The sequence below is a fragment of the Micromonospora sp. NPDC057141 genome (assembly GCF_042670805.1).
Taxonomy (GTDB): Bacteria; Actinomycetota; Actinomycetes; order Mycobacteriales; family Micromonosporaceae; genus Micromonospora.
Genome location: NZ_JBHUVA010000032.1, coordinates 1 through 57671, shown reverse-complemented (window position 1 = coordinate 57671; position 57671 = coordinate 1). Strand labels below are relative to the sequence as shown.

The following is a 57671-nucleotide window of genomic DNA, read 5'->3' as shown; positions in this document are numbered from 1 at the left end:
GGCCCGGTCGACGACCGGCGCCCGGGTCGCCCCGGCGGCCACCGAGCCGAGGGTGAGCAGGAACGAGAAGAGCCCGAAGTCGCAGCAGTCCGGGCCGTCGCAGTCGCAGTCGGTGCAGGAGTCGACGCCACGCCGCTTCTTCTTGCGGTGGCGGTCCCTCTTGAGGTTGAACATGCCGATGATGATGTGACACGCGCGCCACCTGCCCGAACGGAGGAGTCAGGTCCAGACCGTGCGGCGCAGCCCGTCGTGGGTGGCGCAGACGCCGGCCCGCCCACCGGTGAGGCTGAGCGCGCCGTCGCGGCACTGCACCAGGTACCCGTCCCCGGCCCAGAAGTCCTGCCCGCAGTCGAAGTAGTCGCACACCCGCACGTCGGGCCGGCGGATGCGGGAGCCGCCGCAGTAGTCGTACCCGAACGGGTTGGCCGGCGCGCCGCAGAGCCCGTCGCGCTTCGCGGCCGGCGGGCCGACGGGCGCCGGCGTGGTGGGCGGTACGGCGGTGCCTGGCGTGGTGCCGCGCCGCGGCTTCGGCGGGGCCGCCGGGCCGTCGGTGGGGAACGCGGCCGGGACGGCGGTGGGCGCGGCGGTGGCGGCGGACGCGATGTCCGGGCCGGGCCGCACCGGCGGGTCCGACTCGAACAGCACCGCGGGCACCAGCAGCGCCACGGCGGCGGCCACCGCGACGGTACGCCGACCGCCCGGCACGAGGGAGGTGATCCGGGCCTGGGCGGGGGTGGCGATGGCGGGGCGGAACGGCCGGGTCTGATCGTGTTCGGCGATCAGCTCGTCGAGCTGGGCGAGCACGGCGCCCCGCTGCTCGATGGCCTCCGCGAAGGCCAGGGTGAGGGTGAACCGGAACTCGGCGGCGGCGTCGGCGGGCAGCAGCAGGCCTGAGGTGCGCCGCCGGTCGAGGACCTGGATCAGCGTGACCGGCGCCGCCGGGTCGTGGGCCAGGCCGGTCATCCTCCCGTACGCCCAGTCGCGCCGGCCGCGCCCGCCGAGCAGGACGAGCCGGCGGTCGGTGAGCACGGCGAGGCCGGCGTCGGTGACCTTGACCCCGTCGGGGCGTCGGTGGTGCAGCGCGGACCGGGCGGGGTCGACGCACAGGTCCGGGGCGGGCAGCACGGCGGTGTGCCGCAGCTCGACCAGTTGCGCGGCGGGCAGCGCCCAGAACACCCGCTCGCCGGGGGCGAGTTCCAGGGGCAGTCCGTCGCCGGCGGTGGCCTGCCGGCCGAAGTCGGCCGCCGCAGCTCGCAGCCGCCGCAGCTCGTCGTCGCGCCGCCGCCAGGCCCGCTCGGCGTCACGGTACGTCCGCTGCCGCCGCTCGTTCTGCCGGTGCGCCCACCGGTATCGCCAGGTGGCGCCGGTCGACTGCCGCCAGGTGCCGCCCGGCGAACTTGTTGTGGAACCCGTCGAATCAGTCTTCGCCACGCCGACTCCTTCGCCGCGCGAGCCACCAACCGGGGTGTCACCCGGATCAACGGCGGCGGCGAACCCAACGGACCCACCAAAACGGGCTAATCACCCGATCGGTGGACTAAACAACGCGGTAGGCGGATGACAGCGCGCCGATTCACGTTCGCCGCCGGACCCGGGTGGGGGGTGGATCACCGGGTGACGCCTTCCGCAGCCGGCGTCAGCGTTCCACGGTGGCCGGGGTGAGGGCGGCGCACAGGTCGGCGAGGCCGGCGGGGCGGCCGTACCGCCAGCCCTGGCCGTGCAGGCAGCCGATCGCGGTGACCGCCTCGTGCTGCCGGTCGGTCTCCACCCCCTCGGCCACCACGGTCAGGTCGAACGCGTCGGCGAGCCGGGCCACCATCTCCACCGTGGCGTAGGCGCGGGCGTCCTCGCCGAGGCGGGCCACGAACGACCGGTCGATCTTCAGCTCTGTGGCGGGGATGCGGTGCAGGTAGCTCAGCGACGAGTAGCCGGTGCCGAAGTCGTCGATGGCGATGCGGATGCCCAGCTCGCGGAGCTGGCGCAGCCGGTCCAGCACCGCGTCGCTTCCCTCGATCAGGGCCGACTCGGTCAGCTCCAGGGTGAGCGCGCGGGGGGCCAGGCCCGCGCCGGCGGTGGCCGCGGTGACGGTGGCGATGAGGTCCGGCCGGCGCAGGTGCGCGGCGGCGATGTTGACCGCGACGGTGGCGTCCGGGTTGCGATCCCGCCAGATGGCGGCGGCCCGGCACGCCTCGTGGATCACCCAGCGGTCGATCGGCAGGATCAGCCCGCTCTCCTCGGCCAGCGGCAGGAACCGGGCCGGGGTGAGCAGCCCCAGCCGGGGGTGCCGCCAGCGCACCAGCGCCTCGGCGCTGCGCACCTCGCCGGTGGCCAGGTCGACGATCGGCTGGTATTCCAGGTGCAGCTGTTCCTCGTCGACGGCGCGGCGCAGGTCCGCGATCAGCTCGGCGCGGCCCACCGCCGCCTCCCGCAGTTCGGCGGTGCACGTGCGGTACGCGGACTTGCCGGCCGCCTTCGCCGCGTACATGGCGATGTCGGCGTCGCGGAGCAGGTCGGTGTGGGAGGCGTGCTGCGGGCCGTACTCGGCGATGCCGATGCTGGCCGAGGGGTGCACGCCCACCTCCTCCTCGCCCGGGGAGGGTTGCAGGGCGTCGAGCAGCCGTTCCGCCAGGTGCTCCGGGCGGACCTCCCGGTCGCCGTCGACGAGGACCGCGAACTCGTCGCCGCCGAGCCGGGCGACGGTGCCGTCGCCGGCCACGGCCGCCGTCATCCGGCCGGCGATGCTGGTCAGCAGGTCGTCGCCGGTGCCGTGCCCGAACCGGTCGTTGACCTGCTTGAAGCCGTCCAGGTCGAGCAGCAGCACGGCGACGGGGGGCCTGTCGCGCAGCGCCCGGCGCAGCCGGCGGGTGAAGGTCAGCCGGTTGGGCAGGCCGGTGAGCTGGTCGGTGTAGGCGAGCCGGCGCAGCCGGGCGACGAGCCGCAGGTTCTCGTTGGCGGCCAGCCCCTGCCGCAGCGCGAGCACCCCGAGCAGGGCCACCATGCCGACGAAGATCAGGTGCGGGGTCTGCCCGGTGGGCCGGCGGGCCAGCACCACCGCCACGATCGCCCCACCCACCGGCAGATAGGGCAGAGCGACGCGCCACCACGGCGGCAGCGGCGGCTCGGCGGCCTCCTCCGAGGCGGGCCAGGCCGGGGGCGGCGGATGGTGGGCGGCGGCACCGATCAGCAGGTAGCTCAGCGGCCAGCACACGTCGATCGGATGGCCGGGGGCGTAGCTGCCGTGGGCGAAGAGCGAGACGTACGCGGCGTCGGCGACCGCCCGGGTGCTCAGGCTGGCCCCGATCGCGGCGAGCGGCCGCCACATCGGGCGGGCCGGGCCGGCCACCGCGACGAGGATGGTCAGCTGCATCAGGTCGAGCATCGGGTAGAGCAGCCCGAAGGTGCGCAGCGGGTCGGCCAGGTCGGCCTCGGTGATGTCCCGGAACACCACCACCCAACCGATCGGGATCAGGGCGAGGCCGACGATCACCCCGTCCAGCACGGTACGGGCCCGGCCGACGACGCTGCGCGGCGCGGCGGCGCAGCAGAGCAGCGCGGCGGTGCCGGTGCCGATGCCGAGGATGAACAACGCGCCGATGAGCATCGTGTGCGGCAGGGCGCCGTCGCCGAGGCGCTGCACCGTCCACACCGTCCGGCCGAGGGCGGCGAGGCACATGGTGACGGCGAGCAGCACCCAGAACCGGCGCAGCGGCACCGGGTGCCGGCGGGCCGCCCGGACGCAGGCGTGGCTGGCCCAGCCCGCCACGGCGATCGCGGTGAGATCGCTGGACAGGGCCGCGCCGGGCAGGGCGGCGACCAGCCAGGTCAGCTCGACGAGCAGAGCCGCCGCGGCCACGGCGAGCCCGAACCGGCCGGACCGGGCCGCCCCGGCGGGAGCCGCGCAGGCGGAACGTGCGTCGTGGGGCAGCACAGTGGTCGTCCGGCTCTCTCTCCTGCGCGCACCCTCGACGGCGAGGCCCGGTGATTGACAGCGAACCACGAAAGCCTAGCCAGCCACCGGGCTGGCCGCCAGGCCGGTGCACAGAGGACGGTGGCGTGGCGGGACCGTCAGCCCCACTCCTCCGTCGGGTCGCCGTCCGGCGCACCCACCGGAGCGGGGGCGGGACCGGAACCGGCGGGGGCGGCCGGCGGGCCGCCGTGCGTCCACGGCGTGTCCTCGGGGGCGGGGAACGCGCCCGCCGGCAGGAACCCGTCCGCCAGGGTGGTGAGGCAGAGCCGCTCCCCCACCTCCGGCACCGTGCCCGGCGGGGCGGTCAGCCCCCGACCCATTCCGCCGGAGAGCTCCAGCACCACCTCGGTCTTGCCGTCGGCCGCCGGGGTCAGGAAGACCACCTTCGCCTTCTGCGTCGGCCGGGCCGGCGAGTACAGCGTCGCGCCGACCGGCACCGCCACCGGCTCGGTGGTCACCACCTGGATGCGGGGGCGCAGCACCGGACGCTTGCCGGTGTCGTCCACCCGCGCCGCGTCGGCGAGGGTCACGTCGCCCACGAACGCCTCCCCGGTCAGCCGGTGCTCGGCCATCACCAGCGGGTCGTCGTAGGCGCGCTGCACCGCGTACGAGGCCGCGGCCCGCTCCAGCCGGTGCAGGCGCACCGCCGCCGCCACCGCCCCGTCGCGGCGCGGCTGCGGCCCGCCGCCCGCGTCGACGTGCTCCGCGTGGCCGGTGAAGGCGTCCCGGTCGCCGGACCAGCGCCCCGCCACCCGCACCCCCGGCGGCAGGGCGGCGAGCAACCCCAGGCCGCGCCACACCAGCTCCCAGGTGGGCGCGAGCTGGCCGCGCAGCGCCAGCTCCAGCTCCGCGTACGCGCACCGCCGCGCCGCCTCGTCGTCGGCCGCGTCGGCGTACGCGGCGATGGCCGGGGCGAGCACCCGGTTGTCGAACTCGGGGTCGGTGGCCGGGCCGGCGGGCGGGCAGCGTGCCGGGTCCTCGGCGCGGGCCGCCGCCTGCGCCCCGGTCAGCCCCGGCGGCGGGTCGAGCCAGCCGAGCACCGCCGGCAGGTGCCGGTCCTCCACCGCGCTCTGCCCGGTGGCCCAGTGCAGGGTCAGCGCGTCGGTCAACGCCACCAGCGCCGACGAGCCGGGATGCTCGGCCCGCTCGGCGAAGAACGTCAGCCAGCGCCCGAGCAGCGGCACCGACGGGTGCACCGGGTAGTCGCCGTCGGGCCGGCGGAACCGGGTGGAGCGGCCGAACAGCCGCAGGAACGTGACCCCGGCCGCGTTCGGCACGACGAGTTGCGGCGCGTCGACGTACCGGTGCCGCACGTCCCGCCCCCGGTCGACCGCGACCGCCTCCGTGTCGCCCCGGAACGAGTCCAGGTAGGGCAGCACGATCCCGGCCAGCTCGGCGGCGAACGCGAACCGCTGGTCGCGGTTGCGCGGCTGCGGCACGAGCAGCAGCCGGACCGCGTCGGGGGCGTCGCCGACCAGCGCCGCGAGGGGCGCGTTCGCCTCGCCCGCCATGGTCAGCGGCACCAGCACCAGCGGCCGGGCCGACAGGTGCAGATGCCGGACGGTGGCCACCGGCTGGGCCACCCCGGCCGCGAGTGCCTGCGCTTTCGCGAGCGCGCGCAGCGTACTCATGCGGGCTGACCGGCCAGGGCGTCGGCGCGCAGCCGGGCCGCGGCCCGCAGCAGCGCGGCGGCCTCCGCCTGCTCGGGCGCGCCCGGGTCGGACCCGGAGGCCAACGCGAGGACCTCGGCCACCGTCGCGACCCCGCCGAGCGCCTCGCGGACCGGCCGGCCCAGCGCCGCCGTCTCGGTGCGGGTCTCGTGCCGGCAGAAGTAGGCCAGCTCGCAGGCCGCCAGGCAGTCGGGCGCGTAGCGGGCCGGCACCGCCGACAGCGACCGGCGCAGCCGCGCGGGGTCGGCCGCCGGGTCGGCGGTGAAGCCGGCCGACACCCGGGCGAGCAGGTCGTCGACGCGGGCCATCCGGTCGAGCTGGCGGCGCAGCACCAGCAGCTGCCTGCGCACGTCGACCAGGCTGGCGACGGGCCGGTTGGCGAAGTCGCGCGGGCAGACCAGCACCACGTCGGCGGAGACCAGCGCCGCGTCGTGTCCCTCGGCGGCGAGCAGCTCCCGCAGCGCGAGCACGTAGACGGCGGACTGGATCGCGGCGGCGGCCACCTTGCCCGGGTCAGCCTGCCCGTCGATCACCGGGAACGACTTGATCTCCACGACGTGGAACCGGCCGGCGAGCCGGGCCGCGACCAGGTCCGGCTCCAGGTGCACCCGCTGGCCGGCGACGTCCAGGCCGAGCAGCGGATGGTCGAACAGGGCGGCTGGTTCGTCGATGCCGGCCGGCGCGGCGGCGGCCAGCGCCGCCCGCGACCGCGCGGCCCGGCCGAGCTGCCCGGCCGGGCCCGTCGCGTCAGGCTCGTCGGTCGCGGCGGGCCGGTCCCCCGGGCCCGGGCCGGGTCGGTCGATCGCGTCGCGCCCGGCGGGCCGGTCGTCCGCGCCCAGGTCCGTCCAGGTCGCCGGGCCGCCCGGGTCCACGCCGAGCCGCTCGGCGACCAGCCGCAGCAGCTCGGCCCCGCCGTCGGCCTTGACCTGCGCCTCGAAGGCGTTACCCCGGGTGATCGCGAAGCGGGACTGCCCGAACCGGGCCGGGAACCCGACCCGCTCGGCCAGCCCCGGCTTGTCGGCCCCCGCGCTGTCCAGCACGGCCCGGCGCTCGCAGCCGGGGTTGCCGGTCAGCGCGGCGATCGTCCGGGCGTTGTGCCGGCGCGGTGCACCGCCGCCCCGGATCTCGGCCAGTCGCCGCGCGGTGCTCGTCACGACACGCCACCTTAGGCGGTCCGCGCCGGTTCGGCGCGGGCCGCGCCGCGCCGGACCAGCACGGCCACCGCGACGGCGGCGGCCAGCGCCGCCCCGGCCATCACCCAGAGCACGGTACGCAACCCCGAGGTGAAGCCCGGGTCGGCGAGCCGGCCGGCGGTGGTGCTGGCCAGCACCGCCCCGACCACCGCGATGGCGATCGTCTCGCTGGCCAGCCGGGCGGTGTTGATCATTCCGGCGCCGGTGGCCGCCCGCCCCGGCGAGCGCGCCGGTGGCGAGCATGAAGCTGGCGAAGGTGGCGTTGTAGCCGTTCACCACCCACTGCACCCCGGCCAGCCCGGCGTCGAGGTCGCGACCGATGTCCGGCAACGCGACCGAGGCACCGGTCAGCGAGATCGGCAACGACATGGTGGACAGCAGGACGGCGACCAGCACGACGGCCGGATGGTTGCGCACGATTCTCCCTGTTCTTCGCGGCGGCCCCAGCCTAGACGTGCTGTTCCCCGCGCACGCGGGGGTGATCCCCGCGGTCACCGTCCGCATGGTCCCGCCCCCGCCACCCTCCCCCACCCTCCCGCAGCTCTCCCGCCACCCTCCCCCCAGCACAGATCTTGGACGGTTGCTGTCATCGATGAACGCCAGTTGTCCAAGATCTCGCCGCACGTCCCGGCACCGCCGAGACGTGCGGCGGCGTGTCGTCTCGTGAAACGACAGACGATCATGGCCGGTGCCGGCCAGCGGGCGGTGGGCGCGACGGCGGGGCCGGCGGCCCGGGTGCAGGGCGGGCGGGAGACGGTGCGCGCGGGGCCCCCGCAGTACCCACCCGCTCGACCTTCTGCACCTCCAAGTTTCCCGTCGAGCAGTGAAAACACCCCGTGCTGACCTCAGCGGATCCGGAAGCCGTTGAGCGGCGGCAGCACTCGCCCTTCGCTGGCGTACTCCCAGCCGCAGCGCCGGAATTCGGATGGCTGAGCCGCTGACCCTCTTCTTGTCAATGAGGTCGACGAGAGGGGACGGCCCGCGCGGCCGTCCCCCTTCGTCAGTGCTCGCCGGTCAGGCCGACCAGTCCGGCCGCAGCGGGTAGCCGTTCGCCCCACGCGGGCCGTTGCGAGTGGCCAGCACCTGGTGCAGCTGGATCTCGTTGCGCTCGAACGCCAGCCGCGACCCCGCCATGTACAGCCCCCACACCCGGGCGGTGCCCTCGCCGACCTCGGCCACGCACTCGTCCCAGTGCGCCACCAGGTTGCGGCACCAGCCGGCCAGCGTCAGCGCGTAGTGCTGGCGCAGGTTCTCCTCGTGGTGCACCTCCAGCCCCGCGTCGTGGATCTCGCTGATCAGCCGGCCCGGCCCGGCCAGCTCGCCGTCGGGGAAGACGTACCGGTCGATGAACGCGCCGGAGCGGTGCGGCGCCCGGTTGTCGGCCCGGGTGATGCAGTGGTTGAGCAGCCGCCCGCCGGGACGCAGCCGGCCGCCCAGCGCCCGGACGTAGGCCGGGTAGTTGCGCACCCCGATGTGCTCCGTCAGGCCGATCGAGGAGATCACGTCGAACTGCTCGCGCGGGGCGTCCCGGTAGTCCAGGTGCCGCACCTCGGCCAGCTCCGACAGCCCCTCCCGCTCGATGGCCGCCTGCGCCCACTGCGCCTGCGCCCGCGACAGGGTCACCCCCAGCGCCTTCACCCCGTATTCCCGGGCCGCGTGCCGGACCATGCCGCCCCAGCCGCAGCCGACGTCGAGCAGCCGCATCCCGGGCTTCAGCCCGAGCTTGCCGGCGACCAGGCCGTACTTCGCGGACTGGGCCTGCTCCAGCGTGTCGTCCGGGCTGCGGTACACCGCGCACGTGTACGTCATCGAAGGGCCGAGCACCAGCTCGTAGAAGGCGTTGGAGACGTCGTAGTGATGGGAGATGGCGGTGCTGTCGCGGGTGCGGGAGTGGCGCAGCCCGTTGACCACCCGCTTCCAGCGCGGCGCGGCCTCCTGCGGCGGGGACGGCGGGGGCATCAGCCGCTCCCAGCCCAGCCCGCGCACCAGGGCCAGCCCCTCGGCCAGCGACGGCGGGCGCAACCGCAACTCGTCCTTGAGCACCCGCAACGCCTCGTACGGGTCGCCGGGGTGCACGCCACCCAGGTCCAGGTCGCCGCTGACGTACGCCCGCGCCATGCCCAGGTCACCCGGGGCGGTCAGCAGGTACGACAGGCCCCGTTCGGAGCGGACGTCGAGGGTGATCCCGGCGTCGGCCGGGCCGACGGCGCTGCCGTCGTACCCCGTGATCCGGACCGGCAGGGCCCCGGCCGTAACGGCACGGACCACGTCGGCCACGGTCGGGGTCGGGCGCCGCCCCCCGGCCGGCGGGACGGACGGGACGTCGGCCGCCCCCTGTTCTCGGTCAATCAGGCTCATCTTCGCGCTACCGCCTTCTCGTAAAGTCCGGTGAGCCGGTGGTCCGGGTCGTAACGGTCCTTCACCGCGCGCCAGGTGTCCCCGCCGTAGAGCCGGTCGAACGCCTCGCGGTCGTAGTACGCGTCCGAGTAGAGCGACTTGTGGCCGCCCGCGTCGGACACCGCGCGCTCGACCAGCCGGTTGACGTCGCCGTCGGCGGCGCCCCCGGTGATCGGCACGGTCCCCCAGAAGCCGATGTTGACGTAGTTCTGGCCCGGCCGCAGCGGATATAACGGCCAGACCCGCGCCGACCCGGGGCCGGCCGGCTCGCGCAGCCGCAGCGGGCAGAGCCAGACCGGGGACATCCGCACCTCGCGGGCGAACCAGCGCAGGAAGTCGGCGGCGCCGTCGAGGGGGACCTCCACGTCCTGCACCACCCGCTCGCGGGCCGGCTGGCCGCGCAGCCGGTCGATGCGGGCCGCCACCTGGTGCCGGTGCTCCAGCCGGACCAGCCGGTGGTAGACGTCGCTGCGCCGCAACCGGGCCGGCCAGAGCCGTCGCACGACCGGGTGCTGCGCGCCGAACGCCGCCGAGCACCAGAACCAGTCGGTGTCCCACCGCCACAGGTAGTCGTGGGTGGTCAGCCAGTCGCGGGTGCGCCGGGGCAGCGACCGGTAGTAGATGCCCTGGCCGGTGTAGTCGCTGACCTGCGGCGCGTCGTCGGTGAAGGTCGCCAGCATCAGGTACGCCTCGCCGGGGCTGAACATCACCCCGTCCATCGCGTCCACGGGCTCGCCGGCGAAGGAGCGGGTGGCGGTCACCTCGCCGATCGCCTCGACCAGCGCGTCGAGGTCGGTGAAGCGGACGTTGCGCAGGGCCACGCACTTGCCGACCGGGGCCAGCTCGATGCGCAGCCGGGTGGCATAGCCGAGGCTGCCCAGCGAGTTGGGGAACCCGGCGAAGAGGTCGGCGTGCGGCCCGTCGGGCCGGGCGGTGACGATCTCGCCCGCGCCGGTGAGCACGTCCATTTCCAGGACGGACTCGTGCGGCAGGCCATGCCGGAACGAGGTGGACTCGATGCCGAGCCCCGTCACCGCGCCGCCCAGGGTGATGGTGCGCAGCTGCGGCACCACCAGCGGCATCAGCCCGTGCGGCAGGGTCGCGGCGACCAGCCGCTCGTAGGTGCACATGCCCTGCACGTCGGCGGTGCGGGCGGCCGGATCGACGCCGATCACCCCGCCGAGGCCGCTGACGTCCAGGCCGGGGGCGCTCGGGGCGGATCTCGGCCGGAACAGGTTGGAGGTGCGTTTGGCCAGTCGAACGGTCTCACCAGCGGGCACCGCGGCGTAAGACTGCCGCAGCAGGTCCACCGCTCCGTCGTGGTCAACTGCATGATCCACACGGATTGCGCGCATGAGATCACTGTACGCGCGAACGATCGTTCCGGTGGGGGCGCTAGCGTGGACAGCATGCCGAAAGCCGTCTGGAACGACCTGGTGATCGCCGACAGCGACGACACGGTGGTGGTCGAGGGCAACCACTACTTCCCGCGCGCAGCCCTGCGCGACGACGTGCTCCGCGAGTCCTCGACGCACACCTTCTGCCCGTGGAAGGGCACCGCCTCGTACTACACGCTGGAGCACGACGGGCGGAGCAGCGCCGACGCGGTCTGGTACTACCCGGACCCGTTGCCGGAGGCCGAGATGGTCCGCGACCGGGTGGCGTTCTGGAAGGACGTCTCGGTCGTCGACTGACCGTGAGGCTGGCCTAGTCGCCAAGGACCTGGGTGTCGAGCAGGTGGCCCGCCGGTCCGGCTTCGGCACCGCCACCGCGCTGCGCCGGCGCCTGCACGGGCGGGTCGGCGTCTCGCCGTCGGCGTACCGCAGGGCCTTTCGGGCCCGCGCCTGACCTGTCCCCGTCCCGCCGGGGGCGCCACCCCGCCGGCCCCGGCAACGGCACGACTTGACGCAATTCGACTACACCACGTGACATCTTCGCTGCCGTTTGCGCCCATCCGGTCAAGCTGACTCCGCGTCACCTTCCTCCCGCCTCGCCACACCTCCCCCTTCCCCTTTGCTCTGCACCCACCCACGCAACATGGCGTTCGACCTGGGCACACACGCAAGGCGCGAGCCGTCACGCTGGGCAGGCCGGTCGCGCTACGTGATCGTTGCGTATTCGGGTGCAGAGCAAAGGGCGGCACTCGGGTGGTGCCACCCCCGGCGGCTGCGGTTGCGGTGTGTTACCTGTCGGCGGCGAGTGGACGTAGCAGAAGGCCCATCAGGCGCGGTGGGCGTGGAACTGCGGGCGCAGGGCCCGGAGCTGGGCCAGGTGCTTCGGCAGGTGGACCCGGGCGTGCAGGTCGAGGGTGCGGGCCCAGGGCAGCGTCTCGTCGACCCGCAGGTCGACGTCCTCATGCAGCCTGGTCTCGACCGGCGTCTGCGCCGCCGGGCCCAGCCGGTCCACCAGCGCGCAGAACCGCCAACTGGTGGCCCGCAACCGGGCCGCCAGCCCGCCCAGCGCCGCCAGCCCGGCGCTGCCCACCGGCTCCGCGCTGCCCGCCGGCCCGGCGTACTCGGCGACCAACGCGTCGAGCTGCGGCCGGTGGACGGCGTCCAGGTCGTAGTAGGCGAACGGGGAGCCGGCGAGCACCGCCTCGGTCGCCTCGGTCATCAGCTCGTCGTTGGCCACCAGGTGCGCCACGATCTGCTCGGCGCTCAGTTCCCCGTCGCCGGGCGGCTCGAACCCACCGGCGGCCAGCTCGGCGAGCACCTCGTCGTACGCCCGCCGCAAACCCGCGCTGTCCACGATCCCAGTCAACCCCGGTGCCGGCCCGGCCGGGCAGCGCTACCGCGTCCGGGTCACCCGGACGGGGCCGGGCCGTCGGGGGCCGCGCCCGGATCCGGATCGGCGGGTGCTCAGCGGCGGCCCCGGCGGGCGCGCAGGTAGTCGCTGACCACGTACTCGCCGAGGTCGTCGAGGTCGGGGGTGAACATCCGGCCCCGGGACCGGCGGGCCACCGCGTCGACGAAGCGGCGCAGGCCGGGATCCTCGCCGAGCATGAACAGGTTGAGCATCGCACCGGCCCGGGTCAGCCGGTCCACCTCCCGGATCGTCGCCCCGATCGTCTCCGGCAGCGGCGGCCAGTGGAAGTGGGCCTGGCCGTCGTCCGGGTCGAGGTGGGCGGTGGGCTCGCCGTCGGTGACCACCAGGACCACCGGCTCCGCGCCCGGGTACCGGCGCAGGTGCCGCCCCGCCAGCCGCAACGCGTGCTGGAGGTTGGTGCCCTGCTCCAGGTCCGGCTCGACGGCCGCCAGCTCCGCCTGGGTCAGCGGCGCGGCCTGCCGGCCGAACCCGATGATCTGGAGCGCGTCCTGCGGAAACCGGGTCGCCATCAGGTGCGACAGGGCCAGCGCCGTCTGCTTCATCGGCCCCCACCGCCCCTGCGAGATCATCGAGTACGACAGGTCCACGCACAGCGCCACCGCCGCCGACGCCCGGCGTTCGGTCTCCGCCACCTCGAAGTCCTCGGCGGCGAGCTGCACCGGCACCGACGGCCCCGCCCGGCGGACCGCCCGGTGCAGGGTGCGCACCACGTCGATCGGCTGCTCGTCGCCGTACTCCCACTGCCGCGACGCCCCGCTGACCTCGCCGGCCGCACCGGCGGAACGCAGGTCGTGCTGGCCGCGCGGCCCGGCGGTCAGGTCGGCGAAGACCTGGCGCAGCGCGGTGCCGGCGAGCCGGCGCAGCGCCTTCGGGCTCAGCGTCAGCCCGTCGGCGCCCCGGGTCACCCAGCCCTGCCGGCGCAGCTCCCGCTCCAGCTCCCGCAGCCGGCGCACGTCGTCGGCCGCCTCGCGGCCCAGCGTCCGGGCCACCGCCTCGACGTCCACGTCGTCCAGCGTCGCGCCGGGGTGCTCCTGGTCCAGGGCGTCGAGCAGCTCGTCCAGCTCGGCGATCTCGCCGAGCGCGCCGGCCGCCTCGCCGTAGCCGAGCGGCTGCTCGCCGCGGACCCGCTCGCCGCCGCCCCGGTGCAGGTCGGGGCGCAGCGCCCGCAGGTTCGCGTCCAGCGCCGCCAGCTCGCCGGCCAGCCGCTCGCCGAGGGACTCGCGCATCAGCCCGGCCAGCTCTTCGCGCTGCCGGTCCGACAACGACCGCATCAGCCGTTCCCCGGCCGCCGCCCGGCGGGCCAGCACGTCGACCAGCTCGTCGACGTCCCGGGGCCGCTCCGGGAAGAACTCGCCGTGCCGGCGCATGAACTCGGCGAACGCGTCGGTGGTGTCCTCGGACCGGGCGTGCCGGGCCAGCAGGTCGTTGAGGTCGCGCATCATCTCCGCGAGCTGCCGCTGGGCCTGCGGGCCGGCGGCGGCCCGCGCCGCGTCGCGCAGCCCCGCGAAGCGCTGCTCCAGCACGTCGCCGCGCAGCCCGTCGAGGATCCGCTGGTACGCCTGCCGGGCCTCGTCGCTGACCCACTCGTAGCCCGCCAGCTCCCGCACGGCGCGGGCGGTGGAACGGGGCAGGTCGTCCAGCACCGTCTCGGCGAACCGGGCCGCCTCGTCGTCGCGCCCGCGCAGCTCGTCCCGCTCGGCGGCGAGAGCCTGGTCGAGCAGGGCCCGGGCACGGGTCACCGCCCCGTCCAGGTCGCCCCGGCGCAGCGCCTCGCGGCGCAGCCGGCGGGCCCGGGCGGCGAGGTCGTCGAGGCCGCCCCGCCCCTGCGGGCCACGCCGCAGCAGGTCGCGCAGCGCCTCGCGGAGGTTGCCGCCGGCCAGCACCTCCGCGCCGACCGAGTCGACGGCCGCCCGAACGTCGTACGGCGGGGCGAGCGGGTCGGGGCCGCCGCGCCACTGGCCGTACCGGAACCGGTTGCCGGCCACCTCAGCCCTGGCCGCCGTAGACGGTGCGCCCGGTGTCGGTGACGTCCTTGCCCAGCCGGCGGGTCAGGTGCAGCCCCTCCAGCACGAACTCGACGCCGGCCGCCGCCTGCTCCGGCGTCGGCGCGTCGCCCAGCCCGATCCGGTCCAGCGCCTTGGCCAGCCCGGGGACGGTGCCGACCTGGCGCAGCAGCTCGCCCGAGGAGACCAGCTCGCCGGTCTCCACGACCCGGCCGTCGTCCACCAGCGCGGTGAAGCCGGACAGGTCCAGCCCGGCGAGCCGGGCCCGGAACGTGTCGGCGGTCGCGGTACGCAGCAGGTGGGCGAGGATCTCGACCTCCCGACCGTCCTCGCCGCTCTCGAACTCGACCTTGCCACGCAGCGTGGACGTCACCGACACCGCGTCGCCGACGCGGGCGACGGGCGCCTCCCCGCGTACCCCGTCGGTGGTGGCACCGGCCGCGAGCAGGCCGGAGCGGCGCAGCGCGGCGGCGGCGACGGTCTCGGCGGCGGCGATCGCGAACCGGGCCGAGACGCCGGAGCGCTGGTCGACCGACGGGGAGTCGCGCACCGCGCGGGCGAACCGGGCCAGCACCTCCAGCACGTGCTCCGGCACCTCGGCGACCAGGTCGGCCTCCTGCCGGATCAGGGCCAGCTCCAGCTCCAGGCCGAGCGGGTAGTGGGTGTGGATCTCCGCGCCGAAGCGGTCCTTGAGCGGGGTGATGATCCGGCCCCGGTTGGTGTAGTCCTCCGGGTTGGCGCTGGCGACCAGGAGCAGGTCCAGCGGCAGCCGCAGCTGGTAGCCGCGCACCTGGATGTCGCGCTCCTCCAGCACGTTGAGCAGCGCCACCTGGATGCGTTCGGCGAGGTCGGGCAGCTCGTTGACGGCGAAGACGCCCCGGTTGGTGCGCGGCACCAGCCCGAAGTGGATGGTCTCCGGGTCACCGAGGGTGCGCCCCTGGGCGATCCGGATCGGGTCGACGTCGCCGATCAGGTCGCCGACGCTGGTGTCCGGGGTGGCCAGCTTCTCGCCGTAGCGCATGCTGCGGTGCAGCCAGGCGACCGGCAGGTCGTCGCCGGCCTCGGCCGCCAGGGCGCGGGACGCGGGGGTGAGCGGGTGCATCGGGTGCTCGTTGAGCACCGAGCCGGCGATGACCGGGGTCCACTCGTCGAGCAGCGCCACCAGGGAGCGGATCAGCCGGGTCTTGCCCTGGCCGCGCTCGCCGAGCAGCACCATGTCGTGGCCGGCGAGCAGGGCCCGCTCGACCTCGGGCAGCACCGTGTCGTCGTAGCCGACGATGCCGGGGAAGCGGTCCCCGCCGGCGCGCAGCCGGGCGAGGAGGTTGTCGCGGAGTTCCTGCTTGACCGTGCGGTAGCGGTGCCCGGCGGCCCGCAGCGCGCCGAGGGTGGCGGGCAGGTCTACGGGCGGGACCGGGAGAACCTGGTTGGGCTCAGTCACCCCACCAACGCTAGCGCGGGCCCGCGTGCAAGGAGGGGCCACCTGTCAACGCATTCTGTGGAGGAAGGGCCCCTTCCTAACCGCGGTGCACGGCGGGACCGGCCCGGCGAGGCGGATCACCGATAGGGTCGGTGCCGTGACGTACCTTGCCTCGGACGAGCGCTACCAGACGATGACCTACCGGCGCAGCGGGCGCAGCGGGCTGCGGCTGCCGGCAGTCTCGCTCGGGCTGTGGCACAACTTCGGGCCGGACCGCCCGTTCGCGCGGCAGCGGGACATCGTCCGGCGCGCCTTCGACCTCGGCGTCACCCACTTCGACCTGGCCAACAACTACGGCCCGCCGCCCGGGTCGGCGGAGGAGAACTTCGGCCGGCTGCTCGCCACGGACCTGAAGCCGTACCGGGACGAGCTGGTGATCTCCAGCAAGGCCGGGTACGACATGTGGCCCGGCCCGTACGGCGAGTGGGGCTCCCGGAAGTACCTGATCGCCTCGCTGGACCAGTCGCTGCGCCGGATGGGGCTGGACTACGTCGACGTCTTCTACTCGCACCGGTTCGACCCGGACACCCCGCTGGAGGAGACGATGGGCGCGCTGGACGCGATCGTCCGCTCCGGCAGGGCCCTCTACGTCGGCATCTCCAACTACGACTCGGCGCAGACCGAGCGGGCCGCCGCGATCCTGCGGGACCTCGGCACGCCGCTGCTGATCAACCAGCCGTCGTACTCGATGCTCAACCGGTGGACCGAGCGCGACGGCCTGCTGGACACGCTGGAGCGGGTGGGGGCCGGCTGCATCGCGTTCAGCCCGCTCGCCCAGGGCCTGCTCACCGACCGCTACCTGGGCGGGATCCCCGAGGACTCCCGGGTGCGCACGAGCGTCTTCCTCAACGAGAGCGACCTCGACGAGCAGAAGATGGCCACGATCCGGGCGCTCGGCGGGGTGGCCGCCCGGCGCGGGCAGTCCCTGGCCCAGCTCGCGCTCGCCTGGGCGCTGCGCGACCCGCGGATGACCAGCCTGATCATCGGCGCGAGCAGCGTCGCCCAGTTGGAGGCGAACGTCGCCGCCCTGGACAACCTGGACTTCACCGCCGAGGAGCTGGCCGAGATCGACGGCCACCTCGGCTGAGCGTCGCCATCGGGCCCCGCCGCGCTCCCCATGGTGGCGAGTACCCACTGTTAGCCTAAGTGGACACTCGGCAAGGACGTCCGCCGCGCGGGCCCGTTCAGGCAACGGCCCCAAGGTGCCGACACGCTCACCGGCCGGGTATGGCAGGCAGCGAGGGGATGCGCGGCGTGGGCTTGGTCGAGACGGCACTGTTACGCACCGCAGGCTCGGTGGTGACGCCAGCGGTGAGACGGTGGCTGGGAAACCGCCGCGCCCAACGGGAACGTGACACCTCCCTGATCGAGCTGATCGGCTCGGGAATCGCCGACGACCTCGGAGTACGCCGGGCCGGCCGGCGGTTGGACGACATCGTCGACACCGTCTACGAACGGCTTCGGCCACTGGTCCGCCGCGGCGAGCAGGCGCTGCCCGACAACGAGGTCGCCGCGGCCCTGGACGCGGTGGCCGACACGCTGCGGGATGCGGACCTGTCCGACGCGGCGGTGTTCGCCGACGACGTCGACCCCGCGCTGATGGCCACCCGGCTGCGCCGGCAACTGCCCGACGTCCCCGATCGGACCGGGCTGAGCGAGGCCGCCGCCCACCTGTACGGCAGGGTCCTCGACGAGTGCTGCACCTGCCTGACCCAGTTGGTCGTCCAGCTCGGCCCGTTCCAGGCCCGCGCCACCGTGCAGGCCCTGGAACGGCTGACCACGGTCGCCGACGGCCTCTCCCAGGTCCTGGCGCGACTGCCGGTGACCAGCCTGGACGCCCCCGCCGGCACCAGCCACGACACCCAGTTCCGGACCCGGTATTTGGCCCATCTGCTCACCGTGCTGGACCTTCTGGAACTGTTCGGCATCGACGTACACCGCTACCGGCTACGCACGCCGCTGAGCATCGCCTACATCAGCCTGGCCGTCACCGGGACCAACACCCGCAGCCTGCGCCGTGGCGGGTTCCGCTGGGATCCCGGCCGGCTGCGCTCCGACGGCGGCGGTGACAGCTCCTCCGTACGGGCCGAGCAGGCCCTCGGCGCTGCCGAGCGGGTCCTGCTGCGCGGCGATGCCGGCTCCGGCAAGACCACCCTGCTGCAGTGGATCGCGGTCACCGCAGCCCGGCACGGGTTCACCGGAGAGCTCGACAGCTGGAACGGGCGCACCCCGTTCCTAATCCGGCTGCGTGACCACGTCGCTCAGCTCCTGCCTCCCCCGGAACGGTTCCTCGACCTGATCGCCGCCACGGTTGCCGGGCTGATGCCTCCCGGCTGGGCGCACCGCCAACTGGCCGCAGGGGCGATCCTGTGCGTCGACGGCGTCGACGAGGTGCCCGAAGCCCAACGGCGAGCGGTCCGGGACTGGCTGCGCGGCCTGCTGGCCGCCTACCCCGACCTGCGGGTCGTGGTCACCTCCCGGCCCGCCGCCGCGTCCGCCAAGTGGCTGAACTCCGAGGGATTCACCTCGGTGTTCCTGGAGCGGATGGGACCGGCCGACGTCAAGGCCCTGATCCGCCACTGGCACGAGGCCGTCCGCCGCGCCGGGGACCTGCCCTGCGAGTCCCACCTGTTGCCCGGCTACGAACAACGACTGCTCGCCCAGCTCGACGGCAGCGCCCACCTGCAGAACCTCGCCGGCAGCCCGCTGCTGTGCGCGATGCTGTGCGCGCTCAACCTCGACCGCGACAGCAACCTGCCGCGTAATCGGATGGACATCTATCAGGCCGCGATCGACATGCTGCTCCACCGCCGTGACTCGCAACGCGGCGTCTTCACCGACCTGCCCGATCTCACCAGCCGCGACCAGGCCCAGGTCCTGCAGGAAGTCGCCTGGTGGCTGACCCAGAACAGCCGAACCGAGCTCACCCGCGCCGAAGCCGAACAACGCTTCGCCCACCGGTTGGCCGGGATCCGGCGCATCGCCGCACCCACCAACGCCGTGCTCGACCACATGATCCACCGCAGCGGCATCCTGCGCGAACCGATACCCGACCGCATCGACTTCGTCCACCGCACCTTCCAGGAATACCTGGCAGCCCGCGAAGCCGCCGACCAGGGACACACCGGCGCGCTCCTCGAACACGCCCACCTCGACACCTGGCGCGAAACCATCATCCTGGCCGCCGGCCACGCCAACGCGCCCATCCGCACCCAGTTGCTGACCGGCCTGCTCGCCCTCGCCGACGAGCAACCGAAGAAGGCCCGCAGACTGCGGCTGCTCGCGGCGGCCTGTCTGGAAACCGCGCCTGCGGTCGAGCCGGAGATCCTCACCCGGATCCGCTCGCACCTGCGCAGCCTGCTGCCCCGGTCCGTGGCCGAGGCCCGATCCCTGGCCGCAGTCGGAGAACCGCTGCTCGCCGAGCTGCCCGCCGACCTCGGGACGCTGAGCGAGGCCCAAGCTGCGGCAACCGTCCGGGCTGTCGCCTTGGTCAACGGACCCGCAGCGTTGGCCAGCCTCGCCCGATTCGCCGCCGATCCTCGTCCCCGCGTCCAACGAGAACTCATCACCGCCTGGGAATACTTCGACCCCCACGAATACGCTGAGAAGGTCCTCGCCGATGCACCGCTTGAAGATGGCAAAGCGACAATCAGCAGCGCCAGCCTGCTGCCAGCGCTGCCCCGGCTCCGTCACCTCACTGGCGCCACATTCATGTCTTCTGACAAGATCGATCTTGAACTGCTTGCCGACGCACCACATCTAGTTTCGCTATCCGTGGCCTCAAGGTTCATCGGAAGCCTCGAACACCTCGCCAAGCACGCCGGCCTGAACTCCCTGCAGATTTCGGTCGCTGGCAGGCAAATGGACCTGAGCGCCCTCGCCACTCTGCCAAACCTCGCTCGCCTGCACCTCCACAACCTCGCGGCAAATCAAGATCTGGCGGCCTTGGCTGGCCTCAGCAAACTAACCGCCCTCGGCGTCTGGGGCGCGCCGGTCACCCGAGAGCTCCTCGCAAGCCTCCCGTCGTTGACGGAACTAAGCACTTCTCCGCGGTCCTCATGGGACGCAAACATCCTTGCCCCGCTGTCCCACCTAGCCGAACTGAATTTGACGAGGGCCGCAGAGCCTGCCGGCGGCTTCTCTCAGCTCGTGGCCCAGATCAGCCAGCTTGGTCTCACCAATCTGGTCCTCTTACGGTGCCGATGGGTGACAGACATTCAGCTGCTTTCGCAATTTCCGTCGCTCACTCGCTTGGACATCGAAGCCACGTCGGTTACCGACTTGACGCCACTGTCGAGCCTCGCCCGGCTGCGGTTGCTGTACATCGGCAACACCGAGCACGTTCTCGACCTCACGCCACTCGGCGACCTGTCAGAACTGAAGGATCTGTGGATAGGGGCTCCGGCACCCGGGATCGACCTGACGCCGCTGCGCGGGAAACGCACCACCGTGTATCTGTCAAGAAACATCGAGCTGGACGACACGGCCAAGCCCCGCGGCATACGTATCAAGCGCTTCTGAAGGCTCAGGATGCATCTCGGCGGACCAGAGCGGGCGGTCCGAGCTGTCGTGGCCCGCCCGCACCGTGAAGGAAGGGCGCTACCGCGCCGAGCCGGCCCTGAGCCCGGCCAGGAAGCTGGACCACGAGCCACCGTCGAAGGCGAGCGCCGGGCCACTGCGGTCCTTGGTGTCGCGGACGTCGACCGCGCCGCCGACGAACCGCACCTCGACACACGCCGCGTTGTTGGAACTGCGGGAGGACTTGAACCAGCCACGGTCGGGGGTGGGGCGAGGGGCCATCACGTCATCTCCTTCGCGATCCGCCGGATCAGCGCCAGCGACTCGTCCGAGCCTAACGCCCGCTCCCGCGCCTCGGCGAACGTCACCACGTAGTCCGCGACCCGGCTCGACTGGTCGATGATGTCGCTGGAGGTCAGCACCTCCTGCCACACGAGGTCGGGCAGCCGGGGCGACGGGAACGACAGGATCTGGAACGGGCCGCCGAGCGCGGGGTGCGCCCCGGCGGCGAACGGCATCACCCGGATCTCGATCTGCTCGGGGCGCTCGGTGAGCAGCCGGTCGAGGTGGTCGAGCTGGGCGCGCATCACCTCCGAGCCGCCCACCTGCTGCCGCAGCACGCCCTCGGCGATCACGGAGGTCACGCGGATCGGGTGGTCGCCGCCGAGCCGCCGCTGCCGCGCCATCCGCGCGGCGATCCGCCGGTCCATCTCGGTCAGCCGGACGTAGGTGTTGCCGCCCCGGATGACCGCGCGGGCGTACCCCTCGGTCTGCAACAGCCCGTGTAGCAGCTCATTGTCGTAGGTGCGGATGTGCTCCGCGCCCGCCTCGTAGCCGAGGAAGCGCAGGAAGTCGGCCGGGAAGAGCTGCGAATACTGGTGCCACCAGGCCCGCTGCATCGCACCGACCCGCAGCTCCTCCAGCTCGGCGGCGTCGGACGGGTCGATCTCGTAGATCTTGACGAGCTGGGCCAGCCGGTCGCCGGGCAGCTTGACCCGGCCGGCCTCCACCCCGGAGATGTACGCCTGGGTGATACCGCTGGCGCGGCCCGCCGCGACCGCCGTCATGCCCACCTCTTCGCGGCGCTCCCGCAGGCGCAGCCCCAGCTCCCACGCCTGCACCGTGGGCGACGCGAGCGGCGGCGTCGACTTGCGGCGGGTCCTTGCGGCGTTCGTCGTCATCTCAACCCCATCCGTTCACGGTCGCAGGCACATCGGCGACCATAGTACAAAGACTCGCCGCATGCTACGCCCTTGATATAAGCACCATCGTCGGCGATGCTCTCTCCAAGACCGTCACCGAGGAGGCAGCATGTTGAACGAGGTCAGGTGGATTGGTCTGGAGCCGGAGGTGCGGCACGCGTTCTCGCTCTGCCGGGTGCTCGAAGCGGGCACGCCCGACGAGTGGTACGACCTGCTCGGGGTCGTCCGGGTGCCCGTCGACCGGCAGGTGCCGGACAAGCTGCGCGACCAGCTACGGCCGTGGGCGCTGGCGACCCTGGCGGCCGGTGGATACGGCTTCGGCCGCTACCACGCCGGCTACTCCACTCTGGACGAGGACGGCGAGCCGGACAAGGCCCTCGCCAGCGAGGACATCAACTGGTCCGGCAGCGGTGTCCTGGTCCCCGTCGAGAAGCCGGCCGAGATCGACAGCCGCCTCAGTTAAGCAACGTCACCAGACCCGGCGGCGGCCGGCGCGGTGGTTGCGGATCCCACACGGCCGGCCGGGTGGCGGGGCGGCGGGCCGGCGCAGGCGTACGACCAGGGCGGCCAGCAGCACGACCAGCGTCACCGCCGCGCCGGCCGCGACCGGCCACCCGCCCGGGCCGAGCCGGCTCACCGACGCCACCGGCACCCCGGGCGCGCCCCCGACGGTCTCGCCGGAGGCCGCGCCCAGCGTCCCCGCGTCGGCGGCCAGCACCCCGGGGGCGTCCGCCGGCTCCGCCTCCTTCGCCGATGCGGCGGCGGTCGTCGCCGGCTTCTCCGCCGCCGGGCCACCGCGAGCGCCCGCAGCTCCGCGGTAGATGACGTCGGAGCAGGAGTAGTACGTGTCCTGGGTGTCGGAGTTCTGCCAGATCGTGTAGATGAGGTGCCGCCCGCTGCGGCCCGCCGGCAGCCGCCCCGTCATCTGGTACGCCCCGTCGCGGATCGGCGGGTCGGTCGCCGTGAGGAACGGCTCGACCTCCAGGTCCACCCAGGTCAGCCGCCGCTTCGCGTCGTAGTCGTCGACCGTCGAGTAGAGCCGGAACGTGCCCCGGTGCGGGATCGTCGTGCGGTAGCGGAAGGTGAACCGCGCGCCCGCCGCCAGCTCGGTCGCCGGCCAGTCGGAGCGCGCCAGGTCCAGCCCCCGGTATGCCGACAGCCCGCCGCTGCACAGCTCACCGTCGGGGATGCGTTGCCGGTCCCGCCCGTCGATGCGGGCCACCCGGATGTTGTCCCACTCGCGGACCGCCGCGCCCGCCGACACGGCCGCCCGGCAGGCGGCGGTCGCGGCGTGGGGGCCGCCGGGCCGGCACGCGGCGGCGCGGCTCAGCGGGTCGGTCGGGGCCCCGTGGGCGTACGCCGGGGGCGCGGCGAGCGCCACGGTCGCGGCGGCGACCGCGACGGCGGCGAACATGCGGCGTACGGCCATGGTGTCGACCTCCCGCGCAGTGGTACGGACGCGGGGCGGCAAAGGTTCGACGGGCGGCGTGGTTCTGCTCTCACGCCGACCGGCGCAGTTCGTCGGCCAACTCCGCCGCCACCTGCTCCGGCTCGGCCAGGCAGCGCCACGCGGGCACCCGACGCACCGGGGTGGAGCCTCCGGTGACGTCGAGCCGGGCGAGCACCTTGCGCAGCCCCCGGCCGTCCGGATCGCCGGCCGGATCGTCGACCACCACGGCCAGCTCGGCGTCCTCGCGCCGCACCACGAGGTCGACGGGCTGCCCCGCCACGGAAACGTCCCGCCGCACCGTGAGCCCGGCGCTCCGAAGGGCACGGTGCAGTCGGTCCGCCGGCGCGTTCACGGCGTCCGGCTGAGCATCGCCGGGGCCACCGGCCAGCGCCAGGGCGGTCAGCAGGCCCCGCTGGCCCGACCACCACGACCGGTCACCGACCACGACGAGCTGGGACCGGGCCCGGGTGATGGCGACGTTCCACAGGTTGGTCTGGTGCGCCAGCCAGCCCCGGGTGCGGTCCGGGACGCCGTGCGCACCGACCGGCGAGACGACCATGATGTCCCGTTCGCTGCCCTGGAACTTGTGGATCGTCGCGCAGAGCAGATTCTCGGTGAGACCGGCGGCGCGCAGGGCCGCCGCCAGGCGACGCTGGTGCGCGGCGAGCGGCGTGACCACCCCGATCGAGGCATCGGGGTACGCCGCCCGCAGGCCCGCCACCTCGGCGACGACCGCATCGGTCTCGACCGGGTTGAACCCGGACCCGGTCGTCCCCGGGCTGAACCTGCCGGGCACGTCACACCAGCGCACCGCCGGATCGGCCGGGGCGGCCAGCCGGGCCGGGTCGGTCAGCACGGCGAGCCGGCCCTGGTAGACCTCCCGGTTCGGCACGTCCACGATGTCCGGGTGACACCGGTAGTGCTCGTCGAGCAGCTGCGTCGCGCCCGCCGCCGCGGCGAACGCGTCGTACGCGGAATGAGCCGTGTAGGTCAGCCGGCGGGCGGCCAACCAGCCGGTGCTCAGGTCGGCTCGGGCCCGCTCGGCAATGTCGTCGCCCTCGGGCAGGTCCACGACCGGTGCGAGCTGACGCGGATCGCCGATGAGCAGGGCCCGCTTCGCCCGGTAGAGCATCGGCAGGATCGCGGGAACGGTGCACTGCGCCGCCTCGTCGATCACGACGAGGTCGTACAGGGCGGGGCTTCTCTTCAGGCGTCGGGCGGAGAGCGCGGTCACCGCCCAGCCCGGCAGCACCCGCAGCAGCTCCGGGAAGTAGGACCAGCTGTCCGACATCGGCTTGGCCATCTCGTCGGCCCGGTCCTGGAGCACCCGCGCTCCGGCGGCCACCCGGCGGGCGATCTGCGCCCGCAGCAGGTCGATGCTGAGGGTGGGGCGTTCGGTGCCGATCAGGTCGACGAGCCGCCGCCAGGAGGCTTCGGCGTCGGGCAAGGCGGCGAGGCGAATCAGGCGTTCCCGCCAGCGCAGCTCGATCACCGCCCGCTCGGCGAGCGCCGCGACATCGTCCCGGTCTGCGACCTGGTACGACCGCAGCCGCCACCGGTACCACCAGCCGAACCACCGGCTGGCGAGCGCCCGATCGGTCAGGTGGACGAGGTGCGCCAGTTCCGTGTCGTCGGCCGGCAGCATGACCCCGTCCGGGCCAGGGGCACCGGCACGTTCGGCGGCCAGGTCGGCGAGGTCGCGTTCGAGCAGCCGCCGCTCGTCCAGCGCCGCTCGGAGGCCGGCGGCTTCCTCGGCCAGCAGCCGCAGCTCGTGCAGCGGGGTCCGGTCGTCCGCCGAGGTGGGTCGCTCCGCCGACGGATAGGCGGCCAGGATGTCGGCGAGGTGCTTCGGCTCCTGCATCCGGTGTTCCTTGTTGCCCGTACGCAGCAGCAGGCCCGGGCCGATCAGGTCGGTCACCCGGTCGAGCACCGAGTCGACGGCCTGATTGCTGGTGGAGCCGATCAGCACGCTCTGGCCGGCGGCGGTGGCGGTGGCCAGCAGTGCGGTGACGAGTTGACTCTTGCCGGTGCCCGGTGGCCCCTGGGCCACCGTCAACGGCCGCGTCATCGCCGCCTGGATGATCTCCTCCTGTGCCTCGTTCGCCGCGCTCATCGCCACCGTCACCACGGGCGTCGAGCCGGACCCGTCCGGGCTCGCCGCGACCTCGTCGGGGCGGAGCGCCAGCGCACCCAGCGCCGTCCCCTCGATGAGCTTCGGGTTCTTGATCATGCCTCGCAGGTCGTCGACGAGCTGCCGCTGTGGTGAGTCGGCGGCATCGACGGTGTAGAGGACCGCGGCATTCTGCACCCCGTTGACCGCTCCCTGCCGGATGGTGCCGCCGAGCGCCGCCGGGTCCAGCTCCGTCACCGGGCTCAGCCCGAACGTCTTCACCAGCAGGTCGACGGTGGCGGTGAGGGAGTCCGGGTCGCCCGGCACGAACGCCTGCTCGACGCGTTGCAGCAGCTCGTCGCTTTCCACCTCGGAGAGCTGGAACAGGTCGACGAGGGCGGCGCTGGGGCGCGGCGGGAAGGAGGCGTGCAGGACGTCGTCCGCGCCGACGGTCACCTCGCAGACCAGGAGCGGCGCGAACCGGATCGCCTTCTGTCGGGCCGGCCGCACGGCGGCGACCGGGTAGCCGTATTGCAGCTCCCTGCCGTCGGCGCGGGCCCGCGCGGCGAGTCTGGCCGCCGCACCGCCCAGTTGGACGGGCGTCTCCGAGGTGAAGACGGCCTCGCACCCGGGCGGAGCCGCGACGTACGCATGGGTCGACCGGGGGTCGATGAACGACTGCAACACGGTCGACCGCTGCATGCAGTTGACGTAGTAGGTCACCAGACGACGCCACTGGTCCGCGTCGAACGCCGCCTCGTCAGCCGGGCTCGCCGTGACGGCGGTGGCACGCGTCGCCTCGGCGGCGGAACCCGGCGCGGTCGCCAGCCGGATCGGCTCGGTGACACCCTCACTCGACTCGACCGTCTTGTGCTGGCGGCGACGGGCCATCTCGGTCGGCACGTACCGGGAAAGATCGTTGGTGGTGATCCACCCGTCGTCGGACGGCCCCTCGGCCGCACCCCGCAGACCGTCGAGGAGCACCTCGGTAAAGACCGACGGCCGGTCCGGGCCCTGCGCCTTCGACGCCTTCTGATGGGTGCTGGAGGTCAGGATGAAGGTGCCACGCTGACGCTTGAGGCGGCGCGGCTCCTCGCGCACCCCACCTCGGAACCGGTTGCGGGCCGTGAACGCGCCGGAGAAGCAGCAGTCGAGCAGGACGACCTTCTGGCTGGCCTTGGTGTCGTTGAGCAGGTGACGCAGCATGCCGTCGGTGTCGAACGCGGTCGCGTGCAACTGCCCGCCGACCGTGTCGGTCGCCGCCAGGAACAGCGACTGCCCGTCGCCGTGCAGCACCCCGTGGCCTGAGTAGTAGAGCAGCGCCAGGTCGCCCGTGCGGCGCGCGCCGTAGAACTCCTCGACGACCTGACGCAGGTGCGCCGCCGGCAGGTCCAGTGCCGCGCGTACGCTGTCGAACTCGCCGGCACCGTCGAGCAGCGCCTTGAGCTGCGCGACGTCCTGGCGTACGGAGGGAAGGGACGCGAGTTCGCGGTCGGCGTGGCAGGTGGCCGTGCCGAGCAGCAGGGCGTGCCGACCCATCAGGGGCGGGCCCGCTCGATCGCCGCCCGCACCGTGGCGACCAGTTCGTCGGTCTGCCGGTGGGTGGGCCGGTCGATGGTCAGCTCGATGTCGCCCACCCGCAGGTGCACCCGGCGGCCGGTGTGGCGCTGAAGGAAGGCCAGGACCACGTCGACCAGCGCCTGCACGTAGCCGGGGTCCGCGCCCGCCAGCACGGTCACCACGCCGAGCGCCAGCTCCGCGACGCCCTTGGCGTTCGGGTCGGTCACGGGCTGCTCGACGCGCTCCACCTCCCCGACCTCGCGGAGGTCGTCCGCCAGTTCGTCGGTCAGCTCGCCGAGGACGAACTCGTCGTCGTCGAGCGGGGTGAAGTCGATCCGGATGCGGACGTGGGACATCCAACCTCCTGGCTGAGCGGTGCCGACCAACCTACGGAAGAAGGGCCGCGTCGGGATCACGTCTGTCGGTTTTCCGATCGAAGGTCCGTCATTGGCTCCTTTGTGGATCTCGGGTAGATCCAGTGTGGAACTCCGTACTAACCTTCACGTCTGCCGTCTGCGGAGAAGGAGCACATCAATGGTTCGAGCCGGATGACCGTGGCGACCGACACCGCCCCGGCACCGGGCCAGCTCGTCACCGTACGCAATCGGCGCTGGGTCGTCGCCGACGTGGTCCGCAGCGACGTGACCAGCGGTGATCCGCACGTGTTCACCGGTCAGGCCCCGCACCTGGCCACCCTGGTCAGCATCGAGGACGACGCCCGCGACGAGGAGCTGCGGGTGGTCTGGGAGTTGGAACCGGGCCGACGGGTGCACGACAGCGCGACGCTGCCGGACCCTCGGCACGGGTTCGACGACCCCGGGCAGTTGGACGCGTTCCTGGACGCCGTGCGCTGGGGCGCCATCGCCTCGGCCGACCGGACGGCCCTTCAGGCGCCGTTCCGCTCCGGCATCGAGATCGAGGACTACCAGCTCGACCCGGTGGTCCGGGCGCTGTCGATGCCACGGACGAACCTGCTCATCGCCGACGACGTGGGCCTCGGCAAGACCATCGAGGCCGGGCTGGTGATGCAGGAGCTGATGCTGCGGCACCGGGCCCGCACGATGATGATCGTGTGCCCGGCCGGGCTGACCCGGCAGTGGCGCGACGAGATGCGCGACAAGTTCGGCCTCGACTTCCGGATCGTCGACGCGGCCCTGCTGCGGGAGTTGCGCCGCACCCGGGGCCTCTACACCAACCCGTGGACGCACTACCCCCGGTTGATCGTCAGCGTGGACTGGCTGAAGCGGGACCGGCCGCTGCGGCTGCTGCGCGAGGTGCTGCCCGCGACGCCGCGCTATCCGCGCGCCTTCGACCTGCTGGTGGTGGACGAGGTGCACACCTGCGCGCCGTCCGGCCGGGGGCGGTACGCGGTGGATTCGCACCGCACGAAAGCGATCCGCGCCCTCGCCCCGCACTGCGAGCACCGGCTCTTCCTCTCCGCCACCCCGCACAACGGTTTCACCGAGTCGTTCACCGCGCTGCTGGAGCTCCTCGACGACCAGCGGTTCGCCCGGGGCGTCAAGCCGACCGACGAGCAGTTGGCCCGGGTGATGGTGCGGCGGCTCAAGAGCGAGCTGCCGCCCAGGTGGGACGGCTCTCCCCGCTTCCCGGCACGTCATCTGGGCTATCTGGAGGTCGACTACCCGGCTGCCGAGCGGCACGCCCACGAGTTGCTCGACCGCTACGCGGCGAGCCGCCGGGCGAACGCCGACGGTCGGGCCGGCGAGATCGCCGCCGACTTCGTCACCACCCTGCTCAAACGGCGGCTCTTCTCGTCGCCGAAGGCGTTCGCCGAGACCGTCGAGACCCACCTGGCGACGATGACCGCCCGGGAGCACGCCGCCTCCGGTGGGCCGGCGCGCGGGGCGGAACGGCTGGCCGGCGAGAAGGTGCTGCAACCGGTGATCGACCGGCTGGCCGAGACGGCCGAGGACGATGCCGCCTACGGCAGCGCCGAGGCGGACGCCCTGACCGCCGTCCGACACTATGCGGCCCCGCTGTCGGCCGAGGAACGGGCGCTCCTCGGCGAGCTGCGCACCTGGGCCCGCTCGGCGCAGGACCGGCCGGACGCCAAGCTCGCCGCGTTGCACCGCTGGCTGGACCCGATCGTGCGGCCCGACGGCGAGTGGCAGCGCGAGCGGGTGATCATCTTCACCGAGTACCGCGACACCCAGCGCTGGCTGCACGAGCGGCTGCTCAGTGCCGGCTACCCGCCGGAACGGATCGCCCTGCTCTACGGCGGCCAGGATCCGGACGAGCGTGAGCACGTCAAGAACGTCTTCACGGAACATCCCGACCTCGACGACGTCCGCGTCCTGCTCGCCACCGACGCCGCCAGCGAGGGCATCAACCTGCAACGGCACTGCCATCGGCTGCTGCACTGGGAGATCCCGTGGAATCCCAACCGCCTTGAGCAACGCAACGGCCGGATCGACCGGCACGGCCAGCGCGCCGCCCGGGTGGAGGTGCTGCACTTCGTGCCCGCCGGTTGGCAGCACGTCGACTACACCACCGGTTCGCTGGAGGACGAGCTGGCGTTCCTGCGGCTGGCGGTGGAGAAGGTCGAGGCGATCCGCACCGACCTGGGCAGCGCGGGCGAGGTGATCGCCACCCAGGTCGAGCAGAAGATGACCGGCAGGCGGACCGACTGGCAGGTCACCGACGTCGAGATCGACCGGCGGGCGAGCCGCGCCCGGCTGCGGGTGGAACGTGACCTGGCCCGCGACCTGCACCGGCTCACCGAGACGCTGAAGGGCAGCCGGGCGGAGCTGAACCTCACCCCGGCCACCGTGGAACGGGTGGTCCGCACGGGGTTGCGCCTGGCCCACCGCCGGGACCTGATCGACGCGCCGACCCCGGCGGACGCGTCGGGCCCCTGGTTCCGGCTGCCCGAGCTGCCCGGCGCGTGGGCCACCGCCCGCAACGACGGGTTGCTGCACCCGGTCACCGGCCGGGAACGGCCGATCACCTTCGACCCGGACGCGGCGGCGGGGCGCACCGACGTGGTGCTGCTGCACCTCGGGCACCAGTTGGTGCAGATGTGCCTGCGCCTGCTGCGGGCGGAGCTGTGGGCCCAGGCCCGGGGCGAGGCCGGGTCCGGCGGCGCGAAGCTCAGCCGGGTCACCGCCCGGGTGGTGCCCGGTGACCTGCTGCGCTCTCCGGCGCTCGTCGCGCACGGCCGGGTGGTGGTCACCGGCGCGGAGGGCACCCGGCTGCACGAGGAGATCGTCACCGCCGGCGGCCCGATCGAGGGCGGGAAACTCACCCGGGCCCGCCAGGAGGAGCTGGAGGCCCTGCTGTCCGCCGCGACCGACCAGGTCCCCGCCGAGCAGGTCCGGCAGAGCCTGACCGAGCTGTGGCCGACGCTGGCCGGGCCGCTGGGCCGCGCCCTCGGCACCCGCGCCGACCAGCGCGCCCGCAGCCTGCACGGGCTGCTCGCCCGGCGCTGTGAGGAGGAGGTCACCGCGATCGGCGCGGTCCTGACCGAGCTGGAGACCTCGATCCGCAGCAAGCTCGCCGACGAGCCGCACTGGGAGCAGCCGACCCTGTTCACCGTCGAGCGCGAGCAGTTGCACGCCGACCGGGACGCGCTGCACGCCCGGTTGCGCGACATCCCGGCGCAGCGCGAGCGGGAGAGCGACGCGCTGCGCCGCCGCTACGCCGACCCGACGGCCCGCTGGTTCCCGGCTGCCGTCACCTTCCTGGTCCCCGCGTCCCTGGCCCGAGGTGCCCGCTGATGCCCGCCGCCCCCCGCCAGTCCCGAGGCCCGTCCGGCCGTGCCGGCGCGGGTCGCCGCGCGCCCCGGCCCCCCGCGCAGAAGATCGACGAGCAGCACGCCGAGTGGCTGGGCCTGCTGCGCCCGGAGGGCCCGTTCCTGACGGTGCCGGTGCTCGTCGAGGCGCTGCCGCACGGGCTGGACACCGTGCCGAACGACATGCGGGACCGGATCCGCCGGGGCTGGGCGGAGGTGCAGGACGCCCCGGACCTGCTCGGCCCGGCGTGGGTCGAGCTGGTCCTCGGCGAGCTGCTGGGCTATCCGGCGAGCGCGCGTGCCGACGACGCGGTCGGGGTCGCCGACAGCGGCGGCTTCCGGCCGGACGCGGTGCTGTCCGGCCCGCAACCCGGCGGCGGCCGGGCCGCCCGGCTGCACGTGCACCGGCTGCCCTTCGACGCGTCGCTCACCGCCGCCCGGGGTGGCCGGCCGTCCCCGGTCGAACAGGCCGCCCAGCTGTGCCGGGACACCGGCGTGCCGCTGGCGCTGGTGACCAACGGGCAGCACTGGGCGCTGGTGCACGCCCGCCGGGGCGAGCCGACCGGGGCGGGTGTCTTCGACGCCGACCTATGGCTGGAGGAGCCGGCGCTGCTGCGCGCCTTCGCGACGCTGCTCGCCGCGCCCCGGGTGCTCATCCCGCCGACCGGTGCCGACGGACGCCCGTCGGCCAGCCTCGCCGGGCTGTTCGCGCGCAGCGCGGAGGCGCTCACCCAGATCACCACCACCCTGGGCGACCAGGTCCGCCGGGCGGTGGAACTCTTCGTCGGCGAGCTGGCCCGGCTGGACCGGGAGTCCGAGGGGCAACTGCTCGGCAAGGTCAGCGACCGGGAGATCTACCGGGGCGCGCTGACCGTGCTGATGCGCCTGGTCTTCCTGCTCTACGCCGAGGAGCAGCGGCTGCTGCCGGTGGCCGACCCGCTCTACGCGCAGGCGTACGCGGCGTCCACCCTGCACGGCCAGCTCCGCACGGCGTTTGACATGCACAGCAACGAGATCGGCGACCGGCGCACCGCCGCCTGGCCCCGGCTGCTCGCCCTCTTCGCCGCCGTCCACGGCGGCTGCGAGCACCCCGACCTGCGCATCCCCGCCCACGGCGGTTCGTTGTTCGACCCCCGACGGTTCCCCTGGCTGGTCGACGCGGCGGTCACCGACCGGGTGGTGCACGAGATGCTGGACGCCCTGCTGGTGCTGCGGCACCGGGGCAGGGCCGCCGAGCAGCTCAGCTACTCCAGCCTCGGCGTCGAGCAGCTCGGCCACGTCTACGAGGGCCTGCTCGAGTTCTCCTGCGCCCGGGTGCGGGAGCCGCACGTCGGGCTGATCGGCAAGCGCGAGCCGGAGCTGCCGCTGGCCGAGCTGGAGGCAGCGGCGGCCCAGGGCGAGGCGGAGCTGCGGGTCTGGCTGGTCGCGCGCTGCGACCTCACCGTCCGGCAGGTGGAGAGGGCCAGGGCCGCGACGCCCGCGCCGCACCAGCTCGCCGCGCTGCACGCGGCCTGCGACAACGACGCCGACCTGACCGATCGGGTACGCCCGTACTGGGGGCTGCTCCGCGTCGATCTGCGCGACCTGCCCACGGTCTTCCCCGCCGGTTCGGTGCTGTTCACCCAGTTCGGCGACCGGCGCAACACCGGCACCCACTACACGCCCCGGGAGCTGGCCGAGGAGGTCGTTCGGCACACCCTCGCGCCGCTCTGCTTCTCCCCCGGCCCGGCCCAGGGCGTCACCGACGAGGGCGTGTGGCGGGCCAAGACGGCCGACGAGCTGCTGCGGCTGAAGGTGCTCGACCCGGCGATGGGCTCCGGCGCGTTCCTGGTGGCGGCCTGCCGCTATCTCGCCGAGGTGGTGGTGCGGGCCTGGCAACGCGACGGCCTGCCCGCCGAACTGTCCGACCTGGCCAACGGCAACCCGGACCAGGAGGACCTGCTGCTCGCCGCCCGCCGCCTCGTCGCCGCCCGCTGCCTCTACGGGGTGGACCGCGACGACATGGCCGTGGAGCTGGCGAAGCTCTCGTTGTGGCTGGTCACCCTGGCCAAGGGCAAGCCGTTCGGCTTCCTCGATCACGCGCTGCGCTGCGGCGACTCGCTGGTCGGGCTCACCTCCCTCGACCAGCTCACCGCCTTCCACCTCGACCCGGAGGTCGGCCGCTTCCAGCACAGCCGCCTCTTCGGCGACCTGGTCGGCCGGCTGCACCGGACCGTCAACGAGATGACCGCCCTGCGAGACTCGATCGGCGCGACGGTGGTCGAGGACACCCGGGACGCCGCCGACAAGGACGCCAAGCTCACCGAGGTCGAGCATCTGGGCCGGGGCCTGCGGTTGGCCGCCGACGCGGTGGTCGGCGCGGCCCTCTCCACCGCCGTCCGCCCCCAGCGCCGCCCGTGGGACCCGGAGGACGACACCGACGCCCCGGAGACGAAGTACGACGGCCGCCTGCTCAGCATCAGCGACGACGTTCACCGCCTGCTCGACGGGCCGTACGACGCGGAACTGGAGCAGCGGATCGGGATCACCGTCGCCGACTGGCTGCGCGGCTCCCGGCCGGAGCCGATCCGGCCGCTGCACTGGCCGCTGGAGTTCCCCGAGGTGGTCAACCGCGCCGGCTTCGACGCCGTCATCGGCAACCCGCCCTTCGTCGGCGGCAAGCGGGTCAGCGGTGCGCTCGGCATCGACGTGCGGGAGTACCTCAAGCAGCGGATCGCCCGCGACAAGCCCGGCAACGCCGACCTGTGTTCCTACTTCCTGCTGCGCAACCTGAGCGTCACGGGCAAGGGTCGGGTCGGCATCATCGCGACCAACACGATCGCCCAGGGCGACACCCGGGAGGTCGGCCTCGACCAGGCGGTGGACATGGGCTGGACGGTCTACCGGGCGAACAAGTCCCAGCCCTGGCCGGGCACGGCATCGCTGGAGGTCTCCCTGCTCTGGGTCGGCCACGCCGCCGACGGCGAGAAGCCCATCCTCGACGGACAACCGGTGCGAGGCATCACCTCGTCGCTGGACGCCCGCTCGCGGGTCACCGGCAACCCGTACCGCCTCGCCGCGAATGCGAATCGCTGCTTCCAAGGGGCAGTCGTGCTCGGCATGGGATTCGTGCTGGAGCCCGAGGAGGCTCAGGCGCTCCTCGCCAAGGACCCACGGAACCAAGATGTTCTCTTTCCCTATCTGAATGGCGAGGACCTGAACTCCCGCCCCGACTGCTCAGCCAGGCGGCGGGTAATCAACTTCCACGACTGGCCGGAAGAAAGGTCGCGGCAATATAAGGATTGCTTCGCGATAGTCGAGCAACACGTTAAGCCTCAACGCGCCAAAAGCAACCGCCCCTTATACCGTGATCGTTGGTGGAGATTCGCCGAGCGTGGCCCAGCCCGGGAGCAGGCAATCGAAGGGCTCGATCGCGTGCTTGTCATTGCCCTGGTGAGCAAGACCGGTATGCCCGTCTTCGTCCCGACTGGACAGGTCTTCTCGCACGCACTTGGCGTGTTCGCCACCGACCGGGCGGAAGACCTCGCCTCCCTCTCCAGCAACCTTCACTTCTCGTGGTGGACGACCAAGGGCGAATCGAGCCTCAGGTCTGACCCTCGCTATACGCCGTCCGATGGGTTCGAGACCTTCCCGATGCCCGAGCCGACCGAGCGGATGGCGCGGGTCGGGGCGGAGTTGGACTCGTACCGGCGGTCGGTGATGCTGGGGCGGGATCTGGGGCTGACAAAGCTCTACAACAGAGTCCACGACGAGCAGGTGGCCAACGCTGACATCCAGCGCCTGCGAGATATCCACGTCGAGATCGATGAGGCGGTGGCCGAGGCGTACGGGTTCAACCTCACGCTGGGACACGGTTTCCACCGGACCCGGCAGGGCACCCGCTTCACCATCGACCCGACCGCCCAGGTCGACGTGCTGGACCTGCTGCTCGAACTCAACCACCAGCGCCACGCGCAGGAGAAGCCCCAACAGGCCACCACCCGCCGCCAGCCACGGAAGCAGGCGAGGGGCACAACGCGCTCTCGAACGGAAGGGGCTCAGCCCTCATTGGGGCCCGCGCTGGATGGCGGCCTCTTCCCCCGGCCCGATGCCCTGTTCTGAGCACATAAAGAGTAAGGACAATCGATGGCTACGAGTACTCCACGGGTGTGGCTCGTGCGAGCGGGTCGGCACGGCGAGCGCGAAAGCTGGGCCCTCGACAATCAAGTCGCTGGGGGTGGGTTCAGAGAGGTTACCGACCTTACGCCGGCAGCCACACGGGATGCCGTGGCCGGCCTCGTCCGGGCCGGTTTTCCCGACGCCAAGGCAAATCTGGTAGCCAACTACGCAGGCCAGTTGTGGGCTCTGCGGGAGCGCATAGCAGATGGCGACATTGTGGTGATGCCGATGAAGACATCCGGGCAGATCGCCATCGGCAAAGTGATGGGCGGCTATCAACACCTGACCGACCCGGACCCGGAGCGACGCCACGTTCGGCCGGTGCAGTGGCTGCGTACCGATGTTCCGAGAACGGCGATCAAGCAGGATCTGCTCTACACGCTGGGCGCGTTCCTCACCATCTGTGAGGTGAGCCGCAACGATGGCGCGTGGCGGATGGCCCAAGTGTTGGAATCGGGCCACGATCCGGGTGCTCGGCCTGCCCTTGCCAAGGCGACCCCGGTCGCTGCGGATGTGCCACAGGCGGGCGACGTGGAGGCTGATGCCTCACCGGCTGTCGATGTCGAGCGCTACGCGCGCGACCGCATCACGAGCACTTTGATCGAGCATTACGCCGGGCACAAGCTCGAACATCTTGTCGCTGCCGTGCTGCGCGCCGAGGGCTTCGCGTGCACGGTCACGAAGGCATCCGGCGACGGAGGTGTGGACGTCTTCGCCGGCCGGGGGCCGTTCGGCCTGGACAGCCCTCGCCTGGTGGTGCAGGTCAAGAGCGACGCGAACCCGGTCGGCGTCGACGTGGTGCAGAAGCTTCAGGGCGCGCTGAGCAGCCACGGCGCGGATCAGGCGCTGCTCGTGGCGTGGGGTGGCCTCAATGGAAATGCCCGCGCGCTGCTCGTCAACCAGCACTTCCGCATCCGTGTGTGGGACGCCGACGACCTTATCGACGCGGTGTGCCGCAACTACCTCCGGCTGCCGGACGAGACTCGTGCGGAACTGCCCCTCAAGCAGGTGTGGGTGCTGGTCGAGGAGGACGTGCCCTAACTCGCCGAGCCGGCCTTGAGCCTGGCCACGAAACTGGCCCACGAGTGGCCATTGAAGGCGAGCGCCGGGCCGGTGCGGTCCTTGGTGTCACGGACATCCACCGCACCTCCGACGAACCGCACCTCGACACACGCCGCGTTGTTCGCGCTACGGGAGGACTTGAACCAGCCACGGTCAGGGGTGGGGCGAGGGGCCATCACGTCATCTCCTTCGCGATCCGCCGGATCAGCGCCAGCGACTCCGCCGAGCCTAGCGCCCGCTCCCGCGCCTCGGCGAAGGTCATCGTGTAGTCCGCGACCCGGCTCGACTGGTCGATGATGTCGCTGGAGGTCAGCACCTCCTGCCAGACCAGGTCGGGCAGCCGGGGCGACGGGAACGACAGGATCTGGAACGGGCTGCCGAGCGCGGGGTGCGCCCCGGCGGCGAAGGGCATCACCCGGATCTCGATCTGCTCGGGGCGCTCGGTGAGCAGCCGGTCGAGGTGGTCGAGCTGGGCGCGCATCACCTCCGGGCCGCCCACCTGCTGCCGCAGCGCGCCCTCCGTGATCACGGTCGTCAGCCGCAGCGGGTGTTCGCCGCCGAGCCGCCGCTGCCGCGCCATCCGCGCGGCGATCCGCCGGTCCATCTCGGTCAGCCGGACGTAGGTGTTACCGCCCCGGATGACGGCGCGGGCGTACCCCTCGGTCTGCAACAGCCCGTCCACGAGTTCGTTGTGGTAGCTGCGGACGTGCTCCGCGCCCGCCTCGTAGCCGAGGAAGCGCAGGAAGTCGGCCGGGAAGAGCTGCGAATACTGGTGCCACCAGGCCCGCTGCATGGCACCGACCCGCAGGACCTCCAACTCGGCGGCGTCGGACGGGTCGATCTCGTAGATCTTGACGAGCTGGGCCAGCCGGTCGCCCGGCAGCTTGACCCGGCCGGCCTCCACCCCCGAGATGTACGCCTGAGTGATGCCGCTGGCGCGGCCCGCCGCGACCGCCGTCATCCCCACCTCCTCGCGGCGCTCCCGCAGGCGCAGCCCCAGCTCCCACGCCTGCACGGTGGGCGATGCGAGTGGCGGCGTCGGCTTGCGGCGGGTTCTTGCGGCGTTCGGCGTCATCTCAACCCCGTCCAGTCGTTGTCACGGTTGCCGCAATGACCATAGTGCACCGACACGCTGAACACCATCCCCTTGATATAAGCGCCGTGGTCGGCGATGCTGCCTCTGGCGAGCTTCATCGCGCACAAGGAGGCAGCATGGTCAACGAGGGCAGGTGGATCAGCCGGGAGCCGCAGGTGCGGCACGCGTTCTCGCTCTGTCGGGTGCTGGAGGCCGGCACCGCCGACCAGTGGTACGACCTGCTCGGCGTCGTCCGGGTGCCCGTCGACCGGCAGGCCCCGGACAAGCTGCGCGACCAGCTACGGCCGTGGGCGCTGGCGACCCTGGCGGCCGGCGCGTACGGCTTCGGCCGCTACTACGCGTGCTACTCCACGCTCGACGAGGACGACGAACCGGACAAGGCCATCACGGACGAGGACATCGACTGGTCCGGCACGACCGTTCTGGTGCCCGCCGAGGCATAGCCCTCAGAGATCCACTTCGCCGTCCGGAAGCGAGGACCCTCGTGATGTCCGAAGTCGTGCCCCTCGTGTTCGGTGGGCTGGTGCCGGGCTTCCTGCTCGGGCTGCTCGCCTTCCGGGTCAAGTCGCGCTGGTGTCCCCGCTGCGGCGAGACCACCGACGCCATCCCACCGGCGGGTCGGGGCCGATGACCGGGCCCGGCCGGCACAGCCGCGACGAGGCGCCGATCGGGCGGCGGATGGCCGAGCTGCGGGCCCGCCGGGGCATGAGTCAGCAGGTCTTCGCCGACCGGATCGGCAAGTCCAAGAGCTGGGTCGACAAGGTCGAACGAGGCGTACGCACCCTCGACCGGCTCTCCGTCATCGAAACCGTCGCCACCGCCCTCGGCGTCACCCCGACCATCCTGCTCACCGGCAAGCCCCGCCGGGAAACCGTCACCGACACCGAAGCCGCCGTGGAACGCATCCGGGCGGCGCTGGCCCGCCACGACCCACCCGACACCGACAGCCCCACCGTGCGGCAGCTCGACGACCAGGCCGGGTACGCCTGGACCGCCTACCGCAACGGCCACCACCCGCAGGTCCTGCGCACCCTGCCCGACCTGCTCGCCGCCACCCGGCACACCCACCACACCGGGACAGCACCCGACCCGCCCGTCCGCGTCTACCGGCTCACCGCCCAGACGCTGGTCAAGCTCGGCAAGCCCCACCTCGCCTGGCTCGCCGCCGACCGCGCCATGACCGCCGCCACCGGCGACCCCCACCGCACCGGCCTCGCCGCCGTCTCCCTCGCCCAGGCCCTGCGCGCCCTGCACCGGGGACGCCTCGCGCAGGCCGCCGCGCTCACCGCCGTACACCAACTCGACCGCACCCCGTCGCGCGCGTTCCTGCCCGACGAGCCTGGCCTCACCGGGACGCTGCTCCTCGAAGCCGCCCTCGCCGCCGCCACCTACCGCGACGCCCCCACCGCCCACGACCTCACCGAACGCGCCGCCCACCTCGCCACCACCCACGACGGCCGGCACCACGACGGCGACGGGATCGCCTTCGGCCCCACCGGCGTCGAACTCGCCCGCGCCCTCACCGCAGCCCGCCTCGGCGACCACCACCATGCCGCCATCGTCCACCGGCAGGTCGTCGACAGCGACGGCTGGCACCTGCTCCCCGCCGAACACCGCGCCGCCCACCTCATCGACATCACCCACACCTACCTCGACCTCGGCGACCCCCGGGCCGCCGGCCGCGCCCTGACCGCAGCCGACCGCATCGCCCCCGCCGAGACCCGCACCCGCCCGACCGCCAGAACCGCCCTCACCGCCATCCTCCGCACCGGGCAGTCCTCCGCCGACATCACCCGCCTCGCCACCACCATCGGACTGACCCGCCAGTGACCACACCGAAGCTGGAGCCCTCGATGAACGCCGAAGCGTCCACGACACCCCTGCCTCGGAAAGGAATTTCGAATTCGAAATTCACGACGCCGCCGCCTCCCGCGATCTTGCAGTTTCGGCCCGGGCGAAAGGGGTGAAGCGCCCCCCTCGGGGGTCGCAAGTGCAAGATCGGCGCGCGGTGGGGCCGGCTGCCGCACGGCGGATTCGCCCAAGGTCAACTGCGGCTTGACCCCCACTCCCATCGAACGTACGTTCGACAAATGACCGCCGTCGAGGATCGTCGCCAGCGACACCAGCCGGGATGGCCGAGCCAGGACGGCAGGCCAGGGCCTACGATCGTGCCCATGGACACGGCGATGATCGAGCGGGCCGCCCTGGTCGCCCTCCTTCGCCGCCCGCACACGAGCTGGTCGGAGACGGCCCTGGACATCCAGGACAACGGCAGCGCCAGAGCGGTCCTCGACCGCGCGGTCGGCCACTCCGACACGCTCTTCCCCGACGCGGAGTCGGTCGCCGATCTGATCGACACCGCCGCCGCCGAGATCGTCGGCTGGCAGGCGGAGGGGATAGGCGTTCACGCCTTCTTCGACTCCACCTACCCGGCCCAACTGCTCGGCATCCGGGAGATGCCACCGCTCCTGTTCAGCCGAGGCGACCTACGGGTGCACGACCGGGCGGTGGCCGTCGTCGGCAGCCGCCGGGCAAGCGACGACGGGCTACGGATCGCCCGCGCGGTCGCCACCACCCTGGCGGGGCGCGGGGTGACCGTGGTCAGCGGGCTCGCCAGCGGCATCGACACCGCCGCGCACCTCGCCGCGCTGGAGGCAGGCGGGCGCACCGTCGCGGTCATCGGCACCGGGATCCGCCGGCACTACCCGGCAGAGAACCGACGCCTGCAGGACCATATCGCCGACGTCGGCCTGCTGATCTCCCAGTTCTGGCCCGATGCCCCGCCGAGCAGGCAGAGCTTCCCCATGCGCAACGCCATCATGAGCGGATACGCGGTCGCGACGGTCGTCGTCGAGGCGGGCGAGACCAGCGGCGCACGGATCCAGGCCAGGCTCGCCCTCCAGCACGGCCGCCCCGTCGTCCTCACCAGTCAGGTCATGCGGTGCGGCTGGGCCAGAACGTTCGCCGACAACCCCGGCGTCTACGTCGTCCACGGCACCGCGCAACTGCTGGAAGCGGTCGACGACATCCTCAGTTACCAGCCCACCGATGCCGGCCTGGAGACCTTCCCTGACTTCGCCCTCCACTGACCAGCGCTGGACCATCATCAGCCGGTACGTCGAGGTCCAGCGCGGCTACCTGCGCAACCCGCTACCGGCGCACGCCTGGATCTGTCCCACCTGCCGAGGGGTGCGAGGCGAGGGCTATTCGCTCTGTTTCCGCTGCCAGTCCCACCTGACCCGCTCGAACGGCCTCCTCGCGGACGTGGTGCTGCCGATCTCCTACTCGCCACGCACCGGCCAGCACCATCACAATCTCCGGACGTACAAGGGAACAGCCCGGTCCGAGCAGGCCCAGCGCAGCCTGCTCGCCCTCCTGCTGCTCTTCCTGCGCGACCACCTCGCCTGCGTAACGGCCCGCACCGGCGCGTCGCCGACTCATGTCATCACCGTCCCCAGCACCCGCAACACCCTCGGCCCGCACCCGCTCACCGATCTTGTCGGCGGCCGGCTCCGCCTGCCCTGGATCGCCAGCTCCGTCAATCCCAGCTACGGGTCGGACGATCACGACTTCCACGCCGACTGGTTCTCGCCGGCCCTGCCGCCGTCGCCTGAGCCGGTCCACGCACTGATCCTCGAGGACACCTGGACGACGGGTGCCCGCGTGCAGTCGCTGGCCCACGCCTTGAAAACCGCAGGTGCCACCACCGTCGCCGCGATCGTCCTCGGCCGCCATGTGGATCCGACCTACCCTCCGGCAAGGCGGCTGATGGAGGCGATCGCTCGGCCAGTCTTCGATACCACACGATGCGCAGCTGAAGCCGATTGACGGGAAGCCGTGCACCGCCCAGGTCACCTGGCGGCACCGCACGGACCGGCCCCCACGCTGTCGCAGGGAAACGCTACGGTCGCTCCCATGACTGGGGAGAGCGTGCTCGCCGTACCGGATGAGCGGGTGATCCGCGACAAGCTGCAACAGCTGGTCGTTGCCGACCTGCTCGGGCCGCTCGGTGGGCCGGCCGAGGAGTTTCCCGCCAGGGAGAATCCGCTGGACCGTTACGTCCTCGGGCGGCTCGCCCCCAACGGCGTGTCCGTCGATCCGGCCACTGAGGACACCTTCGCCGAGGCCACCGCCTCGGACGCGGCGGAGGGCGGCCCCGAGCCGACCGCGCCGAACGTGCCCAGCCTGGCGCCCTCCGCGCTCGGCTTCACCACCAGCGTGCCGCCGTCGGTCCCCGAGCTGCGGGTCAACGCCGCCTGGGGCAGCTACGACACCGGGGGCGACGAGCGGGCGGAGCACGCCGGCGGCCGGATCTGGCGGCGGCACCAGCGCGGCGGAACGGTCACCGTGCCCCTGCGCGAGGGGCCGATCGCCCCGCTGCCGGTCGACGCGGCACAGCCGAAGGTCGTGGTGCGGGGTCGGGTGCGTCGGCTGGGCGACGTCTGGTTGGTCTCGCTCTTCCTGGAGAACCGGGAACACAGCGATTCGCCGCGCCAGGCCAACCGGTGGATCTTCCAGGTCGAGTTGACCGCGACCGGCCCGACGGGCGACGAGCCGGTCTTCGTACCCCGACCGGAGCAGGTCACCGGCGGCGACGACGCCGACCAGGCGGAGCGGCGCCGGCTGGCGATGGCCTACCGGTTCCACCCCGAGTTCGCGGTGGGGCACGGCACGGCCGTCCACACCGAGCCGGCCGCCGCCGATCCGTTGCGGGCCCATCGGGTACGCACCACGACCGTCCCCGCGCACGAGCTGCCGTTCACCGACGTGCCCAGCAGCGAGCGGGACGCCGACCTGCCCGAGTTGGCCGACGTGGAGCTGGACATGCGGCGGCTCGCCGAGCTGGCGGCCGGCCCGGTCGAGTCCCTCACGGCCGCGTTGCGGCCCCTCGTCGCCGGCTACCGGGCGTGGATCGACCGCAACGAGGCGACCGCCACCGACCCGCAGCGGCGACTCGACGAGTACGGCCCGCAGGCACGCGAGGCGCTGCGCGACGCCCGGGAGGCGGCCGACCGGATCGCCGCCGGCATCAGGCTGCTCGCCGCCCCGGACCCGACGGCCCGCGAGGCGTTCGGCTTCGCCAACCGGGCGATGTATCTGCAACGTGTGCACACTGTGGTCGCCGCCCGGCGGCGGGAACACCCGAACCTCCCGTTGGCGCAGGCGGTCGCCGAGGCCGATCAGCCGGAGAACCACCGGTGGCGTCCGTTCCAGTTGGCCTTCGTCCTGATCAACCTGCCGGCCCTGGCCGACCCCCGGCACCCGGAGCGGGGTGACGACGTCGAGCGCGCCATCACCGACCTGCTCTGGTTCCCCACCGGTGGCGGCAAGACCGAGGCGTACCTCGGTCTCACCGCCTTCACCATCGCGGTGCGCCGCCGCCAGCCGGACTTCGGCGGGTTGACCGGCCGGGCGGGGCTGGCGGTGCTGATGCGGTACACCCTGCGCCTGCTCACCATCCAGCAGTTCGAGCGCGCCGCGACCCTGATCTGCGCGGCGGAGTCCCTACGCCGCGCCGACCCGCAGACCTGGGGCGAGACGCCGATCCGGATCGGGCTGTGGGTCGGTGGCCGGGTCACCCCGAACCGCACCCAGGACGCGAAGGAGTGGCTGGACGAGCGGCGGCGGGGCCGGTCGCACCGGGGCATCGGCTCACCGCACCAGCTCACCAGTTGCCCCTGGTGCGGCACGAAGGTCGAGCCGGGCCGGGACATCAAGGTGGAGCGGGACCACTGGCGGACCCTGGTGCTCTGCTTCGACGTGGAGTGCCCGTTCAGCGAGGCGGGCAGCTACCCGCTGGCCGGCGACCAGGTCGGGCTGCCGGTGATCCTCGTCGACGAGGAGCTCTACCGCCATCCGCCGGCCCTGGTGATCGCCACCGTCGACAAGTTCGCCCAGTTGCCGTGGAAGGGCGAGACCGCCGCCCTCTTCGGTCGGGTCGGCAAGCGCTGCGAGCAGCACGGCTATCTCACCGAGGACCTCGAATCGACCGACTGGGAGCGCAAGCGTCACCGGCCGGGCAACCGAGTCGTCCCCTGCGGGCGGCTGCGTCCACCGGACCTCATCATCCAGGACGAGCTGCACCTGATCTCCGGGCCGCTCGGCTCGCTGGTCGGGCTCTACGAGACGGCGGTGGACCGGCTGGCCAGTTGGGAACCGGCCCCCGGCCACTGGTCCCGACCGAAGGTGATCGCCTCCACCGCCACCGTGCGCCGCGCCCAGCAGCAGATCGGGGCGCTGTTCAACCGGCGCACCCGGGTCTTCCCACCGTCGGGCCTGGACGCCTCCGACAGCTTCTTCGCCCGCCAGCGCGAGACCGGGGACCACCCGGGCCGCCGCTACATCGGCATCTGCGCGCACGGCAACCGGCTCCGGTCGACCCTGATCCGGGTCTACGTCTCCGTGCTCGGCGCGGCGCAGAAGCTCCACGAGACCTACGGCCGCAACCGCGTCACCGACCCGTACATGACGTTGGTCGGCTACTTCAACAGCCTCCGGGACCTGGGCGGCATGCGCCGGCTGGTGGAGGACGACGTCTCCAGCCGACTGGTCCGCGCCGACGAGCGCGGGCTCGCCCGGCGGTACGACCCCTACCTGGAGGAGCTGACCTCCCGGATGCCCTCGGACGCCATCCGGCCGCTACTGGACCGGCTCGCGGTGCGCTTCGACGGCGCCCGGCCCAAGGGTGCTCCCCGGCCGGTCGACGTGCTCCTCGCCACCAGCATGATCGCCGTCGGGGTCGACATCGCCCGGCTCGGCGTGATGGTGGTGGCCAACCAGCCGAAGTCCGCCGCCGAATACATCCAGGCGACGAGCCGCGTCGGGCGGCAGGCGCCGGGCCTGGTGTTCACCGTCTACAACTGGGCCCGCCCACGCGACCTGTCGCACTACGAACGGTTCGACCACTTCCACGCCACGGTCTACCGGCAGGTCGAGGCGCTGTCGGTGACCCCGTTCGCGGAGCGGGCCATCGACCGGGGGCTGACCGGGGTGCTGGTGGCCCTGGTCCGCGATCTGGAGAGCACCTACAACGGCAACCTGCGGGCGCGCGAGTTCGACCGGCACGGTCAGCTCGCCGACCACGTCGTGCGGTTCCTCAAGCGTCGCAGCGAGGTGGCCGCCGACAACACGGTTCGCCAACGGGTGGAGGACGAGTTGGAAGCCCGCCTCGACCTGTGGGCGCGGGAGCGGGCCCGGCCCGCCCGGCGGCTGGCCTACGACAAGCCGTACCACAGCGACGACGTCGCCGGGCTGTTGCACCGACCGGAGGAGGGCCGGTGGGCACAGACCACCTGTCCCACCTCCCTGCGGGACGTGGAGCCCGGCATCCAGCTCCAACTGCAACTCGGTGCCGTCGGGGACGATCCACCACCGTTCGTCCCGCCCACCGTGGGCGCTGCGGGGGCGTCCTCGTGAGCGGGTCGCAGCAGCGCAGCCTGCGGGTCGGCGCGCTGCGCCCCAACCAACTGCTGCACACCTACGGCGTCGGCTCGGTCGCCGACCTGCCCAGCCTGTCGGTGCTGACCCTGGGGCTGGCGCACTGGGACCTCACGCATTCGGCCACGGTGACCGAGGACAGACTGCTCGCGGCGATCCGGCACCGGCTCGGCGGCCAGGTGGAGAGTCTCCGGCTTCCGCCGCACCTGCCCGAGACCTCCGACCTCTTCGCCGACTGGACCCGGGTCGGTGTGCCGGTGGCGCTCTTTCCCACCTGGCTACGCTGCTCGGACACCCGGTGCAACCGGCTCGCGCCGGCGGATTCCGGGCTGTTCGAGCTGCTCTCGTCGCCCTACCAGCCGGACCGGGCCCGCTACGTGCACAGTTGCCGGGGCAACGGAAACTCCCGTCCCACCGCAGTGCCGGCCCGCTTCGTGCTGGCCTGCGACAACGGCCACCTGGACGACTTCCCCTGGTCGTACGTCGTGCACGGCGGGACGGACCCGGGCCCCGGTCACTCGCTCACGCTCGCCGAACGCGGCAGCACCGGCGAGGCGGCCAACATCTTCATCTCCTGCGAGTGCAAGGCTTCCCGACCGATGTCGCTGGCGATCGGCCTGCACGCCGAGCGGACCCTGCCCGCCTGCCGCGGCCGCCACCCCCACCTCGGCACCTACGAGCCCTGCGACGCCCCCACCCGCACGCTCGCCCTGGGCGCCACCAACAGCTGGTTCGCCATGCAGTTGCGGGTGTTCAGCCTCCCCCGGGCCGAGCATCCGGTCGACCAGGTCGTCGCCGACCGCTGGTCGGACCTGTCCCCCCTCGCCGGGCTCGACGCCGCCATCGCCAAGCAGATCATGCCGACCCAGGGTTGCTGGGCCGAGCTGAAGCCGTACGGCGTCGACCGGGTCTGGGCGGCGATCCAGCGCCGCAGCAGGGCCGGGTCCGACGACGAGCCCGACGACGGCGACGACCTGCGCAGGCCCGAGTGGCTGGCCTTCACCGCCGGCACCAGCACCGAGCTGCCCGACTTCACCACCCGCCCGGAGCCGGTGCCGGCCCGGCAACGGGACTGGCTCCGGGACGTGGTCCTCGTCCCCCGGCTGCGGGAGGTCTCCGCACTGTACGGCTTCACCCGGATAGACGCCCCCGAGTGGGACGTGCTCGACACGCCGGACCGCCGACGGGCGCCGCTGACCACCGGCAAGCCGACCTGGCTGCCCTGCGCCGAGATGCGGGGCGAAGGGATCTTCCTCCGTTTCGACGAGGAGCGCCTCGTCGAGTGGGAACACCAGCCGCAGGTCAAGCAACGCGAGCAGCTCCTGATCCGCGCCCACGACCTCTGGCGGGCGCAGCGCAGGCTGGACCCGGAGGCGCACCCCGGTCCCCGGTACGTCCTGCTGCACACCTTCGCCCACGTGCTCATCCGTGAGCTGGCTCTGGAGTGCGGATACAGCGCCGCCGGCATCGGGGAGCGCGTCTACGCCCGTTCCGGCGACACTCCCATGGCCGGGGTGCTCCTCTACACCTCGGCACCGGACAGCGAGGGCACCCTCGGTGGCCTCGTCTCCCTGGGGCGCACGGACCGGCTCGGCCCTCTCGTCGAACGGGCCCTGGACGCCGCCCGGCTGTGCAGCTCCGACCCGCTCTGCGCCGAGCACGACCCGACGGTGCACGCCCGACTGTCGGCCGCCGCCTGCCACGCCTGTCTCTTCGCCGCAGAGACCTCCTGCGAACGCGGCAACCACTATCTGGACCGGGCACTGCTGGTCGACACCCTCACCGATCCCGGCTCCGGGTTCTTCGCCCGGTGAGCCACGAGCGGTTCGCGGAGGTGATCGCCGACCTCGCCACCACCCTCCCCACCGAGCACGTCACCGCCTGGGCCGGTGTGCTGATGGGCGTGGACAGGCCCACCGACGGCACGACGGTCGCGGCCGAGCTGGCCGACGTCCGGCCCGGGTTCTCGGTCGGCGCTCACGCCGGACGGTTGGTCAGGAGTTGGCGCACCGAGGCACCCGGCCTTCCCGGCCCAGCGGTTGCTCTGGCGCTGCGCAGCGCCGCCCTCCTCCACCAGCGCGTGGACGCGCACCGCACGGAGCTGGCCGTCAGCGGGCCGACCAGTTCGTCCGTGCCGGTGCGGCTCACGAGTTCCGTGGTAGTCGAGGTCGTCCGGGCGGCCCAGCGCAGCCTGCTCGTGGCCAGCTTCGCCGCGTACGGGGTGGCCGAGGTGATCGCCGAGCTGCGGTCTGCGGCCCACCGGGGCGTACGCATCGATCTGATCCTGGAAAGCTCGGCCGAGCACGGCGGTGCCCTGCGCGGGCCATCCGGGGCGGCGGCCACCTTCGCGGCCCTCCGCCACCAGGCGACGTTCTGGCACTGGCCAGCCGCACGACGGGCCGCAAGCGGAAACTCACACGCCGCGTTGCACGCGAAGTTCATCGCCGCCGACGGTGAGGTCGCGCTGGTCAGCAGTGCCAACCTCACCGACCGGGCACTGTCCCACAACATCGAGGTCGGCGTGGTGCTCCATGATCCCCGGGTGGTGGGAAGACTCGTCGCGCACTTCCGGGCCCTCGCCGACCCCGAGGTCGGACCGCTACAGCGCCTCTTCTGAGCAACGGCGATCAATCCACGGGTGAAGCGCCCTCCTGAGGGGCCGCAACTGCAAGATCAGCGAGTGGTGGGGCTCGCGGGACCCCGCGGCTGGGAGATCTTGGAGTGAAACGGCCCCTCCAGGGGCCGGAATCTTCCAGGATCTACCTAGTCTTCAACGGACACGCGTGCCGAGGATCCTCGGGCGGCGGGACCTGCTGCCCGGGGTGCTCTTCGTCGCGGTCCTGGGCACCCTCGCCCCCTTCGTGCTCTTCTCCTGGTCTACAAGATCGGGGGATGGCCGGTGGTCGGCGGGGCGGGTGAGATGAACGAATGGGGGTTCCCGAGGTCGCGCTTGTCGGTGCCGGGCCGATCGCCCGTATCCATCTCGACGCGTGGCGGCGGGTGGGCGCGGGGGTACGCGTGTACGCCGACGACGGCCGGGCACCGGACCTGGCCCGCGAGTTCGGCGTGCGTGCCGTCGCCAGCCTGGCGGAGGCGCTGAGCGGCGCGGAACTCGTCGACATCTGCACGCCGACCGCCACCCACCCGGAGATCGCCCTGGCGGCCATCGCCGCCGGCCTCGGCGTGGTCTGTGAGAAGCCCCTCGCGGCGACCGGCACGGAGGCGGAGGCGATCGTCGCCGCTGCCGAACGGGCCGGCGTGCCCGTCTACCCTGCCCACGGCACGCGCTTCCTCGCCCCGTACGCGCGCCTGCACGACCTGGTGGCGGCCGGTGAGCTGGGCGCGCCCGCGGCCGGGCGGTTCAGCGTGACGGGCCACCACCCGACGCCGTGGACGGGCCGGGCGAGCGCCGAGTCCGGGGGGATCCTGACCGATCAGATGCTGCACGGCCTCGACATCGCCCACTGGATCCTCGGCGACGTGGTGCGGGTGTACGCCTGCTACCAGGGTCAGGTGGCGATGCCGGCTCCCGCCGGCGCGGTGGCGACCGGCACGGCGGTGCTGACCCACGCCAGCGGCGCGGTCAGCCACGTGACCGGGGGGTGGGCGGCACCGCCGATCCCGATCCACCGCGCCTTCCACGTGCTGGGCACCGCCGGCTCGGTCTCGTACGACTCCGCGTGGACACCGGAGCTCCAGGTGACCAGCGGGGCGGTGGAGGGCCTGCCCCGGCACTTCGGGGAGTCTCCGTTCGTGGCGGAGATCCGGGAGTTCGCGGCGGCGTTCGCGGGCGGGCCGCCGCCACGGGTCGGCGCGCGGGACGCGGTGGCCGTCGTGCGCCTCGCCGAGGCTGCGGCGCGGTCCTCCTGGACCGGGCGGCCCGTCGACCTGTCCGCGAAGGAGCACCGCGAGCCGACGGTGGAGGCGCACGACCACCTGTCCGCGATGGAGGCTGTCCGATGAGGATCGTCGTCGCTTCCGGCGGCGGGGGCGACGGCGACGCCAGAGCCGCGCGCTACCGTCGGTGCCTGCGCGCGTTGCCCGGCGTCGACCTGGTCGACGTCTCGCCCGACGCCGTCGTCGTCTGCGGCGAGCCGTCGCTGCACCGGGAGCTGACCGAGCTGGCCGCCGCGGCGGGGGCGCACGTGCTGTGCGAGCCGCCCCTGGCCGGCCGCGTGGCGGACGCGGAGGCGATGATCGACGTGTGCTCGCGCGCCGGGGTGAGCCTGACCCTCGCCTGTCCGGCCCGGTTCGGCCCGGCGTTCGACGCCGTACGCGAAGCGGTGGCCGACGGCCGCCTCGGCCAGTTGAGCACCGTCAACGGCACCTGCCACCCGGACTGGGCCCCGCACCTGGTGGACCTGGTGGACCTGCTGCTCGACGGCGAACCGGCGGAGGAGGTCTATGCCCAGGCCTCGACCGTGGCGCCGGCCTCGGTGGTCGTCGTGCGCTATCCGGGCGGGACGGTGGCCACGTGGGGCCACGGCTACGGCGCGACACGCGTGGAGTTGGTGGGCGACCGGGGAACCGTGCGGTTCGATCCGCTCGCCCGGCTGCTCGACGTGCGAAGCGCCGGCCGCGACGGCGAACACGGCACCGGACGGGACGGCGAACACGGCACCGGGCGCGACGGCGACCACGGCACCGGGCGCGACGGCGACCGGCCCGGCGACCATGGCACCGGGTGCGGTGGCGGCGGCGCGGCGGACCTCGGCGCGGCCGTACTCGACGCGGCCATGCTCGGTGCCTTCGTCGCCGGGGTCCGCGACGGGTGGCCGACGGGCCCGGACGGCGCAGCGGGCCTGCGCGGGCTGCGGATCGCCCGGGCGGCACACCGGTCGCTGGGCACCGGCCGGCCCGAGCCGGTGGGTCACCGGCCCGGCGACCCCCGGTAGCGGCCGGCGGCGATGGCGCTGACCAGCGCCGCGATCTCGTCGACGCGGTCGGCCAGGAAGAAGTGGCCGCCGGGCATCGGGCGTACGTCGACAGGGCCGCTCGCGTGCCGCTGCCACGCGTTCGCCTCGTCGGCGGTCACCATCGGGTCGTCGGTGCCGGTGAGCACCGTGACCGGGCCCGGGACCCGCCTGTCCGGGTCGTGGCGGTACGTCTCGACCGCGCGGTAGTCCCCGCGTACCGCCGGCAGGATCAGGCGCAGCGTCTCGGGGTCGGACAGCACGCCCTCGTCGGTGCCGCGCAGCACCTGGATCTGGGCGACGAGCTGGGCGGGCGGCAGCCGGTGGAACCGGTCGTCGCGGTAACACGACGGCGCCCGGCGGCCCGACACGACCAGGTGCGCGGGCGGTGGGAGGCCGGCGTCCTGCACGAGCAGGGCGACCTCGTACGCCAGCAGCGCGCCCATGCTGTGCCCGAACAGGACCACGGGCCGGTCGAGGGCCGGCCGCAGCGCGTCGAAGCAGCGCCGCGCGAGTTCCGCGAGGGAGGTGACGACGGGCTCGCGGTAGCGGTCCTGCCGGCCGGGGTACTGGGCGGCCAGGACCTCGATCTCCGGCGCGAGCGCCCGGGCCAGCGGCAGGTAGAAGCTCGCGGAGCCGCCGGCGTGCGGGAAGCAGGCGAGCCGGACGGGTGCGGCCGGCGCGGGCCGGAACGTGCGCCACCACGCCGAGGCGAGCTGTGGTGCTGCGGACATGCGCGATCGTCTCCTTCGCCGCGCGGGCCGGCTCGGGGGCCGGGCACCGGCGGGCAGCGGGTCAGGGGCCGGACACCGGCGGGCAGTGGGCCAGCAGGTCAACGGGCCGCCGCAGGACGACGTCGGGACGGGCGGCGAACAGCTCGTCCTCCTCGGGCCCGGCCCACACCGCCGCCGCCGCGCTCACGCCGGCGCCCCGGGCGCTGAGCAGGTCGGTCGGCGCGTCGCCGACCATGATGGCCTCGTGCGCTCCGACGCCGAGCAGCTCCAGCGCCCGCAGGACGATGTCCGGTGCGGGCTTGGGGCGGGCGACCTCGTCGGAGCCGATGACGTGCGCGAAGTGCGGCAGCAGGCCGAGCGTGTCCAGCAGGGAGCGGGCGCGCTCGCCGCTCTTGCCGGTGGCGACGGCGAGCGTGAGCCCACGGGCGCGCAGCGCCGCCAGGAGCTCCACCACGCCGTCGAAGACGGTGACCCGGTGGGCGAGGCGGTAGCTCTCCCGCACGAAGGGCTCCTCCATGGCCGGGGGCAGGCGCATGGCCCGCATGATGTCCGGGAAGTAGCGGCCGAGGTGCCGCCGGTACTCGGCGAACGGTGCGGGCCCGGGGCCGACGACCTCGGCGTAGGCGATGGCGAACGCCTCACTCATCACCGCGAAGCTGTCGACGACGACCCCGTCGAGGTCGAAGATCACCGCCCGTCGCAGCGGCACGGCGAGGCCGGTTCCGACGGGTCGCGTCGAGGGCTTGGTCATGGCTCGTCTCCCTGGTCCCGGCGGTGGCACCGCCGGGCGGACAGCGCACCCGGTAACCGGAGGTCATCCGGCGACCGGGTGCGCGGACTGGTAGAACCTGTCGATGAGCCCGACGGTCGAACGGGCGTCAGCGATGGCGGTGCCACGGTTCCCCGGATCGGCCAGGCTCGTGGCCAGGCTGTCGAGTTGGAGCCGGTACTCGGTGCCGACGGGCTCGGCCGGCACGGGCAGCAGGGTGGTGGTGCCCGCCCGGGTCACGGTCAGCTCGGGTTCCGGCAGGCGGTTGGGGCTGAAGCCGAACGTGCAACGCAGGCAGGCGGTCCCCGCGCTGCCCTCCACCCGCAGCGAGGACAGGTCCCGCTCGTCGTGCGACGCCCAGCTCGCGCGCAGCGACACGGAGATGCCGTCGTCGCGGACGAGGAACCCCCGGGCGGTGTCCTCGACGTCGCCGCCGGTGTCCGCCGGGTCGTCGTCGTGGCGCCAGGCGGCGCTCCAGCCGCCGGCCCGGACGAAGTCGTCCGAGGTGACGCCGACGACCTGCCGGAACCCCGAGGGGCCGACCAGCGACGTCAGCGTGTCGAGCAGGTGCCAGCCGAGATCGACCAGCGCGCCGCCGCCGGCCTTGCTGCGCTGGGTGAACCAGCCGCCGGGCCGGGGTATCCCCCGGGCGCGGGTCCACGCGAGGTCGGCGTGCTGGATCCGGCCCAGGGTGGGCAGCACGCGCCGCAGGGCGGTGACGTCGGCGCGGTAGCGGGCGGCGCTGCCCGCCAGCAGGGTCGCGCCCGACGCGCGCTCGGCGCGGGCCAGCTCGTCGGCCTCCTCCCGGGTGAGGCACACCGGCTTCTCCAGGAACACGGAGATGCCCCGGCGCAGCAGCCGGGTCGCGGTCTCGGCGTGCAGGTGATTGGGTACGGCCACCACGGCGAGGTCGACGTCGGCGGCGCCGAGCGCGTCCGCGTCCGGATACGCCCGCACCCCCGTCCCGCTCCGCGCCGCCGCGCGGGCTCCCGGGTCGGGGTCCACGACGGCGACGACGTCGAACGCGTCGTGCTCGCGCAGGAGCTCCAGCCAGAGCGCGCGGCCGGCCCATCCCAGGCCGACGACCGCCACCCGGATCGTCATGCGGCCGCTACCGCCTCGGCGACGATGGCCGCGGTGGCGTGGATGACCTCCGGCGTCGCCAGCAGGACCCGGTGGTGCAGCCAGACGCCGTCGCTGCTGATGGCCTCGGTGTTCGGGCAGCGCGCGGCGATCTGCTCGACGGTCTCGGCGGGCACCACGCCGTCCCAGAACGCGTCGGTGCGGTAGATGGCGCGGAAGACGGCGAACGCGGGCAGCCCGGCGGACACCAGCCTGTCGACGAGGTCGTTGCGGTCCTGCTCGCTGAGCCCGGGCACCCGGAACATGGCCATGTAGTGGGTGTTGCGGTCGGCGCGCGGGTCGCCGCTCTGCGGTAGCACGCCGGGGATCTCCGCGAGCAGCTCGGACAGCAGCGCCCAGCGCTCGTCGCGGACCGCGTTCTGGCCGTCGAGGCGGCGCAGTTGCGCCCGCAGCACGGCTGCGGAGAACTCGTTGAGCCGCAGGTTCGACCCGCTCACCCGGTGCAGGTAGTGCCGGTCGGTGCGGGGGCGACCGCAGCTGTGCCGCAGGAAGGCGCTGTCGAGGAGCTCCTCGTCGGGCAGCAGGAGCGCGCCGCCCTCACCGGCCGTCATCAGCTTGCCGTTCTGGAAGCTGAAGGCCGCGACGGAGCCGAACTCGCCGACCCGCCGACCCTGCCACCGCGCGCCCTGCGCGTGGGCGGCGTCCTGGAGCAGGGCCACTCCGGTGTCGGCGGCCAGTTTGGCGAGCGCGTCCATGTCGGCGATCAGCCCGGCCATGTGCACCGGCATGATGACCCGCGTGCGCGGCGTCACCGCGGCTGCGGCGGCCTCGACGTCGATGCAGTACGTGCCGGGGTCGACGTCGACCGGCACGGCGACCGCGCCGAGCCGCTGCGCCGCCTGCGACGACGAGATGAAGGTGAACGCCGGCACGACGACCTCGCTGCCGGGGCCGACGCCGAGACACTGCAGGGCGAGTTCGAGGGCGTGCGTGCCGTTGGTGACCGCCAGGGCGTGGGGCGCGCCGTGGAATTCGGCGAACTCCCGCTCGAACGATTCGACCTCGCTGCCGCCCATCCGCCACCACTGGCCCTGTTCCAGGGCGCGGTGCAGCGCGATGCGTTCCTCGTCGTCGTACTGCGGCCACTGGGGGAACACGGGTGCTTCACGGGAGTCGTCCATGTCTCTCCGAATTCACCGGGGACTCTGCGGGACTACCCACCCAGGCTAGGAGCGTCCGCCGGGCCCGGCGTATACCCCGACCTGGTAGTCATGGCCGGAACAGCCGTGCGACGTGCCGGGCCAGGTCGAGCGACTGGGAGGGATTGAGGCGCGGGTCGCAGGCCGTGTGGTAACGGGCCGGAACGTCGTCCTCGGTGATTCCGCAGGTGCCGCCGACGCATTCGGTGACATTTTCCTCCGTGAATTCCAGGTGGATGCCGCCGGGGTGTGTGCCGAGTGCGCGGTGCACGGCGAAGAACCCGTCGATCTCGGCGGCGACGTCGCGCAGGTGCCGGCTCTTGTGGCCGCTGGGCAGCACCCGCGTGTTGCCGTGCATGGGGTCGCACTGCCAGATCACGGGGTGCCCGGCGGCGGTCACCTTCTCCACGATGGGCGGCAGCACGTCGCGGACGCGGTCGTGGCCCATCCGGCTGATCAGCGTGAGGCGGCCCGGCTCCCGGTGCGGGTCGAGGCGCTGCGCGTACTCGACGGCCTCCTCCGGCGTGGTGCGCGGGCCGATCTTGAGGCCGATCGGGTTGGCGAGCAACGCGGCGAAGGCCACGTGCGCGCCGTCGAGCCCGCGGGTGCGTTCGCCGATCCAGAGGAAGTGGGCGAGCCCGCTGCGCAGGTTCCTCCCGCACGCCTGGAGCCCGGCGGCCTCGTACTCCAGCAGCAGCGCCTCGTGGCTGACGTACGTCGCGGCGCCGCTGGCGCGGACGACGTCCATCGTCCTCGCGGCGTGGCTCCGCGCCCGCCGCATCCGGTCCGGGTCCGGGGTGCGCGCCTGCACCGTCGGGGTGCGGGAGTTGACGATGTCGCCGCGGTACACGGGCAGGCCCGTGGCGTCGGTGGACGCCGAGCGCGGTTTGGCGTACTGCCCGGCGGCACGTGCCATCCGCACGACCGGCCGGCCCGCCGCCGCGGCGACGAGCGCGGCCAGCCGGTGCAGCAGGACCACGTTGTCCCGTACGTGCGCGGGGGTGTTGCCGGTGAAGGTCTCCGCGCAGTCGCCGCCCTGGAGCAGGACCGCCTCGCCTCGCGCCACCGCCGCGAGCCGCTCGCGGAGCCGGTCCGTCTCGCCGGGCGTCACGATGGGCGGCAGGGTGCGCAGGCCGGCCGCGACGGCCGCCGCGCGCTCCGGGTCGGGCCAGTCCGGCTGCTGCGCGGCGGGCCGGTTCAGCGCGGCTGCCAGCCGGGCGCGGTGGCCGGCGCGTGCCTCGGCGGTCGGGGCCATCTCGTTCCTTCCGGTCGTTCGCGCCAGACGCTCGACGCACCTCGCCTTCGCGCCCGACGGTCAGCGCACCTCGCCTTCGCGCCCGACGGTCAGCGCACCTCGCCTTCGCGCCCGACGGTCAGCGCACCTCGCCTTCGCGCCCGACGGTCAGCGCGCCTCGCCGAGGACCGTCCGCACGAGGTCGGCGACGTCCATCTCGTCGATCAGGGCCTCCTCCTCGACGGCCGGGGCCGCCTCCGGCTGGCCGTCCGACGCCAGGGCGACGAGGGCGTCCAGCACGCCGGCCTGCGCGAACCGGTCGAGGGGCACGGTCGCCAGGACCCGCCGCAGCGTCGCCTCCTCGACCTCCGGGCCGGGCCCGCCCGCCCCGCCCGCGTCGCTGCGCAGCTCCTCGCGCAGGTACGCCGCCAGCGCGGCCGGCGTCGGACAGTCGAAGACCAGCGTCGACGGCAGCGGCAACCCGGTGGCCGTGTGCAGGCTGTTGCGCAGGTTGACGGCGGCGAGCGAGTCGAAACCGGCCTCCTGGAACGCCTGCTGGGCCGCGATCGCGTCGCCGCTGCTGTGCCCGAGCACCGCCGCCGCGTGGCCGCGGACGAGCCGCAGCAGCACCCGGTCCTGTTCGGCGTCGGGCAGGTCGCGCAGCGACTCCACGAGCGTGCCGTCGGACCCGGCGGCGGGGCCGGCGGACTCCTGGGCGCGCAGCGCGGCCTGGGCCTCGGGCAGGGCCGCGAACAGCCGGCTCGGGCGCACCGACGTGAACGCCGGGATGAACACCGACCAGTCCATCCCCGCGACCGTCACGGCCGTCTCGTCGGCGGCGGTGACCTGCGCCAGGGCGTCCATGGCGAGCGTGGTGGCCAGCGGGACGACGCCCCGGCGGCGCAGCTGGGCGAGGGCCGCCTCGTCCGCGCCGATGCCGATCCCCTCCAGCGCGCCCCAGGCGAGGGCCGTCGCCTTGAGCCCCCGCGCGCGGCGGGCGTCGACGAGGGCGTCCAGCGCGGCGTTCGCGGCGGCGGACAGCCCCTGCCCGCCACCGCCCCAGATGCCGGCGATCGAGGTGAACACGACGAACGCGTCGAGCGGCCGGTCCGCGAGCGCCTCGTCGAGCCACCGGGCCGGCTCCACCTTGGTGGCGAACATCCGGGCCAGGTCCTCTTCGCCGGTGTCGGCGACGGCGGCGCTGAAGGTCAGGTCGGCGGCGTGCACGACCGCGGTGAGCGGCAGGTCCTCCCGCGCCGACACCAGTCGCAGGATCTCGCCCCGGTCGTCGCCGTCGCAGACGTCGACCGGCACGTCCGTCCCCGCCAGCTCGGCACGCAGCGCATCCGCGCAGCCGCGCGGGTCCCGGCCGCCGGTGGTGACCACGAGCCGCCGCGCACCGGCCGCCGCGAGCCACCGGCAGGCGTACCGGCCCAGCCCCTCGTCGCCGCCGGTGACCAGCACCGTGCCGCGCGGCTGCCAGCCGGCGGCGCCGGGGGCGGGGGCGGGCGCGGCGGCGCGCGCGAGCCGCCGCGCGTACCAGCCGGAGCGGCGCACCGCGACCTGGTCCTCGCCGGAGGCGCCGGTGAGCACGGCGAGCACCCGCGCGACGGTACGCGCATCGTCGGCGCCGGGCAGGTCGACGAGGCCGCCCCAGCGGTCGGGGTGCTCCAGCGCCACGACCCGGCCGAGCCCCCAGAGCGCGGCCTGGTGCGGCGCGGTGACGGCGTCGCGGATGCCCACGTTCACCGCTCCCCTGGTGAACACCCAGAGCGGCGCGGTGACACCGGCGTCGCCGAGCGCCCGGACGAGGCTCACGGCGGGGGCCACCACGTCGGTCCCGTCCCCGAGCGCGAGCAGCGACACCACTCCGGACAGGTCCCGCTCGGCGTCGATCGCGGCGAGCTGCGCGGTGAGCGCCGCGCCGTCGCCCTCCGGGTGCAGGACGACGGTGTTCAGCCCCTGGCCGGTCAGCTCCCCGGCGAGGCCGGCCACGGCCGCGCCGGTGGGGGCGACCAGCAGCCAGTCGCCGGCCGGCACGCCCGCGGCGTCGCGGTCGAGGGGCTGCCAGCCGGTCCGGTAGCGCAGGGTCTCCAGCGCCGAGGTGGACTCCTGCTTCGCCCGCCAGCGCGCCAACAGCGGCAGCACCCTCGTGAGGCTCTCGTACTGCTCGGCGTCGTCCGCGTCGAGCAGCTCGGCCAGGGCGCGCGGGTCCTCGGCGCGCACCGCCGCCCAGACCTCCGTGGCGTCGTCCGCCGCCGTCGCGGCAGCCTCGTCGTCCTGCGGTTCGCGCAGCCAGTACGCCTGGCGGTCGAACGCGTACGTGGGCAGGTCCACCTCACCGCCGGCGGCGGGGAGCACGGCGGACCAGCGCGGCGTGACACCGGCGACGCTCAGCTCGGCGATCGAGGTGAGCAGCCGGGACATGCCGCCGTCGTCGCGGCGCAGCGACCCCGTGGCCGACACGGTCCGCCCGGCGGCCTCGGCGCACTCGGCCACCGGCTGCACGAGCACCGGGTGGGGGCTCAACTCCACGAAGAACGAGAAGCCGTCCTCGACGAGCGCGGTGACGACCGGCCCGAACCGGACCTGGCCGCGCAGGTTGCGGTACCAGTAGTCGCCGTCCAGCTCGCCCGCGTCGCGGATCCAGGCGCCGGTGAGCGTCGAGCGCATCGGCAGGGCGGGGGCCTGCGACCGGACGTCCGCGAACGCCTCGGCGAGCACGTCCCGTACCGATTCGACGTGCCGGCTGTGCGAGGCGTAGTCGACGGCGACCCGGCGCACCCGGACGCCGTCGGCCGCCATCGCGTCCAGGGCGGCGGCCAGCGGCCCGGCCTCGCCGGCGAGCACCACCGACGCCGGGCTGTTGACCGCGGCGACGTCGACGGAACCGGCCCACGGCAGCAGCCGTTCGCGGGCCTCGGCCTCGCCCACCACCGCCGACGCCATCCCGCCGCCACCGGCGAGCTTGGCCGCGATGACCTGGCTGCGCAGGGCGACCACCCGGGCGGCGTCGTCCAGCGACAACGCCCCGGCGACGCAGGCCGCGGCGATCTCGCCCTGCGAGTGGCCGAGCACGGCGTCGGGCACCAGCCCGGCCGACGACCAGACCGCGGCCAGGCTCACCATGACGGCGAACGTGGCGACCTGCACCACGTCGACCCGCTCGAACATCGCGGGCTCGGCGTCGCCGTGCAGCACGTCGAGGAGCGACCAGTCGAGCCACGGCTGGAGCGCCCGCACGCAGTCGCCGGCGCGGTCGGCGAAGGCCGGCGACTCGGCGAGCAGGTCCCGGCCCATGCCGAGCCACTGCGCGCCCTGGCCGGGGAAGACCCAGGCGAGCTTGCCGCGACCGGCGGTGCCGGAGACGAGCCGGGGGTCGCGCTCGCCGCGGGCCAGGGCGTGCAGGGCGGGCAGGGCCTCCGCCCGCGTCCCCGCCACGACGACGGCACGTTCGCCGAGCACCGCGCGGCGGGTGGCGAGGGCGACGGCCACGTCCGCCAGCGGCACCTCGGCGTCGCGGGTCAGCAGCGTCGCCAGGCGGGCGGCCTGGCCCGCCAGCGACGCCGGGGTCTTCGCCGACAGCGGGAGAGCGACGACCGAGGTGGGGGCCGGCGCGAGCGCTCTGGGCTCCGTCGCTGCCTCGGGTGCCTCCTCGATGGCCTCGGGTGCCTCCTCGATGACGAGGTGGGCGTTGGTGCCGCTGGCCCCGAACGCCGAGACAGCCGCGCGGCGGGGACGGCCCTCGGTGCGGGGCCAGTCGCGCTCCTCGGTGAGGAGGCGGACGGTCCCCGACGACCAGTCCACCTGCGACGTCGGCTCCCCCACATGCAACGACGCCGGCAACACCCCACGCCGCAAC

General features: G+C 73.6%; 42 protein-coding genes (1 of these 42 running past the window's edge). 17 read left to right on the top strand and 25 right to left on the bottom strand.

Annotation, left to right across the window (positions count from 1 at the left end; translation table 11 throughout):
• The 8 genes from yidD to ACFT41_RS17980 all read right to left on the bottom strand — a co-directional run.
• Nucleotides 1–174: the beginning of a membrane protein insertion efficiency factor YidD gene (gene yidD / locus ACFT41_RS18015; RefSeq protein WP_377587191.1), read on the bottom strand. It extends 201 nt beyond the left edge of the window; only the first 174 of its 375 coding nucleotides appear in the window; it begins with the start codon at nucleotides 172–174; its stop codon lies beyond the left edge, outside the window.
• A gap of 45 nt (nucleotides 175–219) precedes the next feature.
• Nucleotides 220–1431, bottom strand: coding sequence for a hypothetical protein (locus ACFT41_RS18010; protein WP_377587192.1), 1212 nt, complete (start codon nucleotides 1429–1431; stop codon nucleotides 220–222).
• A 205-nt stretch (nucleotides 1432–1636) separates the two neighbouring features.
• Nucleotides 1637–3928: a putative bifunctional diguanylate cyclase/phosphodiesterase gene (locus ACFT41_RS18005; RefSeq protein WP_377587193.1), complete on the bottom strand. Its 2292-nt coding sequence runs from the start codon at nucleotides 3926–3928 to the stop codon at nucleotides 1637–1639.
• Between the two features lie 137 nt (nucleotides 3929–4065).
• Nucleotides 4066–5598 (bottom strand): hypothetical protein, encoded by a 1533-nt coding sequence (locus tag ACFT41_RS18000; protein ID WP_377587194.1) that lies wholly within the window; start codon nucleotides 5596–5598, stop codon nucleotides 4066–4068.
• Complete coding sequence (locus tag ACFT41_RS17995; protein ID WP_377587195.1) at nucleotides 5595–6791, bottom strand: hypothetical protein; 1197 nt, start codon at nucleotides 6789–6791, stop codon at nucleotides 5595–5597. The genes ACFT41_RS18000 and ACFT41_RS17995 overlap by 4 nt, the downstream gene beginning before the upstream one ends.
• Before the next feature lie 11 nt (nucleotides 6792–6802).
• Nucleotides 6803–7024 (bottom strand): hypothetical protein, encoded by a 222-nt coding sequence (locus ACFT41_RS17990; protein WP_377587196.1) that lies wholly within the window; start codon nucleotides 7022–7024, stop codon nucleotides 6803–6805.
• Nucleotides 7025–7844: 820 nt separating this feature from the next.
• A complete protein-coding gene (locus ACFT41_RS17985; protein WP_377587198.1) occupies nucleotides 7845–9188 on the bottom strand; it encodes a class I SAM-dependent methyltransferase in 1344 nt (447 codons plus the stop codon).
• A complete protein-coding gene (locus tag ACFT41_RS17980; RefSeq protein WP_377587199.1) occupies nucleotides 9185–10582 on the bottom strand; it encodes an FAD-binding oxidoreductase in 1398 nt (465 codons plus the stop codon). The genes ACFT41_RS17985 and ACFT41_RS17980 overlap by 4 nt, the downstream gene beginning before the upstream one ends.
• A gap of 54 nt (nucleotides 10583–10636) precedes the next feature.
• Between ACFT41_RS17980 and ACFT41_RS17975 the strand changes: the two genes are divergently transcribed.
• A complete protein-coding gene (locus tag ACFT41_RS17975; protein ID WP_377587200.1) occupies nucleotides 10637–10921 on the top strand; it encodes a DUF427 domain-containing protein in 285 nt (94 codons plus the stop codon).
• A 526-nt stretch (nucleotides 10922–11447) separates the two neighbouring features.
• Here ACFT41_RS17975 and ACFT41_RS17970 read toward each other — a convergent pair.
• The 3 genes from ACFT41_RS17970 to ACFT41_RS17960 all read right to left on the bottom strand — a co-directional run bounded on the left by ACFT41_RS17970 (nucleotide 11448) and on the right by ACFT41_RS17960 (nucleotide 15494).
• Nucleotides 11448–11975 carry a hypothetical protein gene (locus ACFT41_RS17970; protein ID WP_377587201.1) on the bottom strand — a complete coding sequence of 176 codons (528 nt, stop codon included), beginning with the start codon at nucleotides 11973–11975 and terminating at the stop codon, nucleotides 11448–11450.
• 110 nt (nucleotides 11976–12085) lie between these two features.
• The gene (locus tag ACFT41_RS17965) at nucleotides 12086–14038 is read right to left on the bottom strand and encodes a VWA domain-containing protein (protein ID WP_377587202.1); all 1953 of its coding nucleotides are present in this window, start codon (nucleotides 14036–14038) and stop codon (nucleotides 12086–12088) included.
• A 1-nt stretch (nucleotide 14039) separates the two neighbouring features.
• Nucleotides 14040–15494: a magnesium chelatase gene (locus tag ACFT41_RS17960; RefSeq protein ID WP_377587204.1), complete on the bottom strand. Its 1455-nt coding sequence runs from the start codon at nucleotides 15492–15494 to the stop codon at nucleotides 14040–14042.
• Nucleotides 15495–15630: 136 nt separating this feature from the next.
• On the opposite strand from ACFT41_RS17960, the gene mgrA reads away from it, so the two are divergent.
• Nucleotides 15631–16620: an L-glyceraldehyde 3-phosphate reductase gene (gene mgrA, locus ACFT41_RS17955; RefSeq protein ID WP_377587206.1), complete on the top strand. Its 990-nt coding sequence runs from the start codon at nucleotides 15631–15633 to the stop codon at nucleotides 16618–16620.
• A 140-nt stretch (nucleotides 16621–16760) separates the two neighbouring features.
• On the top strand, nucleotides 16761–20054 hold the full coding sequence (locus ACFT41_RS17950; RefSeq protein WP_377587207.1) for an NACHT domain-containing protein: 3294 nt from the start codon (nucleotides 16761–16763) through the stop codon (nucleotides 20052–20054).
• 78 nt (nucleotides 20055–20132) lie between these two features.
• On the opposite strand, the gene ACFT41_RS17945 is transcribed toward ACFT41_RS17950, so the two are convergent.
• Both ACFT41_RS17945 and ACFT41_RS17940 read right to left on the bottom strand, forming a co-directional pair.
• On the bottom strand, nucleotides 20133–20333 hold the full coding sequence (locus ACFT41_RS17945; RefSeq protein ID WP_377587224.1) for a DUF397 domain-containing protein: 201 nt from the start codon (nucleotides 20331–20333) through the stop codon (nucleotides 20133–20135).
• Nucleotides 20333–21232 (bottom strand): helix-turn-helix domain-containing protein, encoded by a 900-nt coding sequence (locus ACFT41_RS17940; protein WP_377587208.1) that lies wholly within the window; start codon nucleotides 21230–21232, stop codon nucleotides 20333–20335. Before ACFT41_RS17940 ends, ACFT41_RS17945 begins: the two co-directional genes overlap by 1 nt.
• 130 nt (nucleotides 21233–21362) lie before the next feature.
• Between ACFT41_RS17940 and ACFT41_RS17935 the strand changes: the two genes are divergently transcribed.
• Complete coding sequence (locus ACFT41_RS17935) at nucleotides 21363–21716, top strand: hypothetical protein (protein ID WP_377587210.1); 354 nt, start codon at nucleotides 21363–21365, stop codon at nucleotides 21714–21716.
• 6 nt (nucleotides 21717–21722) lie between these two features.
• Here ACFT41_RS17935 and ACFT41_RS17930 read toward each other — a convergent pair whose 3' ends face one another.
• From ACFT41_RS17930 to ACFT41_RS17920, 3 genes are all read right to left on the bottom strand, one after another.
• A complete protein-coding gene (locus ACFT41_RS17930; protein ID WP_377587212.1) occupies nucleotides 21723–22682 on the bottom strand; it encodes a lytic polysaccharide monooxygenase in 960 nt (319 codons plus the stop codon).
• A 70-nt stretch (nucleotides 22683–22752) separates the two neighbouring features.
• Nucleotides 22753–26352 (bottom strand): AAA domain-containing protein, encoded by a 3600-nt coding sequence (locus ACFT41_RS17925; protein WP_377587213.1) that lies wholly within the window; start codon nucleotides 26350–26352, stop codon nucleotides 22753–22755.
• Nucleotides 26352–26729 carry a hypothetical protein gene (locus ACFT41_RS17920; protein WP_377587214.1) on the bottom strand — a complete coding sequence of 126 codons (378 nt, stop codon included), beginning with the start codon at nucleotides 26727–26729 and terminating at the stop codon, nucleotides 26352–26354. Before ACFT41_RS17920 ends, ACFT41_RS17925 begins: the two co-directional genes overlap by 1 nt.
• A gap of 192 nt (nucleotides 26730–26921) precedes the next feature.
• Here ACFT41_RS17920 and drmD point away from each other — a divergent pair, with 192 nt between their 5' ends.
• From drmD to ACFT41_RS17905, 3 genes are all read left to right on the top strand, one after another.
• Nucleotides 26922–30110 carry a DISARM system SNF2-like helicase DrmD gene (drmD, locus tag ACFT41_RS17915; RefSeq protein ID WP_377587215.1) on the top strand — a complete coding sequence of 1063 codons (3189 nt, stop codon included), beginning with the start codon at nucleotides 26922–26924 and terminating at the stop codon, nucleotides 30108–30110.
• Nucleotides 30110–34225: an Eco57I restriction-modification methylase domain-containing protein gene (locus ACFT41_RS17910; protein ID WP_377587216.1), complete on the top strand. Its 4116-nt coding sequence runs from the start codon at nucleotides 30110–30112 to the stop codon at nucleotides 34223–34225. Before drmD ends, ACFT41_RS17910 begins: the two co-directional genes overlap by 1 nt.
• 165 nt (nucleotides 34226–34390) lie before the next feature.
• Entirely contained in the window at nucleotides 34391–35323 is a 933-nt protein-coding gene (locus ACFT41_RS17905) for a restriction endonuclease (protein ID WP_377587218.1), read from the top strand.
• Here the strand turns inward: ACFT41_RS17905 and ACFT41_RS17900 are convergent.
• Genes ACFT41_RS17900 through ACFT41_RS17890 form a run of 3 tightly spaced genes read right to left on the bottom strand, consistent with a single transcriptional unit; the run spans nucleotide 35320 to nucleotide 36538 of the window.
• The gene (locus tag ACFT41_RS17900; RefSeq protein ID WP_377587225.1) at nucleotides 35320–35520 is read right to left on the bottom strand and encodes a DUF397 domain-containing protein; all 201 of its coding nucleotides are present in this window, start codon (nucleotides 35518–35520) and stop codon (nucleotides 35320–35322) included. The two genes, ACFT41_RS17905 and ACFT41_RS17900, sit on opposite strands and share 4 nt — an antisense overlap.
• Nucleotides 35520–36419, bottom strand: coding sequence for a helix-turn-helix domain-containing protein (locus ACFT41_RS17895; RefSeq protein WP_377587219.1), 900 nt, complete (start codon nucleotides 36417–36419; stop codon nucleotides 35520–35522). Before ACFT41_RS17895 ends, ACFT41_RS17900 begins: the two co-directional genes overlap by 1 nt.
• Nucleotides 36416–36538: a hypothetical protein gene (locus ACFT41_RS17890; protein ID WP_377587221.1), complete on the bottom strand. Its 123-nt coding sequence runs from the start codon at nucleotides 36536–36538 to the stop codon at nucleotides 36416–36418. The genes ACFT41_RS17895 and ACFT41_RS17890 overlap by 4 nt, the downstream gene beginning before the upstream one ends.
• Nucleotides 36539–36556: 18 nt before the next feature.
• Here ACFT41_RS17890 and ACFT41_RS17885 point away from each other — a divergent pair, with 18 nt between their 5' ends.
• The 10 genes from ACFT41_RS17885 to ACFT41_RS17840 all read left to right on the top strand — a co-directional run bounded on the left by ACFT41_RS17885 (nucleotide 36557) and on the right by ACFT41_RS17840 (nucleotide 48772).
• A complete protein-coding gene (locus ACFT41_RS17885) occupies nucleotides 36557–36883 on the top strand; it encodes a hypothetical protein (RefSeq protein ID WP_377587222.1) in 327 nt (108 codons plus the stop codon).
• 44 nt (nucleotides 36884–36927) lie between these two features.
• Nucleotides 36928–37071: a hypothetical protein gene (locus ACFT41_RS17880; RefSeq protein ID WP_377587223.1), complete on the top strand. Its 144-nt coding sequence runs from the start codon at nucleotides 36928–36930 to the stop codon at nucleotides 37069–37071.
• Nucleotides 37068–38270, top strand: coding sequence for a helix-turn-helix domain-containing protein (locus ACFT41_RS17875; RefSeq protein ID WP_377613917.1), 1203 nt, complete (start codon nucleotides 37068–37070; stop codon nucleotides 38268–38270). Before ACFT41_RS17880 ends, ACFT41_RS17875 begins: the two co-directional genes overlap by 4 nt.
• A gap of 344 nt (nucleotides 38271–38614) precedes the next feature.
• Nucleotides 38615–39529 (top strand): DNA-processing protein DprA, encoded by a 915-nt coding sequence (locus ACFT41_RS17870; protein WP_377588884.1) that lies wholly within the window; start codon nucleotides 38615–38617, stop codon nucleotides 39527–39529.
• Nucleotides 39489–40268, top strand: a complete 780-nt coding sequence (locus ACFT41_RS17865; protein WP_377588883.1) for a hypothetical protein — start codon at nucleotides 39489–39491, stop codon at nucleotides 40266–40268. Before ACFT41_RS17870 ends, ACFT41_RS17865 begins: the two co-directional genes overlap by 41 nt.
• An 87-nt stretch (nucleotides 40269–40355) precedes the next feature.
• Nucleotides 40356–43856: a DISARM system helicase DrmA gene (gene drmA, locus ACFT41_RS17860; protein WP_377588882.1), complete on the top strand. Its 3501-nt coding sequence runs from the start codon at nucleotides 40356–40358 to the stop codon at nucleotides 43854–43856.
• Nucleotides 43853–45691 carry a DrmB family protein gene (gene drmB / locus ACFT41_RS17855; RefSeq protein WP_377588880.1) on the top strand — a complete coding sequence of 613 codons (1839 nt, stop codon included), beginning with the start codon at nucleotides 43853–43855 and terminating at the stop codon, nucleotides 45689–45691. Before drmA ends, drmB begins: the two co-directional genes overlap by 4 nt.
• Nucleotides 45688–46494 carry a DISARM system phospholipase D-like protein DrmC gene (gene drmC / locus ACFT41_RS17850; RefSeq protein WP_377588879.1) on the top strand — a complete coding sequence of 269 codons (807 nt, stop codon included), beginning with the start codon at nucleotides 45688–45690 and terminating at the stop codon, nucleotides 46492–46494. The genes drmB and drmC overlap by 4 nt, the downstream gene beginning before the upstream one ends.
• A gap of 311 nt (nucleotides 46495–46805) precedes the next feature.
• A complete protein-coding gene (locus tag ACFT41_RS17845) occupies nucleotides 46806–47840 on the top strand; it encodes a Gfo/Idh/MocA family protein (protein WP_377588878.1) in 1035 nt (344 codons plus the stop codon).
• Nucleotides 47837–48772, top strand: coding sequence for a Gfo/Idh/MocA family oxidoreductase (locus ACFT41_RS17840; protein ID WP_377588877.1), 936 nt, complete (start codon nucleotides 47837–47839; stop codon nucleotides 48770–48772). Before ACFT41_RS17845 ends, ACFT41_RS17840 begins: the two co-directional genes overlap by 4 nt.
• Here the strand turns inward: ACFT41_RS17840 and ACFT41_RS17835 are convergent.
• The 6 genes from ACFT41_RS17835 to ACFT41_RS17810 form a co-directional block, all read right to left on the bottom strand.
• Complete coding sequence (locus ACFT41_RS17835) at nucleotides 48748–49524, bottom strand: thioesterase II family protein (RefSeq protein WP_377588876.1); 777 nt, start codon at nucleotides 49522–49524, stop codon at nucleotides 48748–48750. The two genes, ACFT41_RS17840 and ACFT41_RS17835, sit on opposite strands and share 25 nt — an antisense overlap.
• Before the next feature lie 61 nt (nucleotides 49525–49585).
• The gene (locus tag ACFT41_RS17830; protein WP_377588875.1) at nucleotides 49586–50275 is read right to left on the bottom strand and encodes an HAD-IA family hydrolase; all 690 of its coding nucleotides are present in this window, start codon (nucleotides 50273–50275) and stop codon (nucleotides 49586–49588) included.
• Between the two features lie 63 nt (nucleotides 50276–50338).
• A complete protein-coding gene (locus tag ACFT41_RS17825; RefSeq protein WP_377588873.1) occupies nucleotides 50339–51397 on the bottom strand; it encodes a Gfo/Idh/MocA family protein in 1059 nt (352 codons plus the stop codon).
• Entirely contained in the window at nucleotides 51394–52557 is a 1164-nt protein-coding gene (locus ACFT41_RS17820; protein WP_377588872.1) for a DegT/DnrJ/EryC1/StrS family aminotransferase, read from the bottom strand. The genes ACFT41_RS17825 and ACFT41_RS17820 overlap by 4 nt, the downstream gene beginning before the upstream one ends.
• 88 nt (nucleotides 52558–52645) lie before the next feature.
• Nucleotides 52646–53830, bottom strand: a complete 1185-nt coding sequence (locus tag ACFT41_RS17815; RefSeq protein WP_377588871.1) for a 3-deoxy-7-phosphoheptulonate synthase — start codon at nucleotides 53828–53830, stop codon at nucleotides 52646–52648.
• A 147-nt stretch (nucleotides 53831–53977) separates the two neighbouring features.
• On the bottom strand, nucleotides 53978–57671 hold a 3694-nt coding region (locus ACFT41_RS17810), incomplete at its 5' end, for an SDR family NAD(P)-dependent oxidoreductase (RefSeq protein WP_377613916.1).

Bases quoted from the DNA above. Each gene is read 5' to 3' on its own strand.
- ACFT41_RS17890 (WP_377587221.1), bottom strand. From the start codon at position 36,538: ATGAAGCTCGCCAGAGGCAGCATCGCCGACCACGGCGCTTATATCAAG.
- ACFT41_RS17840 (WP_377588877.1), top strand. From the start codon at position 47,837: ATGAGGATCGTCGTCGCTTCCGGCGGCGGGGGCGACGGCGACGCCAGA.
- ACFT41_RS17870 (WP_377588884.1), top strand. From the start codon at position 38,615: ATGGACACGGCGATGATCGAGCGGGCCGCCCTGGTCGCCCTCCTTCGC.
- ACFT41_RS17910 (WP_377587216.1), top strand. From the start codon at position 30,110: ATGCCCGCCGCCCCCCGCCAGTCCCGAGGCCCGTCCGGCCGTGCCGGC.
- ACFT41_RS17875 (WP_377613917.1), top strand. From the start codon at position 37,068: ATGACCGGGCCCGGCCGGCACAGCCGCGACGAGGCGCCGATCGGGCGG.
- ACFT41_RS17885 (WP_377587222.1), top strand. From the start codon at position 36,557: ATGGTCAACGAGGGCAGGTGGATCAGCCGGGAGCCGCAGGTGCGGCAC.
- ACFT41_RS18000 (WP_377587194.1), bottom strand. From the start codon at position 5,598: ATGAGTACGCTGCGCGCGCTCGCGAAAGCGCAGGCACTCGCGGCCGGG.
- ACFT41_RS17945 (WP_377587224.1), bottom strand. From the start codon at position 20,333: ATGGCCCCTCGCCCCACCCCCGACCGTGGCTGGTTCAAGTCCTCCCGC.
- drmA (WP_377588882.1), top strand. From the start codon at position 40,356: ATGACTGGGGAGAGCGTGCTCGCCGTACCGGATGAGCGGGTGATCCGC.
- ACFT41_RS17880 (WP_377587223.1), top strand. From the start codon at position 36,928: ATGTCCGAAGTCGTGCCCCTCGTGTTCGGTGGGCTGGTGCCGGGCTTC.
- ACFT41_RS17820 (WP_377588872.1), bottom strand. From the start codon at position 52,557: ATGGACGACTCCCGTGAAGCACCCGTGTTCCCCCAGTGGCCGCAGTAC.
- ACFT41_RS17835 (WP_377588876.1), bottom strand. From the start codon at position 49,524: ATGTCCGCAGCACCACAGCTCGCCTCGGCGTGGTGGCGCACGTTCCGG.
- ACFT41_RS17825 (WP_377588873.1), bottom strand. From the start codon at position 51,397: ATGACGATCCGGGTGGCGGTCGTCGGCCTGGGATGGGCCGGCCGCGCG.
- ACFT41_RS17940 (WP_377587208.1), bottom strand. From the start codon at position 21,232: ATGACGACGAACGCCGCAAGGACCCGCCGCAAGTCGACGCCGCCGCTC.
- drmD (WP_377587215.1), top strand. From the start codon at position 26,922: ATGACCGTGGCGACCGACACCGCCCCGGCACCGGGCCAGCTCGTCACC.
- ACFT41_RS17985 (WP_377587198.1), bottom strand. From the start codon at position 9,188: ATGAGCCTGATTGACCGAGAACAGGGGGCGGCCGACGTCCCGTCCGTC.
- ACFT41_RS17845 (WP_377588878.1), top strand. From the start codon at position 46,806: ATGGGGGTTCCCGAGGTCGCGCTTGTCGGTGCCGGGCCGATCGCCCGT.
- ACFT41_RS17990 (WP_377587196.1), bottom strand. From the start codon at position 7,024: ATGATCAACACCGCCCGGCTGGCCAGCGAGACGATCGCCATCGCGGTG.
- ACFT41_RS17895 (WP_377587219.1), bottom strand. From the start codon at position 36,419: ATGACGCCGAACGCCGCAAGAACCCGCCGCAAGCCGACGCCGCCACTC.
- ACFT41_RS17930 (WP_377587212.1), bottom strand. From the start codon at position 22,682: ATGGCCGTACGCCGCATGTTCGCCGCCGTCGCGGTCGCCGCCGCGACC.
- ACFT41_RS17900 (WP_377587225.1), bottom strand. From the start codon at position 35,520: ATGGCCCCTCGCCCCACCCCTGACCGTGGCTGGTTCAAGTCCTCCCGT.
- ACFT41_RS17925 (WP_377587213.1), bottom strand. From the start codon at position 26,352: ATGGGTCGGCACGCCCTGCTGCTCGGCACGGCCACCTGCCACGCCGAC.
- ACFT41_RS17980 (WP_377587199.1), bottom strand. From the start codon at position 10,582: ATGCGCGCAATCCGTGTGGATCATGCAGTTGACCACGACGGAGCGGTG.
- ACFT41_RS17865 (WP_377588883.1), top strand. From the start codon at position 39,489: ATGCCGGCCTGGAGACCTTCCCTGACTTCGCCCTCCACTGACCAGCGC.
- ACFT41_RS17830 (WP_377588875.1), bottom strand. From the start codon at position 50,275: ATGACCAAGCCCTCGACGCGACCCGTCGGAACCGGCCTCGCCGTGCCG.
- ACFT41_RS17950 (WP_377587207.1), top strand. From the start codon at position 16,761: ATGGCAGGCAGCGAGGGGATGCGCGGCGTGGGCTTGGTCGAGACGGCA.
- ACFT41_RS17935 (WP_377587210.1), top strand. From the start codon at position 21,363: ATGTTGAACGAGGTCAGGTGGATTGGTCTGGAGCCGGAGGTGCGGCAC.
- ACFT41_RS17815 (WP_377588871.1), bottom strand. From the start codon at position 53,830: ATGGCCCCGACCGCCGAGGCACGCGCCGGCCACCGCGCCCGGCTGGCA.
- ACFT41_RS17920 (WP_377587214.1), bottom strand. From the start codon at position 26,729: ATGTCCCACGTCCGCATCCGGATCGACTTCACCCCGCTCGACGACGAC.
- ACFT41_RS17975 (WP_377587200.1), top strand. From the start codon at position 10,637: ATGCCGAAAGCCGTCTGGAACGACCTGGTGATCGCCGACAGCGACGAC.